The sequence below is a fragment of the Alteromonas alvinellae genome (genome assembly GCF_902705805.1).
The window spans coordinates 1-40,424 of record NZ_CACSIH010000018.1; the positions used below are offsets into that span (position 1 = coordinate 1).

General features: G+C 44.3%; 42 protein-coding genes. 37 read left to right on the forward strand and 5 right to left on the reverse strand.

The window, feature by feature from the left end:
• Positions 1-562: 562 nt before the first annotated feature.
• Positions 563-1,969, reverse strand: coding sequence for a heavy metal sensor histidine kinase (locus ACX5KA_RS01210; protein ID WP_015066001.1), 1,407 nt, complete (start codon positions 1,967-1,969; stop codon positions 563-565).
• On the reverse strand, positions 1,953-2,636 hold the full coding sequence (locus tag ACX5KA_RS01215; protein WP_012516830.1) for a heavy metal response regulator transcription factor: 684 nt from the start codon (positions 2,634-2,636) through the stop codon (positions 1,953-1,955). The genes ACX5KA_RS01210 and ACX5KA_RS01215 overlap by 17 nt, the downstream gene beginning before the upstream one ends.
• 747 nt (positions 2,637-3,383) lie before the next feature.
• Here ACX5KA_RS01215 and ACX5KA_RS01220 point away from each other — a divergent pair.
• The 9 genes from ACX5KA_RS01220 to ACX5KA_RS01260 all read left to right on the forward strand — a co-directional run bounded on the left by ACX5KA_RS01220 (position 3,384) and on the right by ACX5KA_RS01260 (position 13,700).
• Positions 3,384-3,893, forward strand: a complete 510-nt coding sequence (locus tag ACX5KA_RS01220; protein WP_012516831.1) for a DUF411 domain-containing protein — start codon at positions 3,384-3,386, stop codon at positions 3,891-3,893.
• The gene (locus tag ACX5KA_RS01225) at positions 3,893-5,257 is read left to right on the forward strand and encodes a TolC family protein (RefSeq protein WP_014996986.1); all 1,365 of its coding nucleotides are present in this window, start codon (positions 3,893-3,895) and stop codon (positions 5,255-5,257) included. The genes ACX5KA_RS01220 and ACX5KA_RS01225 overlap by 1 nt, the downstream gene beginning before the upstream one ends.
• The gene (locus tag ACX5KA_RS01230; RefSeq protein ID WP_168463060.1) at positions 5,254-7,272 is read left to right on the forward strand and encodes an efflux RND transporter periplasmic adaptor subunit; all 2,019 of its coding nucleotides are present in this window, start codon (positions 5,254-5,256) and stop codon (positions 7,270-7,272) included. The genes ACX5KA_RS01225 and ACX5KA_RS01230 overlap by 4 nt, the downstream gene beginning before the upstream one ends.
• The gene (locus tag ACX5KA_RS01235) at positions 7,269-10,406 is read left to right on the forward strand and encodes an efflux RND transporter permease subunit (RefSeq protein ID WP_458730256.1); all 3,138 of its coding nucleotides are present in this window, start codon (positions 7,269-7,271) and stop codon (positions 10,404-10,406) included. The genes ACX5KA_RS01230 and ACX5KA_RS01235 overlap by 4 nt, the downstream gene beginning before the upstream one ends.
• Before the next feature lie 257 nt (positions 10,407-10,663).
• Complete coding sequence (locus tag ACX5KA_RS01240) at positions 10,664-11,056, forward strand: copper resistance CopC family protein (RefSeq protein ID WP_012516837.1); 393 nt, start codon at positions 10,664-10,666, stop codon at positions 11,054-11,056.
• Between the two features lie 8 nt (positions 11,057-11,064).
• Positions 11,065-11,979 (forward strand): copper resistance D family protein, encoded by a 915-nt coding sequence (locus ACX5KA_RS01245; RefSeq protein WP_049587497.1) that lies wholly within the window; start codon positions 11,065-11,067, stop codon positions 11,977-11,979.
• 11 nt (positions 11,980-11,990) lie between these two features.
• Positions 11,991-12,470, forward strand: coding sequence for a YybH family protein (locus ACX5KA_RS01250; RefSeq protein ID WP_061487037.1), 480 nt, complete (start codon positions 11,991-11,993; stop codon positions 12,468-12,470).
• A gap of 34 nt (positions 12,471-12,504) precedes the next feature.
• Complete coding sequence (locus ACX5KA_RS01255) at positions 12,505-12,987, forward strand: YybH family protein (protein WP_069945558.1); 483 nt, start codon at positions 12,505-12,507, stop codon at positions 12,985-12,987.
• A 14-nt stretch (positions 12,988-13,001) separates the two neighbouring features.
• Positions 13,002-13,700, forward strand: coding sequence for a heparan-alpha-glucosaminide N-acetyltransferase (locus ACX5KA_RS01260; RefSeq protein WP_020744863.1), 699 nt, complete (start codon positions 13,002-13,004; stop codon positions 13,698-13,700).
• Between the two features lie 271 nt (positions 13,701-13,971).
• On the opposite strand, the gene ACX5KA_RS01265 is transcribed toward ACX5KA_RS01260, so the two are convergent.
• From ACX5KA_RS01265 to ACX5KA_RS01275, 3 genes are all read right to left on the reverse strand, one after another.
• Entirely contained in the window at positions 13,972-14,955 is a 984-nt protein-coding gene (locus tag ACX5KA_RS01265; RefSeq protein WP_342326024.1) for a hypothetical protein, read from the reverse strand.
• Positions 14,956-15,162: 207 nt separating this feature from the next.
• A complete protein-coding gene (locus ACX5KA_RS01270) occupies positions 15,163-15,288 on the reverse strand; it encodes a hypothetical protein (RefSeq protein WP_264180995.1) in 126 nt (41 codons plus the stop codon).
• A gap of 99 nt (positions 15,289-15,387) precedes the next feature.
• Entirely contained in the window at positions 15,388-17,502 is a 2,115-nt protein-coding gene (locus ACX5KA_RS01275) for an SDR family NAD(P)-dependent oxidoreductase (RefSeq protein WP_458730257.1), read from the reverse strand.
• A 433-nt stretch (positions 17,503-17,935) separates the two neighbouring features.
• Between ACX5KA_RS01275 and ACX5KA_RS01280 the strand changes: the two genes are divergently transcribed.
• The 28 genes from ACX5KA_RS01280 to ACX5KA_RS01415 all read left to right on the forward strand — a co-directional run bounded on the left by ACX5KA_RS01280 (position 17,936) and on the right by ACX5KA_RS01415 (position 40,320).
• The gene (locus ACX5KA_RS01280) at positions 17,936-18,109 is read left to right on the forward strand and encodes a hypothetical protein (protein ID WP_012516845.1); all 174 of its coding nucleotides are present in this window, start codon (positions 17,936-17,938) and stop codon (positions 18,107-18,109) included.
• An 8-nt stretch (positions 18,110-18,117) separates the two neighbouring features.
• Positions 18,118-18,333, forward strand: a complete 216-nt coding sequence (locus ACX5KA_RS01285) for a hypothetical protein (RefSeq protein WP_012516846.1) — start codon at positions 18,118-18,120, stop codon at positions 18,331-18,333.
• A gap of 15 nt (positions 18,334-18,348) precedes the next feature.
• A complete protein-coding gene (locus tag ACX5KA_RS01290; RefSeq protein ID WP_226434253.1) occupies positions 18,349-18,642 on the forward strand; it encodes a c-type cytochrome in 294 nt (97 codons plus the stop codon).
• A 96-nt stretch (positions 18,643-18,738) separates the two neighbouring features.
• Positions 18,739-19,170 carry a hypothetical protein gene (locus ACX5KA_RS01295; RefSeq protein ID WP_012516848.1) on the forward strand — a complete coding sequence of 144 codons (432 nt, stop codon included), beginning with the start codon at positions 18,739-18,741 and terminating at the stop codon, positions 19,168-19,170.
• 72 nt (positions 19,171-19,242) lie between these two features.
• Positions 19,243-19,599 (forward strand): hypothetical protein, encoded by a 357-nt coding sequence (locus tag ACX5KA_RS01300; protein ID WP_012516849.1) that lies wholly within the window; start codon positions 19,243-19,245, stop codon positions 19,597-19,599.
• 28 nt (positions 19,600-19,627) lie between these two features.
• Positions 19,628-20,473 (forward strand): hypothetical protein, encoded by an 846-nt coding sequence (locus ACX5KA_RS01305; protein ID WP_458730258.1) that lies wholly within the window; start codon positions 19,628-19,630, stop codon positions 20,471-20,473.
• Positions 20,470-22,404: a 2Fe-2S iron-sulfur cluster-binding protein gene (locus ACX5KA_RS01310; RefSeq protein WP_012516851.1), complete on the forward strand. Its 1,935-nt coding sequence runs from the start codon at positions 20,470-20,472 to the stop codon at positions 22,402-22,404. Before ACX5KA_RS01305 ends, ACX5KA_RS01310 begins: the two co-directional genes overlap by 4 nt.
• On the forward strand, positions 22,404-23,162 hold the full coding sequence (locus tag ACX5KA_RS01315; protein ID WP_012516852.1) for a hypothetical protein: 759 nt from the start codon (positions 22,404-22,406) through the stop codon (positions 23,160-23,162). The genes ACX5KA_RS01310 and ACX5KA_RS01315 overlap by 1 nt, the downstream gene beginning before the upstream one ends.
• Complete coding sequence (locus tag ACX5KA_RS01320) at positions 23,159-23,953, forward strand: cytochrome c3 family protein (RefSeq protein WP_012516853.1); 795 nt, start codon at positions 23,159-23,161, stop codon at positions 23,951-23,953. The genes ACX5KA_RS01315 and ACX5KA_RS01320 overlap by 4 nt, the downstream gene beginning before the upstream one ends.
• A gap of 12 nt (positions 23,954-23,965) precedes the next feature.
• Complete coding sequence (locus ACX5KA_RS01325; protein WP_023559481.1) at positions 23,966-25,189, forward strand: hypothetical protein; 1,224 nt, start codon at positions 23,966-23,968, stop codon at positions 25,187-25,189.
• A 14-nt stretch (positions 25,190-25,203) separates the two neighbouring features.
• Positions 25,204-25,758: a HyaD/HybD family hydrogenase maturation endopeptidase gene (locus ACX5KA_RS01330; protein ID WP_458730259.1), complete on the forward strand. Its 555-nt coding sequence runs from the start codon at positions 25,204-25,206 to the stop codon at positions 25,756-25,758.
• On the forward strand, positions 25,755-26,189 hold the full coding sequence (locus tag ACX5KA_RS01335) for a hydrogenase expression/formation C-terminal domain-containing protein (protein ID WP_006991848.1): 435 nt from the start codon (positions 25,755-25,757) through the stop codon (positions 26,187-26,189). Before ACX5KA_RS01330 ends, ACX5KA_RS01335 begins: the two co-directional genes overlap by 4 nt.
• A gap of 1 nt (position 26,190) precedes the next feature.
• The gene (locus tag ACX5KA_RS01340) at positions 26,191-27,189 is read left to right on the forward strand and encodes a hydrogenase small subunit (RefSeq protein ID WP_012516857.1); all 999 of its coding nucleotides are present in this window, start codon (positions 26,191-26,193) and stop codon (positions 27,187-27,189) included.
• A 17-nt stretch (positions 27,190-27,206) separates the two neighbouring features.
• Entirely contained in the window at positions 27,207-29,084 is a 1,878-nt protein-coding gene (locus ACX5KA_RS01345; RefSeq protein WP_044055662.1) for a nickel-dependent hydrogenase large subunit, read from the forward strand.
• Between the two features lie 18 nt (positions 29,085-29,102).
• Positions 29,103-29,318, forward strand: coding sequence for a hypothetical protein (locus ACX5KA_RS01350; RefSeq protein WP_012516859.1), 216 nt, complete (start codon positions 29,103-29,105; stop codon positions 29,316-29,318).
• Entirely contained in the window at positions 29,318-29,545 is a 228-nt protein-coding gene (locus tag ACX5KA_RS01355; RefSeq protein ID WP_012516860.1) for a HypC/HybG/HupF family hydrogenase formation chaperone, read from the forward strand. The genes ACX5KA_RS01350 and ACX5KA_RS01355 overlap by 1 nt, the downstream gene beginning before the upstream one ends.
• Positions 29,538-29,924, forward strand: a complete 387-nt coding sequence (locus tag ACX5KA_RS01360) for a hydrogenase maturation nickel metallochaperone HypA/HybF (RefSeq protein WP_012516861.1) — start codon at positions 29,538-29,540, stop codon at positions 29,922-29,924. Before ACX5KA_RS01355 ends, ACX5KA_RS01360 begins: the two co-directional genes overlap by 8 nt.
• On the forward strand, positions 29,914-30,660 hold the full coding sequence (gene hypB, locus ACX5KA_RS01365; RefSeq protein WP_020742696.1) for a hydrogenase nickel incorporation protein HypB: 747 nt from the start codon (positions 29,914-29,916) through the stop codon (positions 30,658-30,660). Before ACX5KA_RS01360 ends, hypB begins: the two co-directional genes overlap by 11 nt.
• Before the next feature lie 6 nt (positions 30,661-30,666).
• Positions 30,667-31,800, forward strand: coding sequence for a hydrogenase formation protein HypD (gene hypD / locus ACX5KA_RS01370; protein ID WP_012516863.1), 1,134 nt, complete (start codon positions 30,667-30,669; stop codon positions 31,798-31,800).
• Positions 31,800-34,106 (forward strand): carbamoyltransferase HypF, encoded by a 2,307-nt coding sequence (hypF, locus tag ACX5KA_RS01375; protein WP_012516864.1) that lies wholly within the window; start codon positions 31,800-31,802, stop codon positions 34,104-34,106. Before hypD ends, hypF begins: the two co-directional genes overlap by 1 nt.
• Entirely contained in the window at positions 34,106-35,158 is a 1,053-nt protein-coding gene (gene hypE, locus ACX5KA_RS01380) for a hydrogenase expression/formation protein HypE (RefSeq protein WP_012516865.1), read from the forward strand. Before hypF ends, hypE begins: the two co-directional genes overlap by 1 nt.
• Positions 35,159-35,276: 118 nt before the next feature.
• Positions 35,277-35,687, forward strand: coding sequence for a MerR family transcriptional regulator (locus ACX5KA_RS01385; protein ID WP_012516866.1), 411 nt, complete (start codon positions 35,277-35,279; stop codon positions 35,685-35,687).
• A 24-nt stretch (positions 35,688-35,711) separates the two neighbouring features.
• Positions 35,712-38,060 (forward strand): heavy metal translocating P-type ATPase, encoded by a 2,349-nt coding sequence (locus tag ACX5KA_RS01390; protein WP_170826532.1) that lies wholly within the window; start codon positions 35,712-35,714, stop codon positions 38,058-38,060.
• 9 nt (positions 38,061-38,069) lie between these two features.
• Positions 38,070-38,426, forward strand: a complete 357-nt coding sequence (locus ACX5KA_RS01395) for a cupredoxin domain-containing protein (protein ID WP_012516868.1) — start codon at positions 38,070-38,072, stop codon at positions 38,424-38,426.
• Positions 38,427-38,472: 46 nt separating this feature from the next.
• Entirely contained in the window at positions 38,473-38,796 is a 324-nt protein-coding gene (locus tag ACX5KA_RS01400) for a DUF2933 domain-containing protein (RefSeq protein ID WP_014997005.1), read from the forward strand.
• Positions 38,786-39,439 (forward strand): methyltransferase family protein, encoded by a 654-nt coding sequence (locus ACX5KA_RS01405; protein WP_014997006.1) that lies wholly within the window; start codon positions 38,786-38,788, stop codon positions 39,437-39,439. Before ACX5KA_RS01400 ends, ACX5KA_RS01405 begins: the two co-directional genes overlap by 11 nt.
• Positions 39,440-39,449: 10 nt before the next feature.
• Positions 39,450-39,902: a hypothetical protein gene (locus tag ACX5KA_RS01410; RefSeq protein WP_458730260.1), complete on the forward strand. Its 453-nt coding sequence runs from the start codon at positions 39,450-39,452 to the stop codon at positions 39,900-39,902.
• 49 nt (positions 39,903-39,951) lie between these two features.
• Positions 39,952-40,320, forward strand: a complete 369-nt coding sequence (locus ACX5KA_RS01415; protein ID WP_012516876.1) for a hypothetical protein — start codon at positions 39,952-39,954, stop codon at positions 40,318-40,320.
• Positions 40,321-40,424 lie beyond the last annotated feature (104 nt).

Consider the following 40,424-nt stretch of genomic DNA (forward strand, 5'->3'; position numbering starts at 1 on the left):
CAACTTCTTTAACCCAATTTTTTGCTCCTGCGCAATCCGTTTTTTCGAAAAATAGCATTTTGGCTTTTTATAAACATACACAATAGCACTGATATTTGTGGCGTCACCGTCCGAGCGTGTGGGAAAATTTCAAACGATGCGAATGAAATAGTCCTAAGTGTGATTGGCCAAAATGAGTCAATGATGACGACTATTATAGCAGCTGAAACAACACGACAGATGTGCGTTTTCCATCTGGCTCCAGGTGTTTTTCACAGTGAGCAGGTTATCATTCTTTATCCAATAATTGAGGAACTGAAAAATGAGTTTCCCAATTTGGTAGTGAGGCTCTAGGCTTGGTTTTTTCCGAAGGTATTAATCAACTTATTCCGAACTGTTAGATCAATTGTTGATACACACAAGTAAAGCCTATACCAGCAACTGTATTAAGATTAATGATGAAATGTCCAGTTTTATGAAGAAGGTGTTGGAAAGTGCAAACATGACAAATGAGGGGAAGTGGCCGATACATCAGCTTCAGAAAGTGACCACCTGTTTAGAGTCCAGGACGAAGTTTGATTGATTATTTGTGGAATGAAACAACAAATACGGTTAAGTTGTCATCTGAGCTAACCGTTAGTTTAGCTCCGTTCATGTGAAGCAATGAACGAGCGATAGTCAATCCTAAACCAACGCCTTGACCATGATTTTTTCGTGAAGGGTCTGCTCTAAAAAAGCGATCAAAAAGTCTCTGAAGATGGTCATCAGAGATTTTCGGGCCTGGATTTGAAACGGTAATTTTTGTATGTTCATCGTTGGTAGATACTGCTACCTTAACAATCGCGTTTTCGAAGGAATATCGAATTGCGTTTGATAATAGATTACTCATAGCTTGTCGAAACATGGACCTATCGCAATCAATTGTGGCATCGGCCCCTCGGATGCGAATTTGAATTTGTCTTTCTTCTGCCAGTAGTTCAAAATACTCAACTAATTCTTGAAGCTCTGCCCGGCAATTTAGTCGCTCTAACTGTGGCTTGACGAGTCCATGTTCCGTTTTGGCTAGAAGTAACATGTCACTGACCATCTTGGTCATACGTTCGTATTCTTCCAAATTAGAATATAAAATTTCAACATATTCACTTTCAGTGCGCGGTTGATTCAGAATAACCTGCGTTTGAGTTGTCAGGTTTGTGACCGGTGTTCTCAATTCATGCGCAATGTCCGCAGAAAAATATGAAAGTTGCTCAAAGCCAGCTTCGAGTCGTTCAATCATAGCATTAAACGACCCCACTAATCCTGCGAGCTCGACCGGTACCTCTAAAGGATTTAGTCGGATATCGAGCTTGTCAGCAGTAATAGAACCTATTTTTCTACTCAGTTTTCGTAGCGGCGAGTGGCCTCGATACACAGCAAAACGTGCCACTATTATCGTGATCAAACCAGACACGAAAATAATGCCCCATAACGTCTTTTCAAAGTCTTCCATGTAATTCATATGAAATTCCATGTTGGAGGCTACCACAACACGGTATGTAGACTTATTCTGACCAGTGCTGACGGTCACGAGAGCTTCAGTTGCTCGCAACATATGGGATCCATCAAAAAAAAGTGTCAACATATCAGGCGTTATGAGATCGTTGTCAAACAATTGACCGGGGTATTTGTGCAAGTCAACGCCTTTACTCGAAAATACGGATTCTCCATCTTCATTTTGCACAAGGTAATAGACTCCATGATGACCAGACACTGCTTCAACGAGGATACTCGAAGGTGCCACCTTTTCAGTGTATGCTTCGCTAAGCTTTCGTTTTACAGCATGGAATACCTCATTTAATTCATCAGCATCCTGTTCAGCAAAATGCGTTGCAATTGATTGTTGAACGATTAAGCTGATTATTGTAAGGCACAAAAATACGGTAATGCCAACAAGTATAGTGACTCTAAACGCAAGAGAGTTTGGCCGTTTTAGTTTATTCGTTACTATCATCTACACTCATTTTATAGCCCATCCCCCTGACAGTTTGAATTAGCTTTACAGGAAAGTCATCATCAATTTTTGCACGCAATCTTCGGATAGCGACATCAATGACATTCGTGTCACTGTCAAAATTCATGTCCCATACCTGAGAGGCGATCAAAGAACGGGGCAATACTTCACCTTGACGTCTGACCATTAGTTCAAGCAATGTAAACTCTTTAGTCGTCAGATTGATTACTTTGCCACCGCGCTTCGCAACGCGAGAAGGGATATCAAGCTCCAAATCTGCAATGTGTAACGTGTTGTTAGGGACAGAAGTCCCTCTCCTGATCAAGGTGCGCACTCTTGCGAGGAGTTCCGCGAAAGCAAACGGTTTAACCAAATAATCGTCTGCGCCTAACTCAAGTCCTTTGACTCTGTCATTAACGTGATCGCGAGCGGTTAAAAAAAGAACGGGTGTAAATTTACCAGACTCTCTCAATGAAGACAGGATTTTCCAACCTTCTATGTCGGGCAGCATTACATCGAGTACGATTAATTCATAATCACCAATCATCGATTTGTGGTGACCATCCAGGCCAGTCCTTACTAATTCTACAACAAAGCCGGATTCAATTAGCCCTTGTTTGATGTAATCGCCCGTTTTTACTTCGTCTTCGACTACAAGTATTTTCATGGTGTGTGATTAACCTGCTGCATAGCTTTAATTCAATGGAGTAAGCCTGTTGAATACACCGCAATCGTAAAATGCTGTTAGTATACTAATAATAAAACGTATGCCAGCAACCAACAGAGTATTCAATATACTAATGAGCGCGCCACATCGTAGCTCGAAGTCGCAAATATTCAACTAAAAATACACTTTCGCTATCAATATCGCTCATGATTACAAAATTGTAATGTCAAGGTAATCTGTCTGTCAGGGCCATTTGATATTCTCATTGCCGTAGCTAATCCGTGAAAACGCGTTTCATTAAAGGAGTCAGGTTTAAGTGAAACTTTCATTCGTCAAATACCTCTTTGTTATCGCTTTGTTGAGCGTGCAAGTAAGCGGGTCTTTCGCGAGTGTAGCTACGCCATGTGCAAGCGATATGGTGCATGAAATAGATAACAGAATCGGTCATCACATGGACCACTCATCACACGACGCATCAGAGAGTTGTTGCAATCAAAATTGCTGTTGTCCCATGGCAGTCTTTCAGCTCGGCATGTTGGCTGGGGAGAGTTTCGAAACACCAAAACTGTTGAACACCCCAGCCCTAAGCAAACAAACAAGGCTGCATAAAGTCTTTATCGCTATACATTTACGCCCCCCAAAATACTCTCTCGTGTAATTAGATTAGTCGATGTAAAGACTAACAGTTACTGCACGTGACGTTTCCATCGTAAAGCGTGCAAAATCCAATATATGTGAGAGTTGTTTATGAACAAAAATATACCGTTTGGGGCTTTGTTTTCTTTAGTCCTCTTTTTAACGGCGTGCAGTGATGTACTGCAGGCAAAGAATGATGCAAAGTCTGCAACACAGGCACCGAAATTCACATTACATGTCTACAAGAGTAGAACATGTAAATGTTGTCAAAAATGGGTGCGACATGTTGAAGAACATGGCTTTGAGACAGATGTGACAAATGTCACGCTAATGTCCGGAGTCAAAGATAAATATGGCGTCGAACCCCAGTATCGCTCCTGCCATACTGCTCTTTCTCAGGACGGGTTTGTATTTGAGGGGCACATACCCGCAAAATACATCCAACAATTTTTAGAAAACCCTCCTGAAGGGGTTTTAGGGTTGAGCGTTCCAGCCATGCCAATTGGATCGCCGGGCATGGAAGTTGACGAACGATTCCAACCTTACCTTGTATTGCAACTCAATGTAGATGGTTCAGTTACGACCTTTGCTGAAGTCAACACCTATGAGGAGCAATTCTAATGAACCGGTTTTGTCTTTTTGTTTCTATTTGGGGAGCGTTCTCGTTCTCGATGGTCTCTCCCGCTATCGCGAATGAAAAATTAACGCTCAAACGTGCAGTAGAAATAGCGGTAGAAAATGATCCATGGCTCGTTAGCAGTGCACATCGTGAACGTGCCACATTGTCCAGTAGTGTCGTCGCCTCGAGCCTACCAGACCCCGTTGTCAACATCGGTTTAGCAAATGTACCCACTGATGGTTTTGCGTTTGATCAAGAGCCCATGACTCAGCTAAAAGTAGGTGTGTCACAGATGTTTCCTCGTGGTGATTCGTTAGCCATAAGGTCTCGTCAATTGCGGGAGCAAGCAGCAGAGCATCCCCTGATGAGAGCCGACCGAGTGGCCAAAGCACGCGTTCAAGTATCAAACTTATGGTTAGAAATATATCGGGCGCAGCAAAGTGTAAAGCTAATTGATGAAGATAAAGCGTTATTTGAACAGCTCAGCGATATCGCAAAGGCAAATTATTCAACTGCCTTTGGACGCGTAAATCAGCAAGATATCGTTCGTGCAAAGTTGGAATTAACAAGGTTGGAAGACCGACTTACTAAACTACGAGCATTAGAAGAAAGAGCCACAGGGAAGCTTCTAGAGTGGCTAGTTAGAGATCAAAATTATCCAAGTCAATCGGGATTTGATGCCTTTTCTCGATTAACGTTGCCGCATGCCCTACCTGAGATCAAAAACATGGGGCAGAATATGAGAACAATACTTGAGCGCAGAGATCAACAATCGCTTGCAATGGTTCTCAATCAACACCCTTTGATCCTCTCGATAGAGCAAAGAATTCGCGCCAGCCAAACCGGTATTGACCTTGCCAAAGAAAAATACAAGCCACAATGGGGGGTTAACGCTAGTTACGCCTACAGAGACGACACGCCCGACGGTACAAGTCGAGCAGATTTTTTATCGATGGGTGTAAGTTTCGATGTACCTCTTTTTACAGAAAACCGCCAAGACCAAGAGGTTTCGGCTGCCGTAAGCCTATCTGAAGCCATTAAAACCGACAAGCGCTTAGTCCTCAGAGAAATGATGTCATACATCCAGTCTTTATATGCGGAAAATGAGCGATTAATGGAGCGACAAGCGCTGTACGAACTCGAATTGTTAGAGCAAATGCAAGAGCAAGCTGAGGCATCGCTCAATGCTTATACCAACGACGAAGGAGACTTTGCTGAGGTAGTGCGTGCTCGTATTGCGGATCTTAATGCCAGAATTGACGCACTGGATATCAGTGTGGATTTGGTCAAAACAAAAATTCAACTCAACTATTACTTTGATACCAACGCAGGTATTCCTTTGTCTCAAATCGGAGAACAACAATGAGCACAATTAAAGCACTCGTCATAGGCGGGGTAGCAGGCGGTATTATGACTGCGTTGGCATTCACGTTTCTGATACCATCTTCATCATCCACCGCGAATAATGAGCAAAACGAAGAGAAGCAACCGTTGTATTGGGTTGCGCCGATGGACCCAAATTACCGCAGAGACGAACCAGGAAAGTCTCCGATGGGCATGGATCTCATTCCTGTCTACGAAGAAAGTTCAAGTGGTGATGCGGGCCCAGGAACAATTACTATAGCGCCAAATGTGGAGAACAATCTTGGTGTTCGAACTGCGAAAGTGCAGCGCCGCGCGCTGCATGTCCCTATTAGAACTGTCGGGTACGTTCAATACAACGAAGAAACATTAATCCATGTGCATCCTCGCGTTGAAGGCTGGATAGAAACACTGCATGTAAAAGCATCAGGAGAATATGTTAAAAAAGGGGAACCACTTTACTCTCTATACTCGCCTGAGTTAGTGAATGCACAAGAAGAATTGCTGCTTGCTATGCGCAGAAACAACAAAGATCTGATCGTAGCTGCTCGTTCTCGCTTAAATGCATTGCAAGTGCCTGAAGACGTCGTGGAGACGTTAATAAAAACAAAAAATGTTCAGCAAACCGTTACCTTTTCCGCACCCCAAACCGGATTCGTAGATAATTTAAACATTCGAGAAGGTTTTTTTATAAAACCTGGCGTTACAGTCATGTCGATTGGTGCATTGGATGAGGTTTGGGTTGATGCAGAGGTATTTGAGCGACAAACCGCCCAAATAGTGGAAGGGTTGCCTGTTACTATGACATTAGATTTCCTCCCCGGAAAGACGTGGCAAGGCGTTGTAGACTACGTCTACCCAACCCTTGAACAGAGTACCCGCACACTGCGTGTGCGTCTTCGCTTTGCTAATCAAGATTATACGTTAAAGCCGAACATGTTCGCTCAAGTGACTATCCACTCTGATATGGATTCGACCAACTTGATCGTGCCAACCGAAGCGGTTATTCGAACAGGCAATCAAAATCGCGTTGTATTGGCATTGGGAGATGGAAAATTTAAATCAGTTGCAATCAAAATTGGGCGAGTGGTTGACGAGTTTACAGAAGTACTTGAAGGACTGATCGATGGTGACAGCATTGTCACCTCCGCTCAATTTATGCTTGATTCAGAGAGCAGTATTAGCTCTGACTTTAAGCGAATGGAACCCCCTGAAGAAAGTCCAACATCGGTCTTCACAGAGGTGATGATCACAGACGTGATGCCTTCTCACAACATGATAACTGCAAAACATGGTCCAATTCCAGAATGGGATTGGCCGTCGATGACCATGGATTTTGTGGTAGCGGAGCATATCAATTTAGCAACGGTCAAAGGTGGTTCATCGGCACATATCGAGATCAGTAAGCAAACTGATGGTCAATATGTGGTGACAACCGTGCACATTATCGATTCAGCACAAAGTACACAGGCGACGATGTCTGAAAGCGTTTGGGCTGAAGTCAAGATTAATTCTGTAATGGATGGGCATCGAATGATAAATGTCGATCATCCCGCGATAAAAGAGTGGGATTGGCCCGCGATGACGATGGATTTTAATGTGGCAGATAACATAACCTTGTCTGATTTGGCCTCTGGAACGCTTGCGCATATTGAAATTTCAAAATCCTCAAGTGGCGAATATCTTGTTTCTACCATTCATGTTGTTGAAGAGGCAAGTAGTGAAACAAGTACCGCTGTCGACGCTGTGTGGACTCAAGCAACGGTCAATGCAGTGATGAGTGCTAACAACCAGTTAAGCCTTGAACATGACCCTATTGAGGCGTGGGATTGGCCTGCAATGACAATGGATTTCAACGTCGCTAATGAGATTGATTTATCTGACATTACCGCTGGTATGCGACTGCACATCGAAATTACCAAAACCCAAGACGGTGCGTACGTTATTACCACATTACATATACAAGCATCTGATAAAGGAACGATGGATCACAGCCAACATGAAGGAGCGCACGAATGATAGAAGCAATCATACGTTGGTCGGTCTCAAACCGCTTCTTTGTTTTACTCGCAACCATCATCATAGTCGGTGGCGGTTTAGTTACAATGAAAAATACGCCAGTAGACGCGATCCCAGATTTATCCGATGTCCAAGTGATAATCAAAACGAGTTATCCTGGTCAAGCGCCACAAGTTGTAGAAGATCAGGTAACGTACCCGCTAACGACCGCCATGCTTTCCGTACCGGGTGCACAAACGGTTCGAGGTTATTCGTTTTTCGGTGACTCCTACGTTTATATCATTTTTGATGATGATACCGACTTATATTGGGCAAGAAGCAGGGTGCTTGAATATTTATCGCAAGTTGCCCCCAATCTACCTGAAAACGCCAGGCCGCAATTAGGTCCAGATGCCACAGGCGTTGGTTGGGTTTATCTGTATGCATTGGTCGACAGAACCGGCCAACACGATATTTCTCAATTACGCAGTTTGCAAGACTGGTTCTTGAAATTTGAGCTCCAAACTGTGCCTGGCGTGTCCGAAGTCTCGGCGCTAGGGGGTATGGTGAAACAGTATCAAGTGAAAGTAGATCCTGAAAAACTCCGCGCTTACGGTATACCGCTTTCTCATATTCAGATGGCAATAAAGCGAGGAAATCAAGAAGTTGGGGCCTCTGTAGTGGAGCTTGCAGAAGCTGAGTACATGGTTCGTGCCACGGGGTATATTTCTGATAAGAAGGATATCGAAACCATTCCTCTTGGCGTCAATGACAATGGCACACCGCTTTTAATAAGGGATATTGCCACTGTAGATATCGGTCCACAAATGCGCCGCGGTATAGCAGAGCTAAACGGCGAAGGGGAAACAGTCGGCGGTATTGTCGTGATGCGTTTTGGTGAGAATGCTCAAAAAACGATAGATGGCGTCAAAGCAAAACTAGAGGACTTAAAAAAAGGACTACCTGATGGCGTTGAGGTGGTCACTGTTTATGATCGTTCCGCATTAATTGAAAGAGCCGTTGATAACCTAGCTTCGAAACTAGTGGAAGAGTTTATCGTAGTCGCTTTGGTATGTGTCGCTTTTCTTTTTCATGTTCGGTCGTCACTCGTCGCAATCATCAGTATTCCTGTCGGGATCATTACCGCGCTAATCGTTATGTATATGCAAGGGATCAATGCCAATATCATGTCGTTGGGCGGCATTGCTATTGCCATTGGCGCCATGAGTGATGGTGCGATCGTTATGATTGAAAATATGCACAAACACATGGAAAAGACGCCTCTTACCAAGGAAAATCGCTGGCAGGTTGTTATCGATTCTGCGGTCGAAGTTGGACCCGCGTTATTTTTCAGTTTGTTGATCATTACGGTTAGTTTTGTACCTGTTTTTACGCTTGAGGCCCAGGAAGGGAGGATGTTTTCCCCTCTTGCTTATACGAAAACATATGCAATGGCTGCATCAGCGGCACTTGCGATTACACTGGTCCCAGTCTTAATGGGGTATTTTGTACGTGGAAAGGTGTTGCCTGAACACAAAAACCCAGTCAACAAGTTTTTAACGTTTTTATACATACCGACGCTCAAGACAGTTTTGCGCTTTCCAAAGTCAACGATGGTCGCAGCATTGATTGTCTTGGCTATCGGGGTTTGGCCAATTGATAAAATTGGTAGTGAATTTATTCCCCCGCTTGACGAAGGCGATTTGATGTATATGCCGACCACCTATGCCGGCATATCAATCGGGAAGGCACGAGAGCTTCTTCAACAGACCAACAAATTAATAAAAACCGTACCAGAAGTAGAAACGGTATTTGGCAAAGTAGGGCGGGCGGATACGGCGACGGACCCCGCACCACTGACCATGATTGAGACATTTATTCAATTGAAACCCAAAGAACAATGGCGAGAAGGGATGACCACGCAGGACCTTATTAAAGAGTTTGATGCTGTGGTCAATTTACCGGGCTTAACCAACGCATGGGTGATGCCAATAAAAACCCGAATTGACATGCTTGCCACAGGAATTAAAACCCCTGTTGGGATTAAAATTGGTGGTCCCGATCTAATGGAAATTCAAAAAATCGGCCAACAAATTGAGTCAATATTAACTGACGTCGATGGCACGGCTTCAGTGTATTCTGAACGCGTCGCTGGCGGTCGCTACTTGAAAGTCGACATTGATCGCGAAAAAGCCGCCCGATATGGGCTCAATATCGCTGATGTTCAGCAAATCGTCTCTAGTGCAATTGGCGGTGTTAACGTAACACAGAGTGTAGAAGGGCTGGAGCGCTATCCAGTAAATATTCGTTATCCGCAGTCATACCGAAGCTCTCCAGAGTCGCTTTCTTTGTTACCTGTAGTGACACCACAAGGAAAACGTATAGCCTTAGCTGATGTTGCTAACGTCTACATCGAAGACGGACCACCGGGTATCAAGAGTGAAAACGCGCGGCTCAATGGATGGGTGTATGTTGACATCGATGGTGTAGACATAGGCACGTATGTGGCTACCGCGCAGCAAGTTGTTGCTGAACAACTCGTTTTACCCGCCGGCTATTCAATTAATTGGTCTGGCCAATACGAGTATATGTTAAGGGCAAAGGAGAAGCTCACTTACGTTGTGCCTTTGACGCTCGCTATAATCGTTATTCTATTGTACCTCAACTTCCGAAACTTCATTGAAGTGGCGATTATTATGGGGACGTTGCCATTGTCGATGGTTGGCAGCATATGGCTTATGTACATCGAAGGCTTTAATTTCTCCGTGGCCGTAGGCGTAGGTTTCATTGCCTTGGCCGGTGTCGCTGTAGAAATAGGAGTCATTATGCTTGTATATCTCAATCATGAATATCAGGCACTGATGGATAGATGCAAAGAAGGGGGTACCTTACCGAGCGCCGAGATGTTGACCGAGGCAGTACTGCACGGTGCAGGATTGCGTGTTCGTCCCGTCATGATGACAACGGCCACTATCATCTTTGGATTGCTGCCGGTTTTATATGGCTCTGGTACGGGGTCCGAAGTCATGAGTCGGATTGCCGCGCCGATGGTGGGAGGAATGGTTAGTGCGATTATTCTGACACTACTCATACTGCCTGCCATTTATTTAATATGGCGCAAACAACAGCTTAAATACTTGGCTGTCGTTGCGTAATGAAAGGACCTGTTCGCCGTTCACATCGTTGGCTTATGCTGCTAGTCGGCGGGCAGGTGTTGTTTTGGTCGTTAAGCGGCCTTTACATGGTCTGGTTTGATATCTACTACATTCAGGGTGAACATTTTTTTACCTGGGCCCAGCGCGATGATGAAAGACGTCACAGGCTTGCTGATCGACAATACCATTGACCCAAATGCCATCAATATTGAAGCATTTGTGTCATCTATAACCCATCAAGTCTAAGGAGACTTCAAATGAAACTAATCTTTTCAATGCTCATGGTAGCCTTAAGTTTTTCTACTTTTGCTCACACAACACTTAAGACATCTACACCTAAGGATAATGCGATGTTGATGTCATCTCCACCTGAACTATCATTGGTTTTTACCAAGCCTGTAAGGTTGGCTAGAGTAACGTTGCAATCAAAAAGTGGGGAAACCATTCCGTTTGAGTTTAAGCCAAGTACGGAACTCGCTAGTGCCTTTAGTTACGAATTACCCGGATTACCAGTAGATACATACACTGTCAATTGGATGTTGCTAGGTCAGGACGGTCACAAAATGGAAGGGGCTTTTAGTTTTATGGTGCATGCTTCAATGATGAAACATAACGATAAAAAGCACGACAGCACGCACGGCAACCATTAGAGGACGCTATGGACATTTGGCAGTTGGGGTTGTTGATTTCAAAGTTTGGTGTTTATCTCGGCGTATCAGCGCTGCTTGGTGGTGGTTGGATTTTGTGCATTACCAATACTGATACTGACACCAAATTTACTCTACCCGCAAGCTTACAAACAACGGTAACAAGGCACATGCGTTTGTTTGCGGTCATTGGCATCATTTTTAGTGCTTTTGACTTTTTGTTTCAGGTTGGGCAGCTCGCTCAATCTGGATACGCTGGTATGTTTGACCCCGTTATGCGAGAGATGGTCGCGCATTCAACGCTCGGAGATGTTGCAAAAAGTCGACTAGTGCTGTTCGCAAGTGCGCTACTATATTTAACCTACTTAGGTCATTCAATTAGAAAAAATGCTTTTATTTCAAATCGCTCTCTTGGAATTTTCATTGTTATTGCGTTGGCAGGATTTGGGTATACATTTACATTAACTGGGCATACTCAACAGTTACAACCTAGTTTCAAGTTTATCCTGGCTGCTCATGCCGTTATTGCGCTCGCGTGGGTGGGTTCACTCTGGCCTCTTTCAAGGACGTGCGTAGCGCTTTCTAACCCCAATTTGCACCTCGTCATGACAAAATTTGGGAAATCGGCTGTATACCCCATTGGGGGGTTAATTATTGCTGGTTTACTACTGGCTTGGCAACTTGTGCGTTCTGTTAGCAGTTTGCTTGACACAAACTACGGCTTTGTATTGCTTGTTAAGCTGTTGTTTGTTGGTGCCATCTTTCTGATCGCGTTGTTACACAAACTGCGATTGGCTCCTCAGCTTTTAACCGGCATAACCAGTCCTCGAACGCTTCAAAAATCAATCCAAATCGAACTTTGTATAGGGATATCTATTTTAATGGTGACGGTGGTGTTAAGTACCGCCGTAGGCCCCAATTATTGAAGAAACACAAAATGAAAAAAATCTACTTGTTGTCAATCATACTCGTTCCTTTGCTATTAACTAACAGTGTTAATGCTCATGATAAATCGCATAACGACACCAGCAATAGTCCTATGTTCTCAGGGCTAGACTCCGACGCAGGAATAATAGCAAAACAATTCCACAAAGCACTCTCCGACGCTAATGCAGAGACAGTCATGAGCTTACTTGCCGATAATGTCCTTATTTTGGAAGGTGGCAGAATTGAGCGCAGTGCCGACGAATATCGTGCACATCATTTGCAAGCAGACATGCAATTTTCATCTGCCGTAACCACGAAGACGATTGAGCATCATGTTCGTGTGCATGGTAATACAGCTGTCTCCATTTCAAGAAGTCACACTTCTGGAAACTATAAAGGTCGAGATATTGATAGGACAGGCAATGAAACGCTCTTTTTAACGCTGATCAATGGACAGTGGAAAATCAGTCATATTCATTGGTCTCACTAACTCCCCACCAAACTAAAATAAAAAGGTCAAAACGATGAAACTTTTCTATGCAAGCTGCGTTGTTATTTTTTTAGCCACATCACCATACATTTATGCGTCTGAGCAAACGAACGACGAAACCGAGATACTAGAAATGATCCAAGATATTGAAAAGGGGTGGGAGTCTGGTAACGGTATGCCGTTCTATCAACATTATCTTGGCCAGGTAGGTGCGCGTTACATTGAGTCAGGCGGTCAGAATAAAGGGTTAGAGGATTTGGTCAAAAATCATGTAGAGCCGGAAAAAGAGGTATTGAAACGATTGACCATTGATATTCTAGATATCGAAACAAACGTTGAAGGAGACTTCGCTTGGGCAATTACGACAGTAAATGTTTCAGGAGAAGTGCGCAAAACCGGCGCAGTTTTTGATAAAAAAGGATTTCAAACCTATTTGTTTCGCCGAACTGATGAAGGATGGAAGGTCATTCATTCGCATTCATCCACCCGTGATAACAAGCCACATAAGCACCATTAACAACGTTGAATTCCGTGCAAAATCGCAATATCACATTGGATGCAATACGAACGTTAGCCATTGTATTGATGGTTGTATTCCATTTTGCTTACGATCTTCGTTTTTTTGGTTGGGTTGATTGGAATGTCCCCAATGGAAAAGGGTGGAGGGAGTTTCGGTATGTAATATTGACGCTCTTCTTTGTGAGTGTAGGCGCGTCGCTCGTGCTCGGGAATTTTCGAAAATTTAATCTAAAAATGTTTTTACTGCGGCTGTTTTCCATAGCGTTCTGGGCCGCGGTAATATCGCTTTTTACGTATTATTTTTTTAATGCAAACTGGATATTCTTTGGCGTATTGCATTTTATTGTAGTAGCAAGTGTTTTGTGTGTTCCGTTGATTCGAAAACCCATATTGTCGCTGTTGTTGGGTTTTGTTGCGGTCACGTTGTTTAACAGTGGCCTCGTATCCAGTAAATGGCCATTTAATCTGATCAGTTTGTCACTACCTCATTCTCCAAACGATTACGTTGCGATTTTTCCATGGATAGGTGTGGTATTGTTTGGTATTGCGATAGGGCACGTTTTGAAAAGCGGATTTGATCCTGTTGCAAAATGGAATATTCCGAATAAGTTGACTCTTCTCGGACGGCATAGTTTAGTGGTTTACATATTGCATCAACCTATCTTTTTTGCGCTGTTTGGTACTATCTATTGGTTGAGCTCATCGGTGTAACTATACACCTTCTTTTACTTTGCCATTAATCACCTTCAGTAACTAATATCCGCTATGCTGCTGCAGACATAAGATTACGATGAGATGTGCACATTTTTTTTTGGGGGGGGGGAGAGTCAAGGCAGCAGAGCAATGCTTAATACACGCATATGCGCTTGCGCGCAAATGCATGTGTCGATATAATCTTGTTATCAACGCTAATGTGTTTACAGCAACGCAAGACTAATTCGGAGAAGATTGTGCTTTTAGTGCCAACAAACCCAGACTACCGTTAATACTCGAACAGTTTTGGCCGTTCTTCTTTGAAGTTGGTGTATTTTGACCACAAAGAGCTACATTCATTTGAATCTATTACGTCAGTTATTTGTCTTACAGTAGCCATATCGTTTTCTACTAGCAATGCAGACACTTGTGATAACATTTCGTCTTTAGCGGGTTTTTCTTCAGATATTTCGTGAAGTTTCAAACATCCCCTGATAAAAACCAAGCTGTCTACCATGCAGATTACGCGAAAAATGAAACGCGGTAACCGCTCTGGTGTTTTGTATTCGCTTCGTTCTTCGTTTAACCAAAAGAGTACATTCTGCTCAAAAGCAACAAGGTTTTCATTGATCCGTTGTGTTGCATCGACATTCAATATACCAAACCGCGACATTTCAGCCTCATAAAACGCAAGATCTAGTAATGCTTCGTAATACAGCATTTTAGCATCTTCTAGCTTGTTTTTGACTTTTTCAAACCGTAAAATTGCGTGCTCTTGAATTGAAATCACTTCTCTTAATATGCTTGGATCACACCGAACCGTTGCTGTTTCATCAATTGAAATAAGCGTTAAGTCGTTAAAAAACCGATCGTAACCATCTTCCACTAAGAACCGGCGAAGATATATGGAGACCGCTAGATTTTTAAATATCAGCCCATTTTGTGTTTCTGTTTCTCCCATTAGATTTTCAAATGCTGTTTCTGCATGTTGAACCTTGTCTAAATTTAATTGCTCAAGACGCCTTACTTCTTCCTTATGATCTTGAGTGAGGCGAACAATATCGTTTTCGTGCCTCTCAGTCAGTGAATTAATTTGCCGCTGCGTGTTCATTTGTAGTTCGATCAGTTCACGATCCGTTGCTTCTCTCAAGGCAACTAAGTCGCTCTCAGCTTCATCTTTAACTGCCTTCGTTCGCGAACTTTGAACATGGTTCATCCAAGCAATTGCCGCTGAAATCATGGCGACCAACAGCGAAATAAGTGCCAGCGCCATTGTTGCAAGGTTTCGACTGGTTTCATTTGTGAAATCTCTAGACGCGAGTAGTGTTTCAGATTTAGTTGATTTGTGCAGTTGATTTAAATGAGGTTGCAATTGCATTCGAATGTCTTGCATGTTGAGAACCTGCAACGACTGCTTTACCTGCTCTAACTCTTGAGCACTCAACTCACGTAACTCTGCGTCAGAAGCCTCTGAAATTTTCTAATACGCGTCATCAATTTGTACTTTAAGACCAGTTAATCCTCTGTAAAAATCGCCATGCTCACGATCATTTGGATGTGCGAGCGATGATGACATCACAAGAAACAAACATATCCATCTTTTCATAAATTATTTCCTTGTTACAAGTAACCACAATGCCAATTCAATATGGGTAGAACATACGTTCACAATATCGAAATCGTCACAGCAATGACTAAAAAACTTTTAGTCAGGGCGCAGAAGAGAGCTCATAAACAGACCAGTAGGATCGTATTGTTGTTTTAATAATTTCAAACGAGCTGTGTGTTGGCCGTAGTAAAGAGCAAGTGGCGACCCATTCCCCATGTCATAATTTTGGTAAGAATGACCATTAAAAAACGGTAATAGCAAATCGAAAGATTTATTCACCCAATCGATAACTTCAGTATCGTCACATTCAGCTTGAGTGATCCCTGTGATACTACAGACGAAAGAAGCGTTGCGGTGAATAAATGCCGAATCGTCAGCGTTTACATCCTGAATAGCGCCACAAAGCGGGTCTAGCATAAATCCACCTGAATTTACCGGACAAGCTCGGTAACACGATAAAAGTGTTTCAATGAATTCGTCTGATAGCTCGCCTTCAATTATGCCATTTCGCCAATACAAACTCAGATCACTATCGTAGTCATTGGATTGGCATTCAACGTATTGCGACCGCCTACTTAACAATGTGGCACCGTCTTGCCATTTGGCTACAGAATCCAAACCGTGCACCCAGTCCTCACTAAACCCCATTATCGAAATTCGTGCTTTATCGTGCATCGATCGCGAGAGATATGCATATAGAAAAACCGATCTGTTATCACTGAGCACTGTTTTGCTATATTGCCTAAGAATAGATCGTGCGTGACATAATGGCCACTCGAGTATTCGGCCATCAATATTTTGGGGGGCATCATTTAATTTAAACGTGACATCGGTCACAACGCCAAATTGACCATGGCCACACCCTTTTAATGCCCAAAACAAATCCGGATGTTGGGATTCGGTCACTTGTCTTACTTTACCGTCAGCAGTTATCAATCCAAACGCGAGCACATTGTCGCAACTCAAACCAAGCTTTCTGGACAAAAAACCGATCCCCCCTCCCAATGTTGCGCCGACAACACCAACATCGGGACAGGTACCCAAAGGAACTACTTTGTTGTGTTGCGCTAGAAAATGGTCCAATTCACTATTTTTGACGCCTGCGCCGACGTTTACTGAGCTCTTATCAACATTCAGTACAGTTGTTTTAAACATCGACATATCAATTACAATTGCATTGTTAAGGACCGACATGCCACTTACACCATGCCCTTGACCCTTAATTGTAATAGATAAGCGCAACTGCTTTGCACATCTGACAATGTGTATAATATCGGTCTTTGTTTTAGGTTGAATAATTACTAACGGAAAACGCGAAACACCTTGATTGAATACTTTCCTGTTTTCTTCATATTCTGTACTACCCGGTGACCAGAATGCGCCGTCAACAAGACTTGCCAGTTCTACCAAACTTGTTTCAGTAGCCCGCGTGATTGAATCTGTTTTTGTCTGTTTTGCAGGTGAAACTTCAACAATACTCTCAAGTAGATTCCAACTTCGACTACCAAAAGTGTTTGGCGTGATATCGCTCAGCAATTGTCGCAGATATTGTGCAACTAATCGGGGAGGTAAAAGCTTGTTTGCTGAATACATACTGCGCATTAACTCCGATGCAGGCAACGCGTGATTTGAAGCTTGCCTTATCGTTTCCTGCATTTTGGTGTCGACGTTTCCAGGAGCCACAGTTGTAAAAACAGCAATATCGTTATCGACTTCAAGTTGAAAACACTGGCACAGCATATTTAATGATGCTTTGCTCACACAATAAGCTGAGGCGCCAGCAACGGGTTGTACTGGCAAATCACTGGTTAAAAACATCACGCGGCTATGACTAAATTTTTTTAAGCATATCTGCGTTAAAAGGCGAGGTACTTCGATATTTATCCATTGGGTTGCCTCCCACTCATCAGGGGCGACGTTGCTAATATCTCCAAATGGCATGACAACACCTGCGCAATGGATCAGGTAGCTAAAGTGAGTATGCTGATTGACAACGTTTTGAAGGCTTTTAATACAATCCCTATTAGTGAAATCGATACACTCGATTCTGACCCTATCCCCATAAGACCTTTTAAGCTGTTGTAAAGTTTCTGGATTTCTACAAAGTGCTACGATCTGGATAAAAGGGTAGGAGAGTAGAAGCTCTTTTGTAAGCGCAAGTCCTATACCAGAGCTAGCGCCTGATATTAGTGCTGTCTGTTGATACAACATCTTAAAAGCCTATTTCGTAGAAGAGTGAAAGCTCACTTATATGTTTGATAGCTTCAGCATAAGTAAAGTCCTTGAATGGATAAATAAAGTTAATGATTTGATTACAGAAATGTAATCAAACCGTAATCGATTCGTTGTGATGCTTTGATCTGAATCAACTACAGTTGAAATGAAATCACTACGATTAAATACATAAACATTTTATTAAGGTGCCTACGACGAACAAGGACAACTAGATATCACAGCCAATGGGTTTGATATCAACTTTATTAGTACTCACGCCATCATCAGAGGCGAGTATATTAAAACTGAAACGGACTCATTTGTTGAGCGAGATCATGAGCAAACTATTGACTCATTTTCACGCAATGGATGGTTTTTACAAGGTACTTTCTTCGTTGGGCATGCTTTTCAATCCCTAGGTAGTACTGAATTGGTCCTTGAATATGCTGAAACCAATAAAATTGAAGAAGCGGAGCGCTGGATGGTAGGTGTCAACTATTGGTTGGACCCTCGTTCAGTTATTAAGGTGGGCTATGAAGATACAGACGTAGTTGAAGGCCCTGATGATACACGGTTTGCTGTGCAATTCAGCTATGGATTCTAGGGGATATCATGAACAAGAAATTAATTATATGTGCACTAATCACATTTATTTCGTTACCGAACTTGGCAGACGATGAAACCACACTTTCTGGCGCAGAGTTAATTAATAACAACTGTGCGCGTTGTCATAACAGTAGGCCTGTGCGTGAGTTTTCTATCAGTGAGTGGAGAGTGATCATGCCACACATGCGCGAAAAAGCGCATTTAACCGGCAGCGAAGTATAAGCCATTCTTGAATTCATGGAAATAGCTTCTAGTCCTGCTCAACCGGTAGAGGTGACTCTGGCTAAATCATTAACAGTCAATCCACGTGACGTACTCACTCGATATGGTTGTCAGGGGTGTCATCAAGTGCAAGGCGCAGGCGGAACACTCGGTCCATCGCTGGATAATGTTATTAGCGAAAAAGGCAGGGCATTCTTTTTGCGCAAAGTTAAGGAGCCTCAATTTAATAACTCGTCGTCCGCAATGCCGCAAATGCCGATTACAGATGATGAGCTTGAAGCTTTAGCTGAGTTTTTATCGTCCATATAGCCTATTGACCTGAGTCTAAGACATTAGATTAAGGTGACAAGACGTAAACTTTAAACCTAAAACGCTCAACTGAGCATAATCAAAGGAAACAATCTTATGAAAAAGCTTACTTCACTATTACTGGCCAGTGCTTTAGTCGTTGCGCCAATAGCGACTTCTTTTGCATATCAACAGACTGACAAATCTGATATGCCGATGATGGATGGTCAGATGATGCAAAAGATGCAGACGCATATGGAAGAAATGCGCGCAGTATTGGATGCCGTTAAGAGTGAATCGGATCCGGAGAAGCGCGAAGCCATGTTGCATGAGCATGCCCAAAAGATGCAAGACATGATGGGCATGATGGAAGGAAGCGACTCGATGGGGATGAAAGCGGGAAAAGGAATGAAACACAAACACACTGATATGTCCACCGAAGACAAAATGAAAATGATGGAACAGCGTATGTCGATGATGGAAGACATGATGAGCCAAATGATGGGGCACACCGCTGAAAAGTCTAAACCAATACATAAACACAAATAGAGCTAATCACCACGTTACGAGGCAGGAGGTGACCTGCTGTCTCGCTTATTTCAATAATCACAGGAGTTTTACATGAATAAATTAATTAAGTTTTTTTCAATTGTAGTCTTGTCAGTTGGACTCCTCGGAGGATGCGCAAGCCAGGTTTATCACGACTACATCATGAGTGGGCAAGTTGTTACAGTCGATGATAAGCAAGCAGTGGTATGTGTATCTGATACGGATGGTTTGAAGGAACATCAAGTTTTTAATGTCTATAGAACTGTCTACGACCCTACAGCAATCTCAGAAGGTGAAAACAGCTATTCACGAGAGTTCGTTGGGAAAATTCGTCTTGGAAAAACTAAGGATAAGCACTTCGCGGAAGCTATTGTGCTGGATGGCGAAATTACGCGTTATGACATGGTCGAGTTTGACCGTGGTTTTTGATTAATATTTTAATTAGGAGTATGCCGTTGTGAATAATAGAGTTTATCACCAACCCTACCGTATAGCGGTTATTGTGACGCTGGTATTAGTGAGTGTCTTATTCACAACCGCGTGCTCAGCAGTACCACAAAGTACTGAGCTAGACAAAAAAAACAATTCATCAGAAACTAAAGAAACTCAGCCTGAGTTAAACGTTGATGACTTCGCTAAAATCCAAACCGCTTTGCGCTCGTTAGACAATTCATTAGCGACCCAGCCAAAAAGCAATGAGAGTGTAAATCCGAGTGATACCAGTGTTTCACTCAATACATCATCAATGCCACTTTCAGCAACAAACACAATGAAAATGGGAAAGAGTAAGAATAAAGGCATGATGCCAATGCGCGGGAAATCGTGCATGGGAATGATGTGCAAAATGATGATGAAAAACAGCTCAATGATGGGTACACCACCTGAACAAAATAAAACACAGATATCTGGTTCTCCATTAAATGAAAGCTTACCCGGTGTCAGTGGAGCGCTGCATTTATACCACGTTGGAGAGCAAGCTTTTTTCTTAAACCACAAAGAGACACTCGAATTGACCGATGGTCAGTACCAAACGCTTCTCACGATCCGAACTGAATGGGAGTCTACTCAACAAAGCTTTACGCTGCAGCGAAGTGCGTTAGAAGCATCGTTGTGGGAATTGACCGCTCAGGGGCTACCTCAATACGACAATATCAAAGACACCATTGCTGAAATAGAAGCCACAAACAGCGCCTTGCGGTTGCAGTTTATTACATCGGTAGGGAAAGCGGTATCAGTATTAACGCCCTCTCAGATCGCTAAGATAAATAGCCTGTGGATGGCCGAACAAACAGGTGAGTTATGAGCATGTGGTGGCCACACACATCATTTTTTCTGCGTTACGCCGTCATTTTGAACGTTATGCTGTTATTCGCAACGACGAGCAGTTACGCACAGCAACAGCCAGAGGATAGTGAGCATGCGAGCCACCATCCTGAAGCTACCAATGATCCCACTGTCAACGCTAATACGGATGTTTTGCCGACTGCTACACAAGGTAAAGGACCGCTGGGCAATGCTGACGCCATGATGGGACCCGGTATGGCAAAAGGCATGGATAAAATGATGGAGAAAATGGGTGCACCCAAACCTAAAGATCTCTATCCCACGCTAATGCGCATGCATTCAGCTACACCCGAACAAAGAGAGACTGTTCTGATTAAAGCAACCGCAAGAATGCAACAAGGAAGTGAGCAACTTGCTACAGGTTTTGATTGGCTTGCCCGCGCAGCTGCCACTGATGACTATTCCCAAATGCAAATGGCTGTTGAAACAGTTAAAGAGGGTATAGCCCATTTTGACAGTGGTCTTGCTGCGAAACGTGCCATACAAGACGGGCAAGAACCACGAAGAGTGGCATTAACCTGGTTCAAGTCACAAATGAATTTGCTTCCCAGTGCGCCGGAAAAAGGTACTTCAACCCTATTTGGTATGACACCGTTTCACAGCGCAGTGATGCTCGTTTTACTCATATTTACAATTGTTATGGTGTATGTGTATGGATTTAAGATGCGCAGAGCTGCCGCGCTGCTCGAAGAGCTTAAGTCTACTGACACCGCAAGCACATCTGCGCCAACGACAAAAGTTTCCTCTGTTGTCGAATCTAATCCGGCTGCCCAGCAGCATGCTTCGGCACCTGCGCAAAGTAGCGAGCCAGCATTGTCATCCACTGCCTCATCGCGCAAGGGCACGTTTAGTGGCGGTATGGTAGTAACCGCGATTTTTAATGAAACCCATGATGTTAAAACGTTACGTCTAGCCAGCCCAGATGGAAAAACCATTCCATTTGATTTCGAACCAGGTCAATTTGTCACGTTCACACTGAACATCGATGGTTTTGAAAAGCCAGTTAAGCGCTCATACACCATTGCATCATCGCCCACTGAACAGTATTACTTTGAAGTTACGATAAAACGAGAGGAGTTCGGTGTGGTTTCTCGTTATATGCATGATGCGGTTGAGGTAGGAAATACGCTTTCAATTAAAGCCCCCGGCGGTAAATTTTATTTCAATGGTCATGGTGCAAACAGCGTTGTGTTGATTTCTGGGGGAGTGGGGATCACACCGATGATGAGCGCTGTCCGCTACTTAACGACGACGTGCTGGGACGGAGATATTTATTTTCTGTTTTGTACGCGAACGTCCAACGACTTTATTTTTGAGCAGGAATTAAAATATCTGCAAGCACGTCACCCTCGGTTAAAAGTACTGGTCAGTATGACTCAAGCAGAGGGTACATCCTGGATGGGTCCCCAAGGCCGCTTCTCATCCGCAATGATAAACGAATTTGTGCCAGATATTGCCTCAAAAACTGCGCATATTTGTGGTCCTCCTGCAATGATGGATGCAACGAAAAAAATGCTAGCCGAATTGGGTATGCCTGACACGCATATTAAAACCGAAGCGTTTGGGGCTGCTAAACCAAAGCCCGCCCCCGTTAAACCTCAATTAGCCACTAACACCAACGCAGGCAACAACAGACAAGTACGGTTTAGTCTTTCAGACGTCGAAGCCCACGCGGGTCCGGATGAGACCGTATTAGACGTCGCTGATGGACTCGATGTAGATATAGAGAATTCATGCAGAGCGGGTTCGTGCGGGAGTTGTAAGGTGAAACTGCTACGTGGTGACGTCGATATGGAGGTTGATGATGGGCTGGAACCTGAAGATAAGATCAGTGGGTATATTCTGGCGTGCCAAGCTATCCCTAAATCTGATGTGGAGGTTGAGGCTTAATGAATTCTCAAGAGCGCACAATTGTAAGCAGCTTGGTTGTCCTAATGATCCTGCTATGGCTCGGTTTTGTATGGCATAGAGACCCAGCATTCCCAGGCAGTTTTATTGGATTTGGCGTGGGTTTAAGCGCTTCGGTATTAATGCTTATCCCATTGGTATACATGATCATTAAGCGTAACAAATCACTTAAGAAAGTCGTGACGAAGCACATCGCTATGCCAACGCTCCTGCGTATACATATCTATGCTGGTGTGCTGGGGCCTATTCTAGCGCTGATCCATAGCGCCCATCGTTTTGATAGTGCTACTGGAGTTTCGCTAGTTATCTTTATGATGGTCGTTGTGATCAGTGGGTTTGTGGGTCGATATGTACTCGGTCTTATTTCATCGAATGTGAAAGAGAAAAAACGCCAAGTAAATGAACTCCACGTTGCGCTTTCTAACGCAAAACAGGCGTTGAAAGACGCAGTCTGTGATGTCAGATATTCGACGTTTGCCCAAACATCCGCACGACATATTCCTTACATTACGTTAAATGTGCCTACTTCAGCACAAAGTAAATTGTTCAAACAAGAAAGCCAGGTTCTGTCCATCATTGATACAATTTCCGATGTTGAGTACAGCATTCTCATTCATGACACCGCGAAGGTGTGGTTTGCTCGTTGGTTAAAATTTCACATCGTGATTTCAATGACACTTTATGTAGTCCTGTTTTTTCACATTTTCAGTGAAGTTTACTTTGGACTGCGCTGGTTATGATGAAATGGATAATAATCGTTCTTGGCTTAGTTGCTGCTGGCTTTGGCGTCAGTCATTTCATTCATATGCCTGAAGATAGCGCACAAATTCCATGGGAAAAAATGGTTGAACCCGGTTCACTCAGTAAGGCACATGCCTTTCTCGCGGATGACTGTTTGAGTTGTCACACACCGGTGAAGGGCGTTGAGCGTGACAAATGTGTGGCGTGTCATGCAAATGATACGCATATCGTAGCGCGTCAACCCACTGCATTTCATACCGACATCAAAGAATGTGCAAGTTGCCATGTAGAGCACAAAGGTGAATCGGCCAATATTTCGCTCATGAGCCATATAGCGTTAGTTGACATTGGTTTCAATATGCTCCCCAACCCAAATGTCCCGTTTGACGAGGGCGCTGCCACCATGGCGTTTTTGGAGAACATACTAGCGAATAAACAAACTCCTGATCCCTTGTTTGTGCACCCTGAGGTCAGTGATAAAGAAGCCTTACTAAATTGTACGCAATGTCACAGCAACGATGATCGCCATTTAGGTCTATTTGGAGAGGATTGCGTGCAGTGTCACAGCACAGACAAATGGTCACTGCCAAAGTTTATTCACCCGTCGAGTCAATCACGTGATTGCAATCAATGTCATGAAGCGCCGCCCAGTCACTATATGCAGCATTTTAAAATGATTTCCGCCAAAGTGGCAGGCGAGCCTAAAGCTAAAGTTGAGGAATGCTATGCCTGTCATCAATCTACGTCCTGGAACGATATTAAGCGTGCCGGATGGTATAAACACCATTAAGGGGTACAAACTGTGATCACAAATTCCATTGCGCTCGCAACCTCGGTGCTGATCGCAATAGTATTGTTTCTGCCTCGCTTACGACAATCTGTCCAATGGCGGGCAACAGTCACACCGTTGGCTTCCATTATTGGTAGCGGCTTTTTGATCATTGCACCACTGCTGCATTCGGTAATGGGGAAATGGGCTCTGCTTGGAATAGTGTTGTTGTCCATTCTGGCATATGCGCTGGGGTCGGTTATTCGCTTCAATATACGCCATGCAGAACCTGAGCTAGCTAGCAATCAACAAAGCAGTATTGTGACGCTTGAAAAAGCAAGTCAATGGGCGCTTGGTGCGGCATATGCCATTTCCGTGGCGTTTTATATTAGTTTGTTTGCAGCGTTTGTTTTTGATCGTTTATCAATCTCTGATACGACGTACATCAAACTGTTTACCAGTGGGTTGCTTGTCATCATTACGGTGGTCGCTTGGCTCCGTGGTGCTAGGGGGCTAGAGACCATTGAGCTATTCGCCGTGACAATAAAGTTGGCTATTATAGTAGGTGTGCTCGCAGCGCTGGCAACCTACGACATACAAGTACAAAGTGCTTGGTTTCAACATGAAGCGATACAGGCATTGAGCCATTTTGAAACTGTTAGCATGCTCGCAGGCATGCTCATGGTAACGCAAGGGTTCGAGACAACCCGTTTTATGGGGAATAACTACACGCCAGAACAGCGCATTAAAGCGAGTCGTTATGCTCAGTGGATCGCTATTTTTCTCTATGTTGTTTTTATCGGTCTAACGTGTCCTATTTTTCTGGATTTTCCGATCACGGAATTAAACGAAACAACGATTAGCTACACCCTAGGGCAAGCAATATGGGTATTGCCGATTTTATTACTGGTTGCCGCCACGGCAAGTCAATTAAGTGCAGCATTAGCCGATACTATCGGTGGCGGAGGCCTCTTAAAAGAGCTTTTCCATTTACCTATCTCCCCGCAATTTTACTACGTTTTAGTCATCGCCATCGCAGGTATATTAGTTTGGTCATCCAACGTATTTGAAATTATTAATCTCGCTTCAAAAGGGTTTGCACTTTATTACCTGATCCAAACAATAATCGCGGTCAAACTCGTGATGCGTCAAAGCACAGGTCAACGCATTAGGTCAACAAAATTACTTGGTCTATCGGTGATCGTTCTCTGTTTATTCTTTGTGATTGGCTGGTCAATTCCAGCACCTCATAGCTAATAAGGAAAATACCGATGCTATCAGTAGAAACTACACCACCAATTGACCAAATCAAAAACGCGGCTAAGCGCTACGCTATCATTGGTGTTGGAAATCTATTGCAGCGAGATGATGGCGTTGGTGTGCACGCGGTTCGTGCTATGCAACCCCTGCTAAAGTCTTATTCAAATGTATCTTGCATTGACGCTGGGACACTGAGCTATGAACTTTTGGAGTGGGTTGCGAGTTCCGATCATACGATAGTCATCGACGCGGCTTATATGCGCTGTCCGCCTGGCACGGTGAGAGTGTTTGAGAACGAGGCAATTGCGGATCAGTTTCAGCAAGCGACGACCCATTCCGTTCACCAGATCACGTTACGCGACACATTGTTGACCAGCCAAACGTTATATTCAAAACCTTCTGCGGTGACGTTAATTGGCGTAGAGCCGGAGGCGATTGAGTGGGGAACCTCTTTGAGTCCAAAGGTAAATGCAGCGTTATCATCGATCATCGATATCGCATTTGCTTGCTTATCAAGCGACGACATTCAGGCCTATAAACCGGCAACCCAAAAGGAGGCACGATGACCGAAGAACTCATTTTTATGACATCCAATGCTGAAAAAACCGGCAACGTAATGCCGCTTTTGCATCAGATACGTCATGCGTTGTCTCAGTTAATTGAACGACAAGAACAAACCACGATTGATCTGCGACGATTGCCTTTAAGCGCTAGCGAAGAAGCGCAGTTAGAAGCTTTTCTTGGGCATGGAGAGGTTAAAGCTGATATTCAGGCGCTGGGTGATACGGTGCTAATCGAATCACGCTACGCAGGCGTTTGGCTTGAAATTCACTATAACGAAGATGTGGAGATCATGGGCAAATACGTTCATATCTGTACCTGTCCACCAATCATAAAATCTCAGCCAGAAGATATGGTGTTATCGCTCAGCAATATAGTGTCTGACATCCATTCGTTGTCTCATCAATCTTCTGATGAAACGGCTAAGGAGGATTGAAATGGCGCTACCAACATTAAACAAGCAGTTACAAGCGTCCGGTATCTCAAGACGCACATTTCTTAAGTTTTGCGCTACAACGGCGTCTTTACTGGCATTGCCGCAAAGCGCTGTTGCCGATTTGGCGACTGCCCTTGGCAATGCGAGAAGACCCTCTGTGATTTGGTTGCCCTTTCAAGAGTGCACAGGGTGTACCGAAGCAATATTGCGCTCTCATGCTCCCACATTGGAAAGCCTTATTTTCGATCATATTTCGTTGGATTATCAGCATACGATAATGGCTGCTGCGGGAGAGCAAGCTGAAGACGCTAGGCGTGCGGCGATGAACGCGCACAAAGGGCAATATTTGTTGTTGGTTGATGGTTCGGTTCCGGTGGGTAACCCAGGATACTCAACGATCAGTGGCATGAGTAATGTCGATATGCTGAGAGAATCGGCAAAAGATGCTGCGGGTATTATTGCCATCGGTACCTGCGCGTCTTTTGGCGGGATCCCTAAAGCAAACCCAAATCCGACGGGGGCAGTGGCAGTAAGCGACATTATTACAGACAAGCCAATCGTAAACATTTCAGGCTGTCCGCCACTGCCTATCGCGATTACAGCTGTGTTGGTTCATTACCTGACGTTTAAGCGTTTCCCTGATCTCGACGAATTACAACGCCCACTCGCTTTTTTTGGTGAAAGCATCCATGACAGATGTTATCGACGCCCATTTTTTGAACAACGTAAATTTGCAAAATCGTTTGATGATGAGGGGGCAAAAAATGGGTGGTGTTTGTTCGAACTTGGTTGTAAAGGGCCCGAAACCTTTAACGCATGTGCAACGGTTAAATGGAATCAAGGCACGAGTTTTCCTATCGAATCTGGCCATCCGTGTCTTGGTTGCTCTGAGCCCGATTTCTGGGATAAAAGCAGCTTTTACCAAGCCTTGGGTCCATGGGAGTGGTACAAATCCAAACCCGGCAAAGGTGCACAGAAGCATGCTGGGAAAAACTCATAAGATAATAGGCAAGGCTCATGGAAAATACAGCAAGTAACAACCGGTTAGTCGTCGATCCTATCACTCGAATTGAAGGGCATCTTCGAATAGAAGCTGAAATGGATGGGAATACCATCAAACAGGCGTTCTCATCAGGCACGTCTGTTCGGGGAATTGAACTGATTTTACAAGGCAGAGATCCGCGTGACGCTTGGGCTTTTGCGCAACGTATCTGTGGCGTCTGCACGCTGGTGCATGGTATGGCATCGGTGCGTGCTGTCGAAGATGCAATTAGAAAAGCTTGGCGGTCAAACGCAAAATTAGGGGTTGCCATTGGAAAGCCCTCCATGACATCTATGCCAAAAGGACCGATGCAACATGGTAAAAAAGGGCACCGACAGTCACGTACTTCAATAGGCGTACTGAGTGAAGCAGAAATGGCTATCCCTCAAAATGCACAACTGATAAGAAACATCATGATTGCAACCCAATATGTGCATGATCACGTGATGCATTTTTATCACTTGCATGCCCTAGATTGGGTTGACGTTGTTTCTGCACTAGATGCAGATCCAACGAGAACCGCTGCGCTCGCCGGTCAATTGAGTGATTATCCTCGTTCATCGCCGGGATATTTCAAAGATATGAAGCAAAAAGTCAAAACGCTGGTTGAGTCTGGGCAGCTAGGGATATTCAGTAACGCGTATTGGGGGCATCCTGGCTATAAACTGCCACCTGAAGTTAACTTGATGGCATTAGCACATTATTTAGATGCGCTAACGTGGCAGCGTGAAGTTGTAAAAGTTCACACCATATTTGGAGGGAAAAACCCTCATCCTAATTTTGTCGTTGGCGGCGTGCCTTCACCGATTAATCTCAATGCGTCAACGGGTATTAACACGAGTCGATTAGTGCAACTACAAGATGCTATCACGCAAATGAAGAGCTTTGTCGATCAGGTGTATTACCCCGATATTGTGGCGATTGCGGGTTATTACAAAGAGTGGGGGACACGAGGGGAAGGGCTGGGTAACTTTCTTACCTATGGAGACTTACCTATGACATCAATGGATGACCCTGATTCTTTCTTGTTTCCACGAGGTGCAATACTTGGTCGAGACTTGAGTAAAGTGCATGACCTTGATCTAGATGATCCCTCTGAAATTCAAGAATTCGTCTCTTCCTCCTGGTATCGATATAGTGGAGGGAACGCAAGTGGTTTACACCCTTTTAATGGACAAACAACACTCGAGTATACTGGTCCGAAACCGCCTTACAAGCACCTAAATGTAGGGGCTGAATATTCATGGTTGAAAAGTCCGCGTTGGAAAGGCCATGCGATGGAGGTGGGACCGCTGGCTCGCGTGCTAATGATGTATGCTAAAAAAGATGCCGCTGCGCAAGACATCGTTAATCGATCTCTTTCTATCTTGGATTTAGAGACCTCTGCACTTTTCTCCACACTCGGTAGGACGCTCGCCAGAGCAGTGGAAACAAAAATTGTGGTTAACCAGCTACAGTCTTGGTATGACCAACTATTGGATAATATCGCAAAGGGCGATACCGATACGTTTAACCCTCTGTATTTTGACCCTACCAATTGGCCAATTAAAGGCCAGGGGGTAGGCGTGATGGAAGCGCCTCGTGGCGCGTTGGGGCATTGGTTGGTCATGCAAAATGGCAAAATTGAGAATTACCAATGTGTCGTGCCTACGACATGGAACGCTGGACCTCGAGATCCCAACTCACAGGCAGGTGCTTATGAAGCCGCTCTGCAAGATAAACATACGCTACATGATCCTGACCAACCTTTAGAGATTTTGCGAACACTTCATAGTTTTGACCCCTGCTTAGCATGTGCCGTGCACGTAATGGACGAAACAGGGGAAGAGCGTTTGCGTCTAAAAGTTCGTTAACCTTACTTGAGGAATATTATGAAAATCAAAAATAGTATTAGAAAGTCAGTTACTTCTTTAATTGCCTTTTTTTACCTGGTGGTAGGTTCACCCGTTAGTTATGCGCACCCGGGTCATCAAGGCGATCATTCACTACTTTTGGGATCGCTGGTGTCAACAATCGTGCTTGTCACCGTTGCGCTGTTTATTTATCGAGCTAGAGCAAGTAGGCCCTATCAACGGGTAAAACAGTAATGTGTCTCGCTATCCCCATGAAAGTCATTGCAATTAAAGGCTTTAACGCAACGTGTGAAGCGAAAGGTGTCTCTCGCGAGGTGAGTTTACATTTAGTGCAAGGGCTAGAGGTCAAAGTTGGCGACTATGTGATGGTACATGTTGGTTATGCTCTCCAAGTGATCACCTATGATGAAGCGCAGGTGACATGGGAGATGCTCGATCAGGTCATTGCTTACGATGCATGAAATTAGTCTTTGCTATAGCTTGCTTGACACAGTCGCTGTTCACCAGCGAGCAAACATGAATAAGTCTGTCAGTCTGGTTCACGTCAAAGTCGGCCCACTGTCAGGTGTTGAGCCTGACTTGCTGCACCATGCGTTCTTGGCGTGTAGAACTCACACCATTGGCGATCAGGCAACGCTTAGAATTGACACAAGCGCTATCAAGATACGCTGTAAATTGTGTGGCGAATTCAGCCGAGTTTCGGTGAATAGTATCCTATGTGCAAGTTGCGGTGCTTGGCAAACCGACCTCATTGAGGGCGATGAATTTATATTGCAACGAATAGAGTTTATCGCACCTGACAATTTTACAGAATCAAAGGAGAGAAAACATGTGCGGTAACTGTGGTTGCGAAACGCAAGTAAAATCAGAGAAAACTGACAAGCCATCAGCAAATATCGTTGAGGTTCACGCAAATTTAAAAAGCAACAATGACAGCCAAGCGATAGCAAACCGTGCTTTATTTGACGCACATAATGTACTAGTGATTAATTTGATGTCATCCCCAGGCAGTGGAAAAACCAGGCTACTCGAAGAAACGATACGTGCGCTTAAGTCGCAATACGCGATGGCGGTGATTGAAGGCGACCTCGAAACTGAAAATGACGCAAATAGAATTAGACGTCATGGTGTGCAGGCGGAGCAAATCGCCACGGGCCAAGGGTGTCACTTGGACGCCAGTATGGTGCAAAAGGTACTTGGAAGATTTAGCTTACAAAAACTAGACGTTTTGTTTATAGAGAATGTTGGCAATTTGATTTGTCCAGCGTGTTTTGATTTAGGACAGCACTTAAACATTATTTTGCTGTCCGTACCAGAAGGTGATGATAAGCCTGAAAAGTACCCAGTGATGTTTCGTGCCGCGGACGTCATGCTTATTTCTAAGACCGATTACTTGCAATTTCACGATGAATTCAATGTACCTCGCGCGATTGAATCATTTCGTAAAGTGGGCAACGATGCGCCCGTTCTCGAAGTGTCTTCATTGAAAAGTCAACATCTAGAGCGTTGGTTTTCTTATTTTACGCACGCCATTACAGCTCATCAGTCTCAGTCGTTACAAAATAGCGGAGTCTAAAGTCTTATGTACAGTGTTGAATCGTTGCTAAGAGACATTAAGAATACCTCGCTTTCAAAACCGTTTCGTATTCTTAATGTTTGCGGTGGCCATGAGCGTGCGATTACGCGCGCTGGATTTAGAACGTTGTTTCAGCACAATATTCATCTGATACCTGGGCCAGGGTGCCCCGTTTGTATTTGCCCCGAAGAGGATATTGCATACGCGATACACTTAGCCATTAACGAAAATGTCGTTATCGTTAGTTTTGGTGACATGCTCCGCGTCCCAGTCGAACACGAAATGGGTGGCTGTAGCTCATTGATAGACGCAAAAAATCAAGGGGCCGATATCCGTCCGATATCTTCTCCTCAAGAAGCGGTATCTATAGCATTGGAAGAACCTCGTAAGGTTATTGTGTTTTTTGCTGTTGGTTTTGAAACGACTATGGCACCGATTGCAGCAACACTGCTTAATGATTTACCCAATAACTTTAAAGTATTATTGTCTGGACGACTTACTTGGCCAGCAGTTGCCCATGTGCTTGAGAGTCAACCGAATACTTTTGATGCACTGATTGCGCCAGGCCACGTTGCGACAATTATGGGTAGTGAAGAATGGCAGTTTGCAATCGACCATCATAATTTGCCTGTCAGTATTGCTGGTTTTCATCCAGAAAGTTTGCTGTTGTCGCTCCAAACGCTGCTCGGTAATTGTTCAAATAAAGTCGTCACACTGAGTAACCGCTATCCCGAAGTGGTAAAGCAAAACGGCAATGCAGCAGCTAAAGCAATAATCAATAAAGCGTTCACTATCGTTGACGCACATTGGCGAGGAATTGGTGTTATTCCTGGTTCTGGATTTTCCTTTGCTTCGAGACTATCGCACCTAGACGCCACAAACGATTATGCGCCAGTCGATTTCCCTTCGCAATGTGCGCAAAACGTTCCTGAAACCACATCGCCCTGTGAAAAAGTGATCCTCGGAAAAATGGCACCTGATGCGTGCCCGTTTTTTGGTCAGGAATGCAAACCAGCATCCCCTAAAGGCGCATGTATGGTGTCTGATGAGGGGGCTTGCCGAATTTGGTATAGCTCTGGTGAGCGCTCGATAACAAATGTTATCAAAAAGGGGAATACGCTAAAGGTGGAGATGAAGTGATGACAACTGCCCGCACATATGTTGCCAATACGAATAAGAGTAAAACTATCGCCTATGAGTTGAACATTACTGGAGTCATCCAGGGGGTTGGGTTCAGACCGTTAGTTTACTGCTTAGCGTATGAAAAAAGTATTGTTGGTTGGGTACAAAACGACTGTGGATGTGTGCGAATACACGCTGAAGGCACTGAGCTAGACGTTGAACAATTTGTATTCGACTTACTGAACAATGGGTCGCTAGTTTCCATATCCTTGCTGGAAAAAAAGCAGGTTAAACTGAGTAATGTAGACTCGTTCACGATAAAAGAAAGCGGTCATGATATAGCGTGCGGGGCGATATCAATCCCCAAAGATGTCTATTTGTGTGGAGCGTGTAAAGCTGAGTTACTGTCAAATACTAACCGACGTGGCACCTATAGCTTTATCGCTTGCAGTAAATGTGGTCCACGATTTTCTATGCTGCGAGCAATGCCATACGACAGAAAGAACATGAGTATGTCAGCATTTCCAATGTGTGAGTTATGTCGTAAAGAATATCAATCGCCAACTGATAGGCGCTTTCATGCTCAACCAATAAGCTGTCGCGTATGCGGGCCTGAAGTATTTTGTTCAACTGTCGGCGGGCGCGTGGTCTCGCAAGGCGATGTTGATGTTGTAGCAACGGTTGTCGCGTATTTGAATCAAGGCAAAATTGTCGCGTTAAAAAGTATAGGCGGTTATCACTTGCTCTGTGACGCACAAAGCACTGAAGCGGTAGACCTTTTACGCCAGCGTAAAAATAGACCAGATAAACCTTTCGCGGTCATGCTCCCAGAGCCTCGTGCAGACGAAACAAGTGAGGATTGGTTAGATAAATGCGTTGCTGTAGACAGTCATCAAAGAGCGCTCTTACTAAGCCCCGTGCGACCCATTTTACTTGCAAAAAAGCAATCGAATGTACCCATTGCAGATAACGTAGCGCCCATGCTTCGTGATTTGGGGGTGATGTTGCCGTGCAGCGGACTGCATTTACTCATTATGCAGCAATTCAATCGCCCCATGGTGGCTACGTCAGGAAATATTTACGGTGAACCGATGGTCACATCGACGTCATCGGCACAGCAACACCTTTCGATGTTGGCAGACATCTTCGTGCACCATAATCGAGACATTTTTCACAAACTGGATGATTCTGTGCTGCGAACGCTTAAGTCAGGCACCATTCCAATTCGCCTGGGGCGGGGTATAAGTCCGATAGAATTATCATTGCCATATACTGTGCAGGAACCAATGCTTGCTGTTGGCGCGAATCAGAAAAATACAGTCGCAATAGCTTTGAACAATCGACTTATCGTAACACCGCATATTGGCGACCTCGATTCTCCGATAATGCAAGCGCACTTTGAAAAATGTATCAGTGACTTTCAAGCTCTCTATCATGTTCATCCACAGCGTATTCTTTGCGATAGCCATCCTGGCTATATCAGTTCCCGTTGGGCCAAAGGCAGTGAACTACCGACTACTAAAGTTTTACATCACCACGCTCATGCATCAGCGTGGGCATTAGCTGCTGAAATATCGACACCAAGCTTGGTTTTCGTGTGGGATGGAACGGGATTAGGCGAGAATGGCGAGATGTGGGGAGGGGAAGTTTTTTGTGGGACGCCGGGCAATTGGAAACGTGTTGCCTCATTAGCGCCTATGAAGTTGCAAGGCGGCAACAAGGTTCCAAATCAACCATGGCGAAGTGCAGCATCACTAGTGTGGGGTACTAATTTCACCGGCATTGATTTTAAACCATTTGATCCACAACAATTAAGCTACAACGCATGGCAAAACGAACTCAATTGTCATGTTAGTAGTTCAATGGGAAGACTGTTCGACGCGGCGGCATTTGCCTGCTGTGAACAGAGCGAAGTCTCTTATGAAGGGCAGGCGCCGATGATGTTGGAAAGCGTTGCGTCGACGCCCTCTAAGGTTATGCCGTTAACGTTGGTCCAGAAAAACGACGAATTTATTCAAATGGATTGGCGAACACTGGTACCGGAACTATTTGATTTCAAAGTGTCTCCTCAAACTCGTGCTGCAAATTTCCACGCTTCGTTAATTGAAACGGTATGGGAGGTAACCCTACATTGCCGTAAAAAGTTTAATTTTGACCACATTGGATTGGCAGGAGGCGTCTTCCAAAATCGCATTTTGTGTGACGGTATATCACAACGGTTTTTACAATCAGACATTCCTGTGGTTATTCCAAGTAGTTTGCCATTAAACGATGCCGCAATAAGTGTTGGGCAAATCCACGAATACTGTTCACGGAGGTCATAATGAAAAGCGCAGAGGGCAATAATCATTCATCATCAGAGCCGTTGGGCACGGAATCTATTCAATTAGCTCAGGGGAACGGCGGAACACTGACAAAAAGACTCATTGATCATGTTTTTAAAAATAAAGCGAACAAAGATCTAGATCTGCTTCATGATGCCGCCACAGTAACTTTTGATGGTCCTTATCTGAGTATAACAACGGATAGCTTCGTTGTATCCCCCCCAACATTTCCAGGCGGCAATGTAGGCGCGTTGAGTGTTTACGGTACCGTCAATGATTTAGCAGTCGTTGGGGCAACACCACGGTACATCAGTACTGCATTTATTATTGAAGAAGGCTTTTCCCTTTCAACATTGAAACAAATCGTTAATGGAATGCATCAAGCTGCCGAAGAAACGAAGGTCGCCATTGTAACAGGTGATACGAAAGTTGTCCCGAAAGGCAGTGGTGGCGGCGTTTTTATCAATACAACGGGTGTTGGAGACAGCCGAGATGCGCCGATTTGGGATACCAGTCTTATAAAGGCAGGCGATCATGTACTGGTTAGTGGTTCTGTAGGTGATCACGGTGCGTGTGTCCTGCTTGCTCGCGAGGACTATGGTTTGCAAGGTCAGCTAAAGTCTGATTGTGGAAGCGTTGTTCCTCTTATTGATCCAATCAAGCATTTGGAAGGTGTTCGTTTTGTGCGTGACCCAACTCGTGGAGGGTTGTCAGTATTACTCCATGACGTTGCTAATGAAACAGGCTTCGATATCGAGTTAATTGAAAATAATATTCCGGTGCGACCTGAAGTGGCAAGCGTGTGTGAAATATTAGGCTTTGATCCGTTTGTTTTAGCGTGTGAGGGACGCATTGTTGCTGTTGTTGCCCCTGACATAAGCGGTAAGGTGCTAGAACACTGGCGGAGCATTCGAAACGGGGAGCAGGCCGAACACATTGGTGTAATAGTAAAAAACACCGAATCAAAAGGGCGCGTGACCATTGTTACGCCAATGGGAGGAAGACGTTTCATGAATGAACTCGAAGATGAGCCGCTTCCAAGGATCTGCTGAAAGAATAGGTGTTGACCTGTGAGCAACACATAGGTTTACCCTAGTAACGTGAGAGTAGAACATAGGATTAAAGGCGTGCTTAACCGCATATCTATGTTGATAAAAGAGGAGCGTTAAAATGCGCGTTAAACAAATTGCAGATGCACTAGAGATTAGCGCGGACAGCGTACGGTATTACACGCGCATTGGTTTTTTGGTGCCAAGTAAATCGCACAATGGTTACAAGTATTACAGGCCCGCTGATGTGACACGACTACGGTTTATTTTAAGCGCGCGTTCATTAGGTTTCTCTATCAATGATATTAAGGAAATTCTGTTCACGTCATCACAAACCAACGCGCCATGCCCGACGGTTCGGCGCCTTATTGAACAAAGGTTGAAAGAAACTGAACAGCGGTATCAGGACATGCATGAGCTAAGACTGCGCATGCGAAAAGCAATCTCAGAATGGGAAAATACACCGGATCAGCATCCAACGGCCGATACGATTTGCCATTTGATTGAAGGTTTCACATCACTTAAATCATAACATTATTTAGAGAGGGAGTGGCTCATGAATTCAAAAACGGACGATGCGAAAATTCATTCGTGTTGTGGCGGTGACAAAAAAGTATCAACCGCTAGTAAGGCGGTCGAGAGTGAAACACATACTGAGCAAGTCTCTGCGTCTTCGGGTGAGCTACAACTCAATATCCAAGGTGCAAGTTGCGCCAGTTGTGTGACTAAAATTGAAGCGGCCTTAAAACAGGTCTCGGGTGTCACCAATGCTGAGATGAATTTTGCTGAACGCTCGGTGTTGGTGATGGGCAGTTCATCCTCCCACGCATTGATTAAGGCGGTAGAGCAAGCTGGGTATAACGCAACATTAGCGAATACGGATTCAGATGAGGCTGCCATTGAAGAAAAGGAACAGGCGGACTGGGCATATTATAAAAAACTAATGCGAGACATGGTCATTGCATTATCTCTGGGTGTGCCACTGATGCTTTATGGCTTGGTGACGGGGGAAATGAGCGTCAACACGACCACTGAGCGGATCGTGTGGTTGATTGTAGGGATCATGACATTGGGTGTTATGGTGTTTTCTGGTCGGCATTTTTATGTAGGTGCTTGGAACTCCTTTAAAAATCACGCCGCGAACATGGATACTTTGATTGCATTGGGGACAGGAACAGCCTGGTTGTACTCTATGGTCGTTGTGTTTTTCCCCGGATATGTGCCTGAAATGGCGCGGCATGTCTATTTTGAAGCAACAGCCATGATAATTGGTCTCATTAATTTAGGCTTAGCGCTTGAGATAAAAGCACGCGGTAAAACGTCCGAGGCAATTAAACGACTGATTGGTTTACAAGCCAAAACAGCTCGCGTCATTCGTGATGGGCATGATATAGATATTCCGATTGAAGATGTTCTGCTAAATGATCTTATCCGGGTTCGCCCTGGGGAGCGCATCTCTGTTGATGGCTTAGTTGTCGAGGGCCAGACAAGTATTGATGAATCAATGCTAACGGGTGAACCCATGCCCATAGAAAAACGAAAAGACGATGAGGTCGTTGCCGGCACGATAAACAAATCAGGCTCTATCGTCTTTCGAGCAGAGCGCGTGGGAAAAGATACCGCGCTTGCTCAAATTATTAACATGGTAAAACGCGCACAAAATTCTAAACCGCCTATTGGTCGATTAGCTGATATGATTTCCGCCTATTTTGTACCGGTCGTCATGATCATTGCCGTGATCAGTGCGCTGGCCTGGCTGAATTATGGCCCATCTCCTGAAGTAGCTTTTGCAATCGTTTCTGCGACCACAGTACTGATTATTGCCTGCCCTTGCGCCTTGGGTTTGGCCACACCGATGTCGGTGATGGTCGGTGTGGGAAAGGCGGCTGAAGCGGGGGTTCTTATCCGAAACGGCGAAGCGCTGCAATCTGCATCAAAAATAACCACTATGGTTCTAGATAAAACAGGCACTATTACTGAGGGGGCCCCTAAAGTAACAGATGTCGTTATAGTTTCAGATCATAGTCACAACGATGTGCTTTCTTTGGCGGCTAGCCTTGAGTCTGGTTCTGAGCATCCACTTGCCATGGCGATCGTTGAATCTGCAAAGGAGCAAGGTGTGCCGATCCATTCCGTTACTGATTTTCAGTCCATTGCGGGGAAGGGGGTTGAAGCCATGCTAAATTCTCAACGCCTGCTATTTGGAAATGAAAAATTGATGATAGACCAAGGGATCGAGCTTCATCATTACATCGACAAAGCGCAGAGGTTAGCAGCGGATGCAAAGACCCCTATGTATTTTGCTATTGATTCTACATTAGTTGCCGTAATTGCCGTCGCTGACCCAATAAAATCTGACTCAATAGATGCGATAAAGCGGCTACAGCATAACGGGATACGAGTTGTGATGTTAACCGGGGATAATCGACTGACCGCAAAAGCCGTCGCCCGAAAAGCGGGGATTGCAGATTACGTTGCCGAAGTGATGCCGGAAGATAAGGCAAACAAAATACTTGAGCTTCAACGTGAAGGCGAAATTGTGGGTATGACCGGTGATGGCATAAATGACGCACCGGCCCTTGCTCATGCCAACGTCGGCTTTGCGATTGGGACTGGGACTGATGTAGCGATCGAAAGTGCGGATATAACGTTGATGCGCGGCTCCCTACATGGGTTAGCGGATGCAATTGCCGTGAGCAAAGCAACACTGCGTAACATCAAGCAAAACCTCTTTGGCGCATTTATTTATAATGTCGCCGGAATACCATTTGCGGCAGGCGTCTTTTATCCATTCTTAGGGATACTGCTTAACCCAGTCATTGCTGGTGCAGCGATGGCATTCTCATCACTAACGGTGGTGACCAATGCTAACCGATTACGTCTATTTAAAGCGAAAGAGCACTAGGAGTACACAATGATGATATGGATTAATTTAGCAGGGCTTATCCTGATTGGGCTTATTGTTTGGTGGTTTTGGCTTTACAAAGCACAATCAACCCAGATAAAAGACGGCAGTATCAAAGTCCTTGTAAAAGACGGCGTGTATCAGCCTGCCAATATCACGGTGCCGGCGCATCAGTCCGTTCAGCTTATGTTCGTCAGAGAAGATGCAACGCCCTGTGCAGAAACGTTATTGATCCCGGAGTTGGATATCAATGAAACATTAGCGCTTAACAAGCGAGTGACGGTCACTATTCCTGCTTCCAGTGCCGGCGTTTACCCATTTCATTGTCAGATGCAAATGTATCGTGGCACGTTGGTGATCAAGTGATTAAACGCTTTTTATTAGCGTAAAAGATACCAAAGCGAGGTGTATTATGAGTAAACAAAAAGTCCCCTTTTGGCGCACCCCCAGTGGTTGGTCTGCCATAGGCCTTATTACCGCCGCGAGCTACTTCTTGCTGGTTGAGCATGGTGAGCATGTGTTTCCGTATTTACCTTACTTGATCTTGTTGTTGTGCCTTGTCATGCACATTTTTATGCACGGCAGTCATGGCAAAGGACATGAAACACATGAGCACACCGAAAAAACATTTAAAGAACAAACCGAGGACAATGAGCAATATCGAAAAGGCTATATCGAAGGGTTAGAGCAGGCCCGTAAAGGAAAACATAAAACGGAGAATAATAATGCACGGTGATTCTGATTATGGGCTCTGGGCACTAGTCATTATAAACTCAGCCATTTTTATCTTTTTTGCGTTTAGTTTTATCAAGCCGAAGTCGAAAACAGATTGGCGAAGCCTAGGTGTATTTTCCGCTTTTATCGTGGCCTTATTTACCGAAATGTATGGTTTCCCCCTGACAATATATTTTTTGTCAGGGTGGTTAGCGGAAAGTTATCCAGGGGTAGACTTTTTAGCGCATGAAAATGGTCACTTGTGGCATACTTTGCTAGGGCTATCCGGCGATGCTCACTGGGATATTTTACACATCTTAAGTAATGTCATCATCATTTTAGGTTTCTTTTTACTATCCGCTTCTTGGAGTGTCCTACACCACGCGCAAAAATCGCATAGTTTAGCCACTACTGGATGGTACGCTCGCTGCCGGCATCCTCAATATGTTGCATTTATACTGATCATGTTTGGCTTTTTGTTGCAATGGCCAACACTGCCAACCTTACTTATGTTTCCAATTCTTATTGTCGTTTATGCTCGACTCGCCACGCGAGAAGAGCAGCAAGCTGAATCCGAGTTTGGTGATAGCTACAGACACTATAAACAAACGACGCCAGGTTGGTTTCCCCGTATGGGTATTTCAAACGTTTCAAGCACTAATTAAGGATTACAAAATGAACAAAGTACTACTGTCATTACTGTTTGTTGGAGGGGTGTTACCCGCGACATTTGCTGCTGCTCAAACGTCGATGAGTGCGGATGATATGCTTCGAAGTAATGAGCATGTCATGGATGCACTAATGCAACGCATACAACGGATCAACGACGTCTCTGATAGGCAAACTCTCATCGTTGAGCATATGAAAATGATGGAAATTTATTTAACGAATATTGAGAAGAGACTCCAAAGTGAAACAGACCTGCAACACAAAGCACATCTGGAAGAAACGTACACAAATGGCCTTCAACGAAGTCTCGTTCTTATCGACAGCGGTTTAGCAGGGGGCGACTTTGTAGTCATGGGAAATTCGGTAGACGAACATTTGTTTTATCTTGAACAAAGAATGTCAATTTTACAATCGTTAATGAAGCAGCAGCTCGGTGCCAATAGTGTTTTAAATAATTAAAGAAATGACGAACATAAACAAGTTAACAATCGATTTATAGGAGGAAAAGATGAGCGATCTAGATCACAGAGTCGGTGTATCAGAGGCAAATTTAGTCGTACGGCATTTAAAGTTGGTTGGTATTACCGAAGATAACATAGAAGCAATTATTGCTGGCATTGATGGGACCTTTGGAATCGATGCAGTTTCATTTGAGGACGCCAAAAGTACCCTGCATATAGGCTACGATGCAACCCACTGCAATTTAGATGGCATTGAGACAATCATTCGTGACAACGGGGCAGACATTTCGGACGACTTTTGGACAAAAATGAAAGAAGGCTATTACCAATTCGTTGACGAAAACATTCGTGAAAATGCAAAACACAAACCCTGGAGTTGCCACCGTGTTCCTCCTGGGCAAACCCATAAAAAGTAATTGTTTCAATAGCAACGATCAGACTTACGTTACGCCTGATCGTACAGCCATAACAAACAAAAACAGGACAACACAGCGGCGTTTTTCAAGGTAGTTGTCGCCTG

Coding starts and splice junctions, on each gene's coding strand:
- ACX5KA_RS01210 (WP_015066001.1), bottom strand. CDS start 1,969: ATGATAGTAACGAATAAACTAAAACGGCCAAACTCTCTTGCGTTTAGA.
- ACX5KA_RS01215 (WP_012516830.1), bottom strand. CDS start 2,636: ATGAAAATACTTGTAGTCGAAGACGAAGTAAAAACGGGCGATTACATC.
- ACX5KA_RS01220 (WP_012516831.1), top strand. CDS start 3,384: ATGAACAAAAATATACCGTTTGGGGCTTTGTTTTCTTTAGTCCTCTTT.
- ACX5KA_RS01225 (WP_014996986.1), top strand. CDS start 3,893: ATGAACCGGTTTTGTCTTTTTGTTTCTATTTGGGGAGCGTTCTCGTTC.
- ACX5KA_RS01230 (WP_168463060.1), top strand. CDS start 5,254: ATGAGCACAATTAAAGCACTCGTCATAGGCGGGGTAGCAGGCGGTATT.
- ACX5KA_RS01235 (WP_458730256.1), top strand. CDS start 7,269: ATGATAGAAGCAATCATACGTTGGTCGGTCTCAAACCGCTTCTTTGTT.
- ACX5KA_RS01240 (WP_012516837.1), top strand. CDS start 10,664: ATGAAACTAATCTTTTCAATGCTCATGGTAGCCTTAAGTTTTTCTACT.
- ACX5KA_RS01245 (WP_049587497.1), top strand. CDS start 11,065: ATGGACATTTGGCAGTTGGGGTTGTTGATTTCAAAGTTTGGTGTTTAT.
- ACX5KA_RS01250 (WP_061487037.1), top strand. CDS start 11,991: ATGAAAAAAATCTACTTGTTGTCAATCATACTCGTTCCTTTGCTATTA.
- ACX5KA_RS01255 (WP_069945558.1), top strand. CDS start 12,505: ATGAAACTTTTCTATGCAAGCTGCGTTGTTATTTTTTTAGCCACATCA.
- ACX5KA_RS01265 (WP_342326024.1), bottom strand. CDS start 14,955: ATGGCGCTGGCACTTATTTCGCTGTTGGTCGCCATGATTTCAGCGGCA.
- ACX5KA_RS01270 (WP_264180995.1), bottom strand. CDS start 15,288: ATGAAAAGATGGATATGTTTGTTTCTTGTGATGTCATCATCGCTCGCA.
- ACX5KA_RS01275 (WP_458730257.1), bottom strand. CDS start 17,502: ATGTTGTATCAACAGACAGCACTAATATCAGGCGCTAGCTCTGGTATA.
- ACX5KA_RS01285 (WP_012516846.1), top strand. CDS start 18,118: ATGAACAAGAAATTAATTATATGTGCACTAATCACATTTATTTCGTTA.
- ACX5KA_RS01290 (WP_226434253.1), top strand. CDS start 18,349: ATGGAAATAGCTTCTAGTCCTGCTCAACCGGTAGAGGTGACTCTGGCT.
- ACX5KA_RS01295 (WP_012516848.1), top strand. CDS start 18,739: ATGAAAAAGCTTACTTCACTATTACTGGCCAGTGCTTTAGTCGTTGCG.
- ACX5KA_RS01300 (WP_012516849.1), top strand. CDS start 19,243: ATGAATAAATTAATTAAGTTTTTTTCAATTGTAGTCTTGTCAGTTGGA.
- ACX5KA_RS01310 (WP_012516851.1), top strand. CDS start 20,470: ATGAGCATGTGGTGGCCACACACATCATTTTTTCTGCGTTACGCCGTC.
- ACX5KA_RS01315 (WP_012516852.1), top strand. CDS start 22,404: ATGAATTCTCAAGAGCGCACAATTGTAAGCAGCTTGGTTGTCCTAATG.
- ACX5KA_RS01320 (WP_012516853.1), top strand. CDS start 23,159: ATGATGAAATGGATAATAATCGTTCTTGGCTTAGTTGCTGCTGGCTTT.
- ACX5KA_RS01330 (WP_458730259.1), top strand. CDS start 25,204: ATGCTATCAGTAGAAACTACACCACCAATTGACCAAATCAAAAACGCG.
- ACX5KA_RS01335 (WP_006991848.1), top strand. CDS start 25,755: ATGACCGAAGAACTCATTTTTATGACATCCAATGCTGAAAAAACCGGC.
- ACX5KA_RS01340 (WP_012516857.1), top strand. CDS start 26,191: ATGGCGCTACCAACATTAAACAAGCAGTTACAAGCGTCCGGTATCTCA.
- ACX5KA_RS01345 (WP_044055662.1), top strand. CDS start 27,207: ATGGAAAATACAGCAAGTAACAACCGGTTAGTCGTCGATCCTATCACT.
- ACX5KA_RS01350 (WP_012516859.1), top strand. CDS start 29,103: ATGAAAATCAAAAATAGTATTAGAAAGTCAGTTACTTCTTTAATTGCC.
- ACX5KA_RS01355 (WP_012516860.1), top strand. CDS start 29,318: ATGTGTCTCGCTATCCCCATGAAAGTCATTGCAATTAAAGGCTTTAAC.
- ACX5KA_RS01360 (WP_012516861.1), top strand. CDS start 29,538: ATGCATGAAATTAGTCTTTGCTATAGCTTGCTTGACACAGTCGCTGTT.
- hypB (WP_020742696.1), top strand. CDS start 29,914: ATGTGCGGTAACTGTGGTTGCGAAACGCAAGTAAAATCAGAGAAAACT.
- hypD (WP_012516863.1), top strand. CDS start 30,667: ATGTACAGTGTTGAATCGTTGCTAAGAGACATTAAGAATACCTCGCTT.
- hypF (WP_012516864.1), top strand. CDS start 31,800: ATGACAACTGCCCGCACATATGTTGCCAATACGAATAAGAGTAAAACT.
- hypE (WP_012516865.1), top strand. CDS start 34,106: ATGAAAAGCGCAGAGGGCAATAATCATTCATCATCAGAGCCGTTGGGC.
- ACX5KA_RS01385 (WP_012516866.1), top strand. CDS start 35,277: ATGCGCGTTAAACAAATTGCAGATGCACTAGAGATTAGCGCGGACAGC.
- ACX5KA_RS01390 (WP_170826532.1), top strand. CDS start 35,712: ATGAATTCAAAAACGGACGATGCGAAAATTCATTCGTGTTGTGGCGGT.
- ACX5KA_RS01395 (WP_012516868.1), top strand. CDS start 38,070: ATGATGATATGGATTAATTTAGCAGGGCTTATCCTGATTGGGCTTATT.
- ACX5KA_RS01400 (WP_014997005.1), top strand. CDS start 38,473: ATGAGTAAACAAAAAGTCCCCTTTTGGCGCACCCCCAGTGGTTGGTCT.
- ACX5KA_RS01405 (WP_014997006.1), top strand. CDS start 38,786: ATGCACGGTGATTCTGATTATGGGCTCTGGGCACTAGTCATTATAAAC.
- ACX5KA_RS01410 (WP_458730260.1), top strand. CDS start 39,450: ATGAACAAAGTACTACTGTCATTACTGTTTGTTGGAGGGGTGTTACCC.
- ACX5KA_RS01415 (WP_012516876.1), top strand. CDS start 39,952: ATGAGCGATCTAGATCACAGAGTCGGTGTATCAGAGGCAAATTTAGTC.